The organism is Cupriavidus sp. 21MJTG02-4, from assembly GCF_057798975.1.
In genome coordinates this window covers 335,862-392,520 of the sequence record NZ_JBYOJP010000002.1, presented here as the reverse complement: position 1 = coordinate 392,520, position 56,659 = coordinate 335,862, and the positions used below count along the sequence as shown (strand labels likewise).

Annotated in this window: 49 protein-coding genes, 1 other RNA gene, 1 pseudogene and 1 riboswitch (2 of these 52 only partly in view); of the genes and pseudogenes, 18 read left to right on the top strand and 33 right to left on the bottom strand. The window is 66.7% G+C overall.

The window, feature by feature from the left end:
* The 14 genes from AC3FKH_RS05050 to apbC form a co-directional block, all read right to left on the bottom strand.
* Nucleotides 1-1,383, bottom strand: the 5' portion of a protein-coding gene (locus AC3FKH_RS05050) for an Orn/Lys/Arg family decarboxylase (protein ID WP_488673449.1). The gene continues 888 nt to the left of window position 1, outside the view; only the first 1,383 of its 2,271 coding nucleotides appear in the window; its start codon is at nt 1,381-1,383; the stop codon falls past the left edge of the window.
* A gap of 162 nt (nt 1,384-1,545) precedes the next feature.
* Nucleotides 1,546-2,112 carry a dCTP deaminase gene (gene dcd / locus AC3FKH_RS05045; protein ID WP_029046089.1) on the bottom strand — a complete coding sequence of 189 codons (567 nt, stop codon included), beginning with the start codon at nt 2,110-2,112 and terminating at the stop codon, nt 1,546-1,548.
* Nucleotides 2,113-2,195: 83 nt separating this feature from the next.
* A complete protein-coding gene (locus AC3FKH_RS05040) occupies nt 2,196-3,026 on the bottom strand; it encodes a formate dehydrogenase accessory sulfurtransferase FdhD (protein WP_488673447.1) in 831 nt (276 codons plus the stop codon).
* A gap of 62 nt (nt 3,027-3,088) precedes the next feature.
* Nucleotides 3,089-3,418: a hypothetical protein gene (locus AC3FKH_RS05035; protein ID WP_488673445.1), complete on the bottom strand. Its 330-nt coding sequence runs from the start codon at nt 3,416-3,418 to the stop codon at nt 3,089-3,091.
* A 36-nt stretch (nt 3,419-3,454) separates the two neighbouring features.
* Entirely contained in the window at nt 3,455-4,666 is a 1,212-nt protein-coding gene (locus AC3FKH_RS05030; protein WP_488673443.1) for a formate dehydrogenase subunit gamma, read from the bottom strand.
* 43 nt (nt 4,667-4,709) lie between these two features.
* The gene (locus tag AC3FKH_RS05025) at nt 4,710-4,946 is read right to left on the bottom strand and encodes a hypothetical protein (RefSeq protein WP_483731368.1); all 237 of its coding nucleotides are present in this window, start codon (nt 4,944-4,946) and stop codon (nt 4,710-4,712) included.
* A complete protein-coding gene (gene fdh3B / locus AC3FKH_RS05020) occupies nt 4,943-5,623 on the bottom strand; it encodes a formate dehydrogenase FDH3 subunit beta (RefSeq protein WP_483709019.1) in 681 nt (226 codons plus the stop codon). The genes AC3FKH_RS05025 and fdh3B overlap by 4 nt, the downstream gene beginning before the upstream one ends.
* A 15-nt stretch (nt 5,624-5,638) precedes the next feature.
* Complete coding sequence (locus tag AC3FKH_RS05015) at nt 5,639-8,668, bottom strand: molybdopterin-dependent oxidoreductase (RefSeq protein WP_488673440.1); 3,030 nt, start codon at nt 8,666-8,668, stop codon at nt 5,639-5,641.
* 70 nt (nt 8,669-8,738) lie between these two features.
* Complete coding sequence (locus AC3FKH_RS05010) at nt 8,739-8,954, bottom strand: formate dehydrogenase (protein ID WP_488673438.1); 216 nt, start codon at nt 8,952-8,954, stop codon at nt 8,739-8,741.
* Nucleotides 8,955-9,088: 134 nt separating this feature from the next.
* A complete protein-coding gene (locus AC3FKH_RS05005) occupies nt 9,089-9,718 on the bottom strand; it encodes a TorD/DmsD family molecular chaperone (RefSeq protein ID WP_488673437.1) in 630 nt (209 codons plus the stop codon).
* 31 nt (nt 9,719-9,749) lie between these two features.
* Nucleotides 9,750-11,921: a 4Fe-4S dicluster domain-containing protein gene (locus tag AC3FKH_RS05000; protein WP_488673436.1), complete on the bottom strand. Its 2,172-nt coding sequence runs from the start codon at nt 11,919-11,921 to the stop codon at nt 9,750-9,752.
* A gap of 97 nt (nt 11,922-12,018) precedes the next feature.
* Nucleotides 12,019-12,582: a DUF3306 domain-containing protein gene (locus tag AC3FKH_RS04995; RefSeq protein ID WP_488673434.1), complete on the bottom strand. Its 564-nt coding sequence runs from the start codon at nt 12,580-12,582 to the stop codon at nt 12,019-12,021.
* A gap of 12 nt (nt 12,583-12,594) precedes the next feature.
* On the bottom strand, nt 12,595-13,107 hold the full coding sequence (locus AC3FKH_RS04990) for a DUF3305 domain-containing protein (RefSeq protein WP_488673432.1): 513 nt from the start codon (nt 13,105-13,107) through the stop codon (nt 12,595-12,597).
* A 10-nt stretch (nt 13,108-13,117) separates the two neighbouring features.
* Nucleotides 13,118-14,206, bottom strand: coding sequence for an iron-sulfur cluster carrier protein ApbC (gene apbC, locus AC3FKH_RS04985; protein WP_488673430.1), 1,089 nt, complete (start codon nt 14,204-14,206; stop codon nt 13,118-13,120).
* A gap of 321 nt (nt 14,207-14,527) precedes the next feature.
* Between apbC and AC3FKH_RS04980 the strand changes: the two genes are divergently transcribed.
* Together AC3FKH_RS04980 and metG are read left to right on the top strand one after the other, a co-directional pair.
* On the top strand, nt 14,528-15,166 hold the full coding sequence (locus AC3FKH_RS04980) for a YiaD family glycine zipper/OmpA-like lipoprotein (RefSeq protein WP_488673428.1): 639 nt from the start codon (nt 14,528-14,530) through the stop codon (nt 15,164-15,166).
* Nucleotides 15,167-15,477: 311 nt separating this feature from the next.
* Nucleotides 15,478-17,541: a methionine--tRNA ligase gene (metG, locus tag AC3FKH_RS04975; protein WP_488673426.1), complete on the top strand. Its 2,064-nt coding sequence runs from the start codon at nt 15,478-15,480 to the stop codon at nt 17,539-17,541.
* Nucleotides 17,542-18,055: 514 nt separating this feature from the next.
* Here metG and bamE read toward each other — a convergent pair.
* The 3 genes from bamE to AC3FKH_RS04960 are packed head-to-tail and all read right to left on the bottom strand — an operon-like array spanning nt 18,056 to nt 24,586.
* Nucleotides 18,056-18,604, bottom strand: coding sequence for an outer membrane protein assembly factor BamE domain-containing protein (gene bamE / locus AC3FKH_RS04970; protein WP_488673424.1), 549 nt, complete (start codon nt 18,602-18,604; stop codon nt 18,056-18,058).
* A 43-nt stretch (nt 18,605-18,647) separates the two neighbouring features.
* On the bottom strand, nt 18,648-22,757 hold the full coding sequence (locus AC3FKH_RS04965; RefSeq protein ID WP_488673423.1) for a translocation/assembly module TamB domain-containing protein: 4,110 nt from the start codon (nt 22,755-22,757) through the stop codon (nt 18,648-18,650).
* On the bottom strand, nt 22,757-24,586 hold the full coding sequence (locus tag AC3FKH_RS04960) for an autotransporter assembly complex protein TamA (RefSeq protein ID WP_488673421.1): 1,830 nt from the start codon (nt 24,584-24,586) through the stop codon (nt 22,757-22,759). The genes AC3FKH_RS04965 and AC3FKH_RS04960 overlap by 1 nt, the downstream gene beginning before the upstream one ends.
* 223 nt (nt 24,587-24,809) lie before the next feature.
* On the opposite strand from AC3FKH_RS04960, the gene AC3FKH_RS04955 reads away from it, so the two are divergent.
* The 3 genes from AC3FKH_RS04955 (at nt 24,810) to panC (ending at nt 26,918) form a co-directional block, all read left to right on the top strand.
* A complete protein-coding gene (locus AC3FKH_RS04955) occupies nt 24,810-25,001 on the top strand; it encodes a DUF3460 family protein (protein WP_488673419.1) in 192 nt (63 codons plus the stop codon).
* Between the two features lie 34 nt (nt 25,002-25,035).
* Nucleotides 25,036-25,920 (top strand): segregation and condensation protein A, encoded by an 885-nt coding sequence (locus AC3FKH_RS04950; protein ID WP_488673417.1) that lies wholly within the window; start codon nt 25,036-25,038, stop codon nt 25,918-25,920.
* A gap of 149 nt (nt 25,921-26,069) precedes the next feature.
* Entirely contained in the window at nt 26,070-26,918 is an 849-nt protein-coding gene (gene panC / locus AC3FKH_RS04945) for a pantoate--beta-alanine ligase (protein WP_483709038.1), read from the top strand.
* Nucleotides 26,919-26,984: 66 nt separating this feature from the next.
* On the opposite strand, the gene AC3FKH_RS04940 is transcribed toward panC, so the two are convergent.
* Nucleotides 26,985-28,193: a PepSY-associated TM helix domain-containing protein gene (locus AC3FKH_RS04940; protein WP_488673415.1), complete on the bottom strand. Its 1,209-nt coding sequence runs from the start codon at nt 28,191-28,193 to the stop codon at nt 26,985-26,987.
* Between the two features lie 133 nt (nt 28,194-28,326).
* A complete protein-coding gene (locus AC3FKH_RS04935) occupies nt 28,327-29,787 on the bottom strand; it encodes a cobyric acid synthase (protein WP_488673845.1) in 1,461 nt (486 codons plus the stop codon).
* Between the two features lie 122 nt (nt 29,788-29,909).
* On the opposite strand from AC3FKH_RS04935, the gene cobU reads away from it, so the two are divergent.
* The 4 genes from cobU to AC3FKH_RS04915 are packed head-to-tail and all read left to right on the top strand — an operon-like array spanning nt 29,910 to nt 33,512.
* Entirely contained in the window at nt 29,910-30,569 is a 660-nt protein-coding gene (gene cobU, locus AC3FKH_RS04930; protein ID WP_488673413.1) for a bifunctional adenosylcobinamide kinase/adenosylcobinamide-phosphate guanylyltransferase, read from the top strand.
* Nucleotides 30,566-31,546 (top strand): adenosylcobinamide-phosphate synthase CbiB, encoded by a 981-nt coding sequence (gene cbiB, locus AC3FKH_RS04925; RefSeq protein WP_488673411.1) that lies wholly within the window; start codon nt 30,566-30,568, stop codon nt 31,544-31,546. Before cobU ends, cbiB begins: the two co-directional genes overlap by 4 nt.
* On the top strand, nt 31,543-32,565 hold the full coding sequence (gene cobD, locus AC3FKH_RS04920; protein ID WP_488673409.1) for a threonine-phosphate decarboxylase CobD: 1,023 nt from the start codon (nt 31,543-31,545) through the stop codon (nt 32,563-32,565). The genes cbiB and cobD overlap by 4 nt, the downstream gene beginning before the upstream one ends.
* Nucleotides 32,566-32,609: 44 nt before the next feature.
* A complete protein-coding gene (locus tag AC3FKH_RS04915; protein WP_488673407.1) occupies nt 32,610-33,512 on the top strand; it encodes a cobalamin-binding protein in 903 nt (300 codons plus the stop codon).
* Here the strand turns inward: AC3FKH_RS04915 and AC3FKH_RS04910 are convergent, their stop codons facing one another.
* The 7 genes and pseudogenes from AC3FKH_RS04910 to AC3FKH_RS04880 form a co-directional block, all read right to left on the bottom strand.
* Entirely contained in the window at nt 33,513-34,103 is a 591-nt protein-coding gene (locus AC3FKH_RS04910) for a histidine phosphatase family protein (protein ID WP_488673405.1), read from the bottom strand.
* Nucleotides 34,088-34,864: an adenosylcobinamide-GDP ribazoletransferase gene (locus AC3FKH_RS04905; protein ID WP_488673403.1), complete on the bottom strand. Its 777-nt coding sequence runs from the start codon at nt 34,862-34,864 to the stop codon at nt 34,088-34,090. Before AC3FKH_RS04905 ends, AC3FKH_RS04910 begins: the two co-directional genes overlap by 16 nt.
* 9 nt (nt 34,865-34,873) lie before the next feature.
* The gene (gene cobT / locus AC3FKH_RS04900) at nt 34,874-35,914 is read right to left on the bottom strand and encodes a nicotinate-nucleotide--dimethylbenzimidazole phosphoribosyltransferase (RefSeq protein ID WP_488673402.1); all 1,041 of its coding nucleotides are present in this window, start codon (nt 35,912-35,914) and stop codon (nt 34,874-34,876) included.
* Between the two features lie 55 nt (nt 35,915-35,969).
* Entirely contained in the window at nt 35,970-36,611 is a 642-nt protein-coding gene (cobO, locus tag AC3FKH_RS04895; protein WP_488673843.1) for a cob(I)yrinic acid a,c-diamide adenosyltransferase, read from the bottom strand.
* Between the two features lie 27 nt (nt 36,612-36,638).
* Nucleotides 36,639-37,445: pseudogene (locus AC3FKH_RS04890) on the bottom strand (ABC transporter ATP-binding protein); the annotation flags it as partial.
* A complete protein-coding gene (locus AC3FKH_RS04885) occupies nt 37,442-38,449 on the bottom strand; it encodes a FecCD family ABC transporter permease (protein WP_488673400.1) in 1,008 nt (335 codons plus the stop codon). The gene AC3FKH_RS04885 and the pseudogene AC3FKH_RS04890, both read right to left, overlap by 4 nt.
* Before the next feature lie 18 nt (nt 38,450-38,467).
* On the bottom strand, nt 38,468-40,384 hold the full coding sequence (locus tag AC3FKH_RS04880) for a TonB-dependent receptor plug domain-containing protein (protein WP_488673398.1): 1,917 nt from the start codon (nt 40,382-40,384) through the stop codon (nt 38,468-38,470).
* A gap of 73 nt (nt 40,385-40,457) precedes the next feature.
* Nucleotides 40,458-40,710, bottom strand: a riboswitch (cobalamin riboswitch).
* A 196-nt stretch (nt 40,711-40,906) separates the two neighbouring features.
* Here AC3FKH_RS04880 and AC3FKH_RS04875 point away from each other — a divergent pair.
* The 6 genes from AC3FKH_RS04875 (at nt 40,907) to AC3FKH_RS04850 (ending at nt 44,326) form a co-directional block, all read left to right on the top strand.
* The gene (locus AC3FKH_RS04875) at nt 40,907-41,233 is read left to right on the top strand and encodes a hypothetical protein (protein WP_488673396.1); all 327 of its coding nucleotides are present in this window, start codon (nt 40,907-40,909) and stop codon (nt 41,231-41,233) included.
* The gene (locus AC3FKH_RS04870) at nt 41,230-41,571 is read left to right on the top strand and encodes a cell division protein ZapA (protein ID WP_483709058.1); all 342 of its coding nucleotides are present in this window, start codon (nt 41,230-41,232) and stop codon (nt 41,569-41,571) included. Before AC3FKH_RS04875 ends, AC3FKH_RS04870 begins: the two co-directional genes overlap by 4 nt.
* Nucleotides 41,572-41,839: 268 nt before the next feature.
* A non-coding RNA gene (ssrS, locus tag AC3FKH_RS04865) (6S RNA) lies at nt 41,840-42,057 on the top strand.
* Nucleotides 42,058-42,224: 167 nt separating this feature from the next.
* A complete protein-coding gene (locus AC3FKH_RS04860; RefSeq protein WP_488673394.1) occupies nt 42,225-42,665 on the top strand; it encodes an EVE domain-containing protein in 441 nt (146 codons plus the stop codon).
* A 75-nt stretch (nt 42,666-42,740) separates the two neighbouring features.
* Entirely contained in the window at nt 42,741-43,553 is an 813-nt protein-coding gene (locus AC3FKH_RS04855) for a sulfite exporter TauE/SafE family protein (protein ID WP_488673392.1), read from the top strand.
* 80 nt (nt 43,554-43,633) lie between these two features.
* Nucleotides 43,634-44,326, top strand: a complete 693-nt coding sequence (locus AC3FKH_RS04850) for an SIMPL domain-containing protein (protein ID WP_488673390.1) — start codon at nt 43,634-43,636, stop codon at nt 44,324-44,326.
* A 167-nt stretch (nt 44,327-44,493) separates the two neighbouring features.
* On the opposite strand, the gene AC3FKH_RS04845 is transcribed toward AC3FKH_RS04850, so the two are convergent.
* The 5 genes from AC3FKH_RS04845 to AC3FKH_RS04825 form a co-directional block, all read right to left on the bottom strand.
* A complete protein-coding gene (locus AC3FKH_RS04845) occupies nt 44,494-46,047 on the bottom strand; it encodes a malonate--CoA ligase (RefSeq protein WP_488673388.1) in 1,554 nt (517 codons plus the stop codon).
* A gap of 103 nt (nt 46,048-46,150) precedes the next feature.
* Complete coding sequence (locus tag AC3FKH_RS04840) at nt 46,151-46,933, bottom strand: enoyl-CoA hydratase/isomerase family protein (protein ID WP_488673386.1); 783 nt, start codon at nt 46,931-46,933, stop codon at nt 46,151-46,153.
* A 3-nt stretch (nt 46,934-46,936) separates the two neighbouring features.
* Nucleotides 46,937-47,938, bottom strand: coding sequence for a Bug family tripartite tricarboxylate transporter substrate binding protein (locus tag AC3FKH_RS04835; protein WP_488673384.1), 1,002 nt, complete (start codon nt 47,936-47,938; stop codon nt 46,937-46,939).
* Nucleotides 47,939-48,069: 131 nt separating this feature from the next.
* Nucleotides 48,070-49,491: a malonyl-CoA decarboxylase domain-containing protein gene (locus tag AC3FKH_RS04830; RefSeq protein ID WP_488673382.1), complete on the bottom strand. Its 1,422-nt coding sequence runs from the start codon at nt 49,489-49,491 to the stop codon at nt 48,070-48,072.
* The gene (locus AC3FKH_RS04825) at nt 49,488-50,213 is read right to left on the bottom strand and encodes a GntR family transcriptional regulator (RefSeq protein ID WP_488673380.1); all 726 of its coding nucleotides are present in this window, start codon (nt 50,211-50,213) and stop codon (nt 49,488-49,490) included. The genes AC3FKH_RS04830 and AC3FKH_RS04825 overlap by 4 nt, the downstream gene beginning before the upstream one ends.
* Nucleotides 50,214-50,943: 730 nt before the next feature.
* Here AC3FKH_RS04825 and AC3FKH_RS04820 point away from each other — a divergent pair.
* Together AC3FKH_RS04820 and AC3FKH_RS04815 are read left to right on the top strand one after the other, a co-directional pair.
* Entirely contained in the window at nt 50,944-52,044 is a 1,101-nt protein-coding gene (locus tag AC3FKH_RS04820; RefSeq protein ID WP_488673378.1) for a YjgN family protein, read from the top strand.
* A gap of 48 nt (nt 52,045-52,092) precedes the next feature.
* A complete protein-coding gene (locus AC3FKH_RS04815) occupies nt 52,093-53,136 on the top strand; it encodes a M48 family metallopeptidase (RefSeq protein ID WP_488673841.1) in 1,044 nt (347 codons plus the stop codon).
* Nucleotides 53,137-53,154: 18 nt separating this feature from the next.
* On the opposite strand, the gene lgt is transcribed toward AC3FKH_RS04815, so the two are convergent.
* Nucleotides 53,155-53,985 carry a prolipoprotein diacylglyceryl transferase gene (gene lgt, locus AC3FKH_RS04810; RefSeq protein ID WP_488673377.1) on the bottom strand — a complete coding sequence of 277 codons (831 nt, stop codon included), beginning with the start codon at nt 53,983-53,985 and terminating at the stop codon, nt 53,155-53,157.
* Nucleotides 53,979-54,950, bottom strand: coding sequence for a LysR family transcriptional regulator (locus AC3FKH_RS04805; RefSeq protein ID WP_488673375.1), 972 nt, complete (start codon nt 54,948-54,950; stop codon nt 53,979-53,981). Before AC3FKH_RS04805 ends, lgt begins: the two co-directional genes overlap by 7 nt.
* Nucleotides 54,951-55,101: 151 nt before the next feature.
* On the opposite strand from AC3FKH_RS04805, the gene ilvD reads away from it, so the two are divergent.
* A protein-coding gene (ilvD, locus tag AC3FKH_RS04800) for a dihydroxy-acid dehydratase (protein WP_488673373.1) crosses the window boundary here: on the top strand, nt 55,102-56,659 show its 5' portion. The gene runs 116 nt beyond the window's last position; only the first 1,558 of its 1,674 coding nucleotides appear in the window; it begins with the start codon at nt 55,102-55,104; its stop codon lies beyond the right edge, outside the window.

The window sequence follows — 56,659 nt, the reverse complement described above, 5'->3', positions numbered from 1 at the left end:
TTCTTCCACCAGCGCGGTGCCGCCCGGCGCTTCCATCATCGCCGCGGCCACGTCGCACGAGGCGATGATCGAGTACTGCGGGCTGGTCGAGGTGTGCATCAGGTACGCCTCGTTGAAACGGTAGCGGTCCAGCTTGCGCGTCTCGGAATCCTGCACGAGGATCTGCGAGGCCTGCGACAGCCCGGCCAGCAGCTTGTGCGTGGACTGCGTGGCGAATACCAGCGCGTCCTTGCTGCGCGGCCGGCCGCGGCCAATCGCGTGCATGTCGTGATAGAAGTCGTGGAACGCCGCATGCGGCAGCCAGGCTTCATCGAAGTGCAGCGTGTCGATCTCCGACGCCAGCATCTCCTTGATCTGCTCGGCGTTGTACAGCACGCCGTCATAGGTGCCCTGGGTGATCGTCAGGATGCGCGGCTTCTGGTTTTTCGCCTTGCTGGCGAACGGGTGGTTGGCGATCTTGCGCCGGATGGTTTCCGGATCGAACTCGCTCTTCGGGATCGGGCCGATGATGCCGTAGTGGTTGCGCGTGGGCATCAGGAACACCGGGATCGCGCCCGTCATCATGATCGCGTGCAGGATCGACTTGTGGCAGTTGCGGTCCACCACCACGATATCGCCCGGCGCCACGTTGGCGTGCCACACCATCTTGTTCGACGTCGACGTGCCGTTGGTCACGAAGTACATGTGGTCCGAGTTGAAGATGCGCGCGGCATTGCGCTCGGACGCCGCCACGGGGCCGGTGTGGTCCAGCAGTTGGCCAAGTTCATCGACCGCATTGCAGACGTCGGCGCGCAGCATGTTCTCGCCGAAGAACTGGTGGAACACCTGGCCGACCGGGCTCTTCAGGAATGCCACGCCACCCGAGTGGCCCGGGCAGTGCCACGAGTACGACGAATCCTGCGCATAGTCGATCAGCGCCTTGAAGAACGGCGGCGCCAGCGTGTCGAGGTAGACCTTGGCTTCGCGGATGATGTGGCGCGCCACGAATTCGGGGGTGTCCTCGAACATGTGGATGAAGCCGTGCAGCTCGCGCAGGATATCGTTCGGGATATGGCGCGAGGTGCGGGTCTCGCCGTACAGGAAAATCGGCAGGTCGGTGTTGCGGCGGCGCACTTCGTTGACGAACGCGCGCAGCTTCTCGATGGCGGCCGCTTCGGGGCGGTCATCGGCGGTCACGAACTCGTCGTCGTCGATCGACACGATAAAGGTCGAAGCGCGGCTCGACTGCTGCGCGAACGAGGTCAGGTCGCCGTAGCTGGTCAGGCCCATGACCTCCATGCCTTCTTTCTCGATCGCTTCGGCCAGCGCGCGGATGCCCGAGCCGGAGATGTTCTCGGAGCGGAAGTCTTCGTCAATGATGATGACGGGGAAGCGGAATTTCATCGGGCATCCTTGATGGGAAAGCAGGACATAAAGGACTGAGCCACATGGCCGGCAGGGGTTCCCCTGCGACGGCGGCATGTGGCTCTCACGTCAGGTCTTGGCGCCCGCGCGTCGATCGATCGCGGGCCGTCCGTTCCGGCAAACGCCGGCATTGTAATGCGCTCAGGTCTTCGGCAGTGTGACGCCGTGCTGGCCCTGGTACTTGCCGCCCCGGTCGGCGTACGAGGTCTCGCAGACTTCGTCGCTTTCAAAGAACAGCACCTGGGCGCAACCTTCGCCGGCGTAGATCTTGGCGGGCAGCGGCGTGGTGTTGGAGAACTCCAGCGTCACATAGCCTTCCCACTCGGGCTCGAACGGCGTCACGTTGACGATGATGCCGCAGCGCGCATAGGTGCTCTTGCCCAGGCAGATGGTCAGCACGCTGCGCGGAATGCGGAAGTACTCCATCGTGCGCGCCAGCGCGAACGAGTTCGGCGGGATGATGCAGACGTCGCCCTTGAAATCCACGAACGACTTCTCGTCGAAGTTCTTCGGGTCGACGATGGTGCTGTTGATATTGGTGAAGATCTTGAATTCGTCGGCGCAGCGGATGTCGTAGCCGTAGCTCGACGTGCCGTAAGACACGATCTTGCGCCCGTCTGCCTCCCGCACCTGGCCGGGTTCGAACGGCTCGATCATGCCGTGCTGTTCCGCCATGCGGCGGATCCACTTGTCGGATTTGATGCTCATAGAGTCGGGAGGGTAAACGCTTAGGCAGAGTGCGCCGAATTGTACAACCAATCCGACCGCGCGCCGCTCAATTGAAGTGCTGCCTACGCAACAACTTCCTCAGGCAACCGATGATGGAAGCGTTCGTTCCCCGTGTAGAGCAGGAAATGCTTGCCCGTACACCTTGCGAACAGTGTCAGGTTGACCCGCTGCGCCATCTGGTAGCCCATCTGCGTCACGCCCGAGCGCGACAGCAGGAACGGGATGCCCATCTGCGCGCCCTTGATCACCATTTCAGAGGTCAGGCGCCCGGTGGTGTAGAAGACCTTGTCGTCGCCACGCATGTCCTCCAGCCACATGCGTCCCGCGATCGCATCGACCGCGTTATGGCGGCCCACGTCCTCCACGAACATCAGCAGCTCGCGGCCGCGGAACAGCGCGCAGCCATGCACCGAGCCCGCCTGCTTGTACACCGACTGCTGCAGGCGAATGGTGTCGATGATGCCGTACAAGGTGTCCTGGTCCAGCGTGGCCCCAGCAGGCAGCCGGACATTGTCGATCTCGTCGAGCAGCGAGCCGAACACCGTGCCCTGCCCGCAGCCCGTGGTGACCACGCGGCGCGCGGTGCGTTCCTCGATGCGGTCGATGCCCGTCCGGGTGGTCACGGCCGCCGACTCGGTTTCCCAGTCCACCTGCACGGCGGCGATGTCCTCGATCGATTCGACCAGACGCTGGTTGCGCAGGTAGCCGAGCACCAGGTGTTCGGGCGCCCCGCCCAGCGTCATCAGCGTGACCAGTTCGCGCTTGTCGAGATAGACCGTGAGCGGGCGCTCGCCGGGCAGGTAAGCCGGGCGGGCACGCCCCAGTTCATCGACGACCTCCACTTCTTCGATCAGGGGAACGGCCGCGTGGGTGAGTTCGGGACGCAGGGGCATGGGTGGCGAAGTCGGGCTGCTCAGGTTTGCCCCACGCCGGCTTTCTAGCGATGGGGCCAGGGTTAAGGCGCCTTTGCGGTCGATTGTACTGCCGCTGCGGCGGCTGGCGCCTGGGGCGCGACGTACGGCCCGGGATCGGCACAGGCGGCGGTCTGCACGGGATCGTGCGTGGCATTGCCGCGGGCTTTCATGTCGCCGTAGTAGCGCGCCGCGATCCTGTCCTGCGACTTGCACAGCTGGAACGCCGCAACCTTGTCGGCCCAGGCCGTACGCGCCTTCGTCTCTGCGGCCTTGGCCTGCTGCGCATCGGTCGGCGGCGGCAGCTTGGCCAGCGCGCCCTGGGTACCCATGACGCCGGCGGCCAGGGCAATCAGCATCAGCATGCGTCTCATGATCAGTATCCGGTGAAAGGGTGCCATGCCGGTGCCTCAAGCTTCGCCGGGATTGCGCCGGCGCGCCGCCTTGGGCTCCGGCGTCGCCGAGCGCTGGACCGGGATCTTGCCGGCCTTGATGTCGTCATACCAGTGCTCGTGATGCTCCTTGGCCCAGGCCTCGTCGACCCAGCCGTCGCGCATGGCACGGTAGGCGCCTTCCATGCCGATGGTGCCCATGTAGATATGGCCAAGCGACATCGCGATCATCAGCACCGCGGCGATCCCGTGGATCACGTTGGCGATCTGCATGGTGGCGCGGTAGTACTCGAGCCCGGGCACGATCATGTCGAGCACCCAGCCGGATGCGGACAGGATCAGGCCGAAGATCACCAGGCCCGCCCAGAACCACATCTTCTCGCCGGCATTGAAGCGGCCGCTCGGCACATGCTTGCCGCTTGCCAGGCCACCGAGGCTGGTCAGCCAGTGCAGGTCGTCGCGGCTGGGCAGGTTGCTGCGCACGAAGATCACGAAGGCGACGATGATCGACAGCGTGAACACCGGGCCGGCCAGGTTATGGATGTTCTTCAGCAGGTAGGTGAGCCAGCCGAACAGCGTATGGCCCATCAACGGCAGCAGGAAATGCTTGCCGAACAGCATCACGATGCCCGAGACCGCGAGCAGCACGAACGCGATCGCCATGGTCCAGTGGACGATGCGCTCGAACGGCGTAAAGCGTTCGATCATGCGTCCGGTGCGCGGCTCGCGCAGCGGGATCGCGCCGCGCCAGAGGAAGAAGCCGAGGATCGCCAGCGGCACCACGACCAGCAGCCAGCCGCCCCACACCGTGATCACGCCATTGCGGAACAGCCGCCACTGCTGCCCCGTTCGCTGGATCAGCACGCCGGCCTCCTTGTACGGCAGGCTGCTGTAGTGGGCCTGGTCGGAATTGACCTCGCGCCAGACCGGCGCATTGTTGCCGGGCTGCGTCAGCGCCCGCTCCTTCTGCGACCGGGCCTCATTGGCGATGTCGCGGCGCGGCACGTTGAAGATGTTCTCCGAGGCAATGCCGGCATACGGCTGCACCGGATGCGTGGCCGGGTTGTTCGCGTCAGCTGCTTGCGTGGGCTGAATCTGCGGGGCCTGGGCGGCTTGCGGCGCCGAGGCCGGCGCCTGCGCGGCAGCACCACCGCTGGCGAACGTCAACATGGCCAGGGCGCCTGCGGCAAGCCAGGCACGCCAGCCGCACATATTCTGCGTGGGCCTCATATGCGCTCCTTCGGGTCGTCACCCCGCCCTGCCTGCGGTGCAGTCATGGCGTACGGTTGTATTCGTTCTGCAGCTGGTTGCGCTGGCGGATCTGGTTGGTCCAGCTGGTCTTGTCACCGGCGGTCCAGCCCTTGACGACGAACGGGTCGTCCGGCGCGCCCTGGTAGGCGACCGCATCCGACTTCTTGTGCGAGGCCGTCGTGGTCTGCGGCTTCTCGCCACAGCCCGCGAGCAGCAAGCCGGCCACGGCCAGCATGGCCGCCATCGGAATGCGCGTCATGATGGTTGCCCTCCGTTGCCGCTGGCAGGAGCAGGGTTGGCCGGTGCGGCAGGTGCCGCCGGTGCAGCGGGCGCCTGCTGGGCGCCGCCACGATTCCCGTATGCGGTGCCCCAGCCCCACACATCGCCGCCCTTGCCGCGCTTGATCACGCGGTTGCGCAGGATGTCGGCGATCACGTCGCCGTCGCCGCCCAGCAGCGCCTTGGTCGAGCACATTTCCGCGCACAGCGGCAGCTTGCCCTCGGCCAGCCGGTTGCGGCCGTACTTCTCGAATTCCGCCTCGGAGCCGTTCTTCTCGGGACCGCCCGCGCAGAAGGTGCACTTGTCCATCTTGCCGCGCACGCCGAAGGTACCGGTGGATGGAAACTGCGGCGCGCCGAACGGGCACGCGTACGAGCAGTAGCCGCAGCCGATGCAGACGTCCTTGTCGTGCAGCACCACGCCGTCCTCGGTGCGGTAGAAGCAGTCGACCGGGCAGACCGCCATGCACGGCGCATCCGAGCAGTGCATGCAGGCCACGGAGATCGACTTCTCCGCGCCGACCATGCCGTCGTTGATGGTGACCACGCGGCGCCGGTTGACGCCCCATGGCACCTCGTTCTCGTTCTTGCAGGCAGTGACGCAGCTGTTGCACTCGATGCAGCGTTCGGCGTCACAGATAAATTTCATGCGTGCCATGGTTTCATCCTGCCCTTATGCAAAGCGTTCGATCTGGCAAATGGTGGTCTTGGTTTCCTGCATCATCGTCACCGAGTCGTACCCGTACGTCGTACCCGTGTTGACGGCCTCGCCACGCACGATCGGCATGGCGCCATCCGGGTAGTACGTCTTGAGGTCCTTGCCCTGCCACCAGCCCGAGAAATGGAACGGGATAAACGCGGTGTCCGGGCCGACGCGTTCCGTCACGAGCGCGCGCACCTTGAGGGCGGCGCCGGTAGGCGTCCTGACCCAGCAGAAGTCGCCATTGCGGATGCCGCGCTGGGACGCGGCGGCCGGATTGATCTCGACGAAGTTCTCCTGCTGCAGTTCGGCCAGCCACGGGTTCGACCGGGTTTCCTCGCCGCCGCCCTCGTATTCCACCAGGCGGCCCGAAGTCAGGATGATCGGGAACTTCTCGTAGACCTTGTTCTCGACGTTGCGCTGCTGCACGGTCTTGTACAGCGTGGGCAGGCGCCAGAACGCCATCTTGTCGTCGTGGGTCGGGTACTTCGCGACCATGTCGGGCCGCGTCGAGTACAACGGCTCGCGGTGCTGCGGGATCGGGTCAGGGAAGTTCCACACCACGGCACGCGCCTTGGCGTTGCCGAACGGATGGCAGCCATGCACCTTGAGCACCACGCGCTGGATGCCGCCCGACAGATCGGTCTTCCAGTTCTTGCCTTCGGCGGCTTTCTTCTCGGCGTCCGTCAGGTCGTCCCACCAGCCCAGCTTCTTGAGGAGCACGTGATCAAACTCGGGATAGCCCGTCGTGATCTCGGCCCCCTTCGAGTACGAACCGTCCTCGGCCAGCAGGTTGACGCCATCGCGCTCCACGCCGAAGTTCGCGCGGAAATTGCCGCCGCCTTCCATCACGTGCTTGCTGGTGTCGTACAGGTTGGGCGAGCCCGGATGCTTGAGTTCCGGGTTGCCGTAGCACGGCCACGGCAGGCCAAAGTAGTCGCCGGTCAGGTCATAGCCGGTCTCGGCATCCTTGCCGCCTTTGCAGAGCAACGTCTTTACGTCGAACATCTGCATATTGCGCATATGCGCCTTGAGGCGTTCCGGCGACTGGCCGGTGTAGCCGATGGTCCAGTTGCTGCGGTTGATTTCGCGCAGGATCGACTCGATCTCCGGCTCCATCCACGTGCGGCCGGCGCGCTTCACCTCGATCATCTTGTAGTTCTTCGACAGCTCCTTGCCAAAGCCGAGCTTGTCCGCGAAGGCCTGCATGATGGTGTGGTCGGGCATCGATTCGAACAGCGGCTCGATCACCTTGTCGCGCCATTGCAGCGAACGGTTGGACGCCGTGCACGAACCCGAGGTCTCGAACTGCGTGCAGGCCGGCAGCAGGTAGACCGCGCGATTCGGGTTGACCTTTTCGCCTTCCGCGCCCGGCATGTTGGCCATGGCCGCGGTGGCGGACGGATACGGGTCGACCACCACCAGCAGGTCGAGCTTGTCCATCGCCTTCTTCATTTCCAGGCCGCGCGTCTGCGAGTTCGGCGCATGGCCCCAGAAGAACACGCCGCGTACGTTGTTGTCCTGGTCGAGCAGTTCGTTCTTCTCGGTGACCAGGTCGATCCAGCGCGACACGGTCGAGCCGGACTTCTCCATCATCGCCTGCGAGACGAACTGCTTCTTGATCCATTCATAATCGACGTTCCACACCGCCGCATAGTGCTTCCACGCGCCCGTGGCGAGGCCATAGTAGCCAGGCAGCGAATCCGGATTGGGGCCGACGTCGGTGGCGCCCTGCACGTTGTCATGGCCGCGGAAGATGTTGGCGCCGCCACCGGAGACGCCAATATTGCCAAGCGCAAGCTGCACGATGCACGACGCGCGCACGATGGCGTTGCCGATCGAGTGCTGGGTCTGGCCCATGCACCAGACCAGCGTGCTGGGCCGGTTCTTCGCCATGATCTCGGCGACCATCTTCACCTGCGCCTCGGGCACGCCGCAGACTTCCTCGACCTTGTCCGGCGACCACTTGGCCAGGATATCTTCCTTGACCTTGTCCATGCCGTAGACGCGGTCGTGCACGAACTTCGGGTCGTCCCATCCATTCTGGAAGACGTGGTACAGCACCCCGAACAGGAAGGCGATGTCCGTGCCCGAGCGGATGCGCACGTAGTGGTCGGCCTTCGCGGCCGTGCGCGTGAAGCGCGGGTCCACCACAATCACCTTGCAACCATTTTCCTTCGCATGCAGCAGGTGCAGCATCGATACCGGGTGCGCCTCGGCCGCGTTGGAGCCGATATACAGAGCCGCTTTCGAGTTCTGCATATCGTTGTACGAGTTCGTCATCGCCCCGTAGCCCCAGGTGTTCGCCACGCCCGCCACGGTGGTGGAGTGGCAGATGCGCGCCTGGTGGTCGGTGTTGTTGGTGCCGAAGAAAGACACCCATTTGCGCAAAAGGTAGGACTGCTCGTTGCTGTGCTTGGAAGAGCCGATGAAGAACATGGAATCCGGTCCGGTCTGCTGGCGGATCTCCTTCATCTTCGCGGTGATCTCGTCGAGCGCCTGGTCCCAGCCGATGCGCTGGTACTTGCCGTTGACCAGCTTCATCGGGTACTTCAGGCGATATTCGCCATGGCCGTGCTCGCGCAGCGCGGCGCCCTTGGCGCAGTGCGCGCCCATATTGATGGGCGAGTCGAACACCGGTTCCTGCCGCACCCAAACGCCGTTCTGCACCACGGCATCGACCGCGCAGCCTACCGAGCAGTGGCCGCACACGGTGCGCCTCACCACGATGCCGCCCTTGCCTTGCGCAGCGGCGACGGTCTTGTCGTCCGCGGCATCGGCCTTGCGCAGCAGCGTCAGTTGCGAGGCCGCCAGTCCGGCCCCGACACCAATGCCGGAGCGCTTGAGAAAACTGCGCCGGTCCATGGTCGGCATGGCACCGGCCAGGCCTGCTGCAAGCCGAGTCGAAAGCCGGCCTGTTACTGCCGGCGTATTCGTTTGTGCGAGGCTGTCAGCCAGCCGGGTAGATGTGCCCTGCGCCGCGCGCTTGCGGGTCAAGATCATGTCTCACCTCAACAGAGGAAAGCAGCAAATGCCAACTGGCGGTGCCGGATGGCCCGGCCCGCCCGCGTGCTCACACCAGCGTGGTGCGGTAGTACTTGCGAATGTGCTCGGACACCCGGTAGCCCGCTTGGTCCGACGGCACGTCGGTGGGCTCCGGGATGGCCGCGCTCTGGACCGGCACGGCCGGACCCCGCGCGGTCAGCGACGCTGCGCCGGCGGCGGCAGCGACAACTCCAGCGCCCGCAAGAAAACTGCGGCGCGCGACCCTGGGTTGCGTCTCTTTCATGTGAGGCACTCCTCGGTTCGGCACGGGCATGCCGATGATTCAGCCGTTATGCGTTGTTATGCATATTCTAGGTGCAACATCGCTGAAAAACCATGGAGTTACCGGGTTAATCCCTATTACCGAAGACAATGCGATCAATGCATTTCGAGCGCCATGGCCTCGACATCTGCGAAGGCCTGCATCAATCCGGCAACGCTGCGATAGAAGCGCGCTTTCGGATGGCCGCTTAGTGCATCGCACAATTTCCCGATCCACGGCTGCAGGTGCTGCGCGTAGAAGCGCTGTTGTTCGCCGAGGTTGGACACGGCGACATCATCGCCCGCCACGAGGAAGCGCATCACCTCGCACAGCGCGGCGACGTGGTCCTCGGTTTCGCTGACATTGTCGTGCCGGACCAGCCCATAGCGGGCCAGGTCGTCACGCAGGACCACCAGCGGGCGCTCGTTCAGGAAGCCGGTGAGGTAAAAGGAGCCGTACAGGAAGACCTCCTGGCGCCCCACGCCGAGGAACAGTTCACGGTACTCGTCGGCGGCCTCGGCCTCGCTGGTGCTCGATGCCGCATCGCACAACGCATTCCACGCCCGGCCGAGTATCGTGCCCGAACTCTCGTCCGGCGCGCGGTTGGCGGCAATGTGATGGAGCAGCGCCGCGTCCGGCGCGCGATAGAACAGCGTAGCCAGCAGGCCATACAAATCGGCGCGGGCAATGTCCTCGGTATCGTCTTCGGGCGCGGCGGTCAGCTGGATCGGCTGGAAATCTGTCATGTCGTGATGTTTTTTGTCTGGGCGGAAACGCTTACCGGAGCGTGGCGCCGCTGATCGCCCCCGGGTCGCGCTCCATCATGTCGACTACCCGGCAATCGGGGCACATCTTGAGGCGCTCGGCGGCCGCGCCGGCAAAGGCCGGGTGTCCGGCCAGGCGCACCAGCATCGACTCCACCATCTGCGCGGTGCCGAACGGCTTGGCGCAGCGCACGCAATGGAACGGCTGCGATTCATTGAGCGTCACGGCGCGCCGCGCGGCATCGCCGGTCAGCAGGCGCGGCACGAGCGTGATCGCGTCCTCCGGGCAGGTCTTCTCGCACAGGCCGCACTGCACGCAGTTGCGCTCCAGGAAGCCAAGCACCGGGCGCTCCGGGTTGTCGCGCAGGGCCTGGGTCGGGCACGCGCCGACGCAGGCCATGCAAAGCGTGCAAGCCGCCGTGTCGACCGCCACCGCCCCGAACGGTGCTGCTGAAGGTAGCGGCACGATGTCCGCCGGAGCCGGCGCGTGCCGCACGAGGTGGTCGAGCGCGAACTCGAGCATCTCGCGCTTGGCGGCCACGGGACCGAATGGCGCGGGCGGCAACGCTTGCAGCGCGGGGCGCAGCGCGGCGAGCCCCTGGTCCAGCGACGCCGCATCGTTCGCCTCGACCAGCGACACGGCCTCGCCGTCGTAGCCGAGCCCGGCCAGCAGCGACCGCGCGACATCGATCTGCCCGATCAAAGCGGTGCGGTACTGCGGCGCCTCGTCGCCGGTCAGCAGCACCGCCACGCGCGCCGCGCCCCAGCACAGCGCCGCGAGCCAGAGTTCCAGCCCTGCCGAAGCCGGATGAAACACCTGCACCGGCATCACATTCGGCGGCACGCCTTGCGCCCGCCCGGCGCGCGCGGCACGCCCCAGCGCCAGGATGGCCGGCGTGCCGGTCGCTTCCCCGTGCAGCAACACCACGGCATCGCGCCCGCGCGCCGCCCGGTAGGCCGACAGCAGCGTGCGCAAGCGCGTGCCCAGCATCTCCGGCCCCGGGTACGCATAGCTGATCGCGCCGCTCGGGCAGACCGTGGTACATGCGCCGCAGCCCATGCAGAGATTGGGCGTGACTTCGATACGGCCCTTGCCGTCATGCCATTGCGAGCGGATGGCCTGCGTCGAGCAGATGTCGATGCACGCGGTGCAGCCGGTGGTCTGGTTGCGGCCGTGGGCGCAGAGGCTCTCCTTGTAGCGGAAGAACTTGGGCTTCTCGAATTCGCCGACCAGTTGCGTCAGCGCCAGCGCCTGTTGCTGCTGGCGCAGCGCATCCGCGCCGGCATGCAGGTAGCCTTGCGGCGGCTCGTGCATCGTGAAGGCCGGCGCATCGTTGAGATCGAAGACGAGGTCGAAGCGGCCCTCGCTGATCGCCGGCGGCCGGTCGAAGTCGATCGCGGCCGCCGCGCCGCATGCCCGCACGCAATCGCGGTGCGCGCGGCAACGGTCCAGGTCGATCTGGTAGCTGAAGTCGATCGCCTGTTCGGGGCAGGCTTCGATGCAGGCATTGCACCGCGTGCAGAGATCGAGATCGATGGGATTCGCGCGCCCCGCACCGGTCTCCCAGGTGGCCGCAAAGGCGCCGAGCCAGCCGGCCAGGGTCTTCAGCGTGCCACTGTGGACGGGGTAGGCGCGATCCGCGGGCGCGATACCGGGCTCCACGCGGCTGTGGGGTGTTGCACCGGACGGCAGCAGCACGGTGACTTCGAGCGCCATGGCCGCGAGACGCCCGGCCCACGGCAAGGCGCGGTCGGCGGGACCCATCACGAGCACGGCGCCTTCGGAGCGGTAGTCCACCACCGGCACGGGATCCGGCTCGGGCAAGGCGGCCACGGCCAGCAAGGCGGCGATCTTCGCGTTGGCGGTTTTCGGGTCGCGCCTGGCGCCCTGGGACCAGCCGCCAGTCTCGCGGATATTCACGAAGCGCACGGGCGCGGCCACCATGGCACGGCCATCGGTGCCGCGCGCGGACTGGGCCGCGACTTCGGCGAACAGGTGCCGCTCCTGCGTGCAGGCGACGATCACATCATCGGTGCCGTCGAGCGCGGCGGTGAAAGCGCCGATCTCCCTGCGGCACAGCAGCCGGTGAACCTTCAGCGGCTCACCGTTGGCACCGTTGGCCTGGGACAGCGCCGCTCCGTCAAGCGGCATGGTGTCATTGCAATTGCAGATCAGCGTCGGCATGGCGAATGCGGCTGACCGGCCCGGGCACCCTTTCTTGCGAGGGTCTGCAGGCCGGGAATTGTGGGAGACCTATTGTAGGCCGGGCGTATGCGGGCAGCTACGCGTGTTTGTCCGGGTCTGGTGCTTTGGACTCGACCGATGGCGTGGGAACATCGGCATGGTTCGGTTCCTTTTCCGGCAAGGCCGCGACGGACGCTGCTGCGGATTCCGGCAACGCCGCGAACCCTGCCGCTTGCGGGGCTTCCGCGGCTTCCTCGTCATCGAACAATCCCAGCGTCCTGGACTGGGTCAGGCGCCGCAGCACATCGGGCGGAATCGGGTCAGGCTTGCCGTAGTCGTCGATATAGGTGTCGAGGCCATCCATCACATTGAAGTGCGGATCGGCAAACAAGGTCTTGAGCGCGGCACGCTTGACGCCCTCGTCCACGCCGCGCGCGACAAAGCGAGCAATGTTGTCGCCGGGTCGCAGCAGCGCCACATCCGCCATGGTGGGGAGATCCACTGGCGCTTCGGTGGGCGTTGCAGGGGCCTGAGCTTCGGCAGCGGGCAGCGGCTCGGGCTGAACCGGTTCGGCGACCGGCGGCTCGTCCGGCACGGAAGCGCCCTCCCGCGCCGCGGCCTTGCGGCGCGACCAGCGTGACAGGAAGGACGATTCGCTCATGGCCGGCAGCGGTCAGTAACGCGCGCGATCCTCCGGCGCCTTGAACGACTCGGGCCGGCGACGCTGCTTCGGTTCGGGACGGTAGTTCTGGTCGACGTAAGCCTGCAGCCATTCGCGCTGGTCGGGGGCAAGCGGCACGTTCTCCACGGTTTCGCCGGCATCGAGCCAGCGCCCCGCTTCGTTGTAGGACAGTGACACGGTGACGGGCACGGGCCGTGCCTCGTCTGCGGGAACCTCTTCCTGCATGCGCCAGTGCACGAACCAGCAGGGCTGCGTCGAGGTCAGGTTGAGATAATAGCCTTCGCCCTGGTCATGGAACAGCGCGACCTCGAAACCGGGATAGAGCCAGCGCGCGCCGTGCTGGTCCTGTTCCAGGCACATGGGCACGGCGCCGAACTCGCCCAGGTCGGGCCAGACCGCTTCCAGCTCCCATTTCCAGGACTGCCAGCGACTTGCCAGCGCCACCCTTCGCATGACTACCGCCATGGTGACGGCGGGGCGGGCTTGCGGCGCGGGCATGTCCATGGTGTTGGCCTCAGGTGTTCTGCACGACGATGCTGGGAAACTTGCTGGTCATGTCGCGCGCCTTGTCGGCCACCTTGATGGCCACCTTGCGCGCGATGCCGCGATACAGCTCCGCCACCGGGCTGTCGGGATCGGCCACCACCGTGGGGCGGCCCGAATCGGCCTGCTCGCGGATCGACAGGTTCAGCGGCAGGCTGCCAAGCAGGTCCACGCCGTAGTCGGCACACATCTTCTCGCCGCCACCCTGGCCAAAGATATGTTCGACATGGCCGCAGTTCGGGCAGCAGTACACCGCCATGTTCTCGACGATGCCCAGGATCGGAATGCCCACCTTCTCGAACATCTTGAGGCCCTTCTTGGCGTCCAGCAGCGCGATGTCCTGCGGCGTGGTCACGATCACCGCGCCGGTAACGGGCACCTTCTGCGACAGCGTGAGCTGGATGTCGCCAGTGCCGGGGGGCATGTCGACGATCAGGTAATCCAGGTCATGCCAGTTGGTCTGGCGCAGCAGCTGTTCCAGCGCCGACGTGACCATCGGGCCGCGCCATACCATCGGGTTGTCCTGTTCGATCAGGAAGCCGATCGAGTTGGCCTGCAGGCCGTGGCCTTCGAGCGGCTCCATGGTCTGGCCGTCGGAGGACTCCGGGCGGCCGTCGATGCCAAGCATCATCGGCAGGCTGGGACCGTAGATGTCGGCATCTAGCATGCCTACGCGCGCGCCTTCGGCGGACAGGGCCAGCGCCAGGTTGACCGCCGTGGTCGATTTGCCGACACCGCCCTTGCCCGAGGCCACGGCGATCACGTTCTTCACGCCGGTCAGCAGCTTGACGCCGCGCTGCACCGCATGCGCGACGATCTTCATGCTGACGCTGACGCTCACATTGCTGACGCCGGGGAGCTGCCGCACGGCAGCCACCACCAGCTTGCGGATCGGCTCGACCTGGCTCTTGCCCGGGTAGCCCAGTTCCACCTCCAGCGACACGTCGCCGCCGTCGACGCGGATATTCCTGGCCGAGCGGGTGGACACCAGGTCCTTGCCCGTGTTGGGGTCGATGACCGTACGCAGGACTTCCGTGACCTGTTCAGTGCTGAGGCTCAAGACAAACTCCGCTGTGATGGTGAGGGGTGGGGACGAACTAATGTATCAAAGTATGCAGCAGCGGCCATCAGGACCGCGAATCGGCGCCCAAGCCCTTTCGGGCTTTGTGGGATTACAGACATTTACAAATCTCACAAGCTTGCACTTGTGCGCGCGCCGCCATATCCATATTGTAGTGCCGCAGTGTTTGCACGAGGCCCCGCCCTGCGCGTCCGGATCGGCGCGGGGGCACGGTGGGTGCGCCGGGCGTTACTATCAGCGTTACCATCCTCGTTGCAGCAATCCAAAATACTTCTACGGGAACATTCAGAAGGAGAAAGCATGAAATTCAAGTTCGCCACCATCTCGCTCGCCGCGGTCACGGTTCTGGCCGCCGGCTGCGCCACCGAACAACAGACCCACACGGCCGTCGGGACCGGCGTGGGCGCTGCGGTAGGCGCTGGCCTGGGCAACCTGATTGGCGGCAATACCACTGGCACGCTGGTCGGCGCGGCAGTGGGCGGCGCGCTCGGCGGTACTGCCGGCTACAACTGGAACGCCATCCGCGGCAAGCTGAACAAGGACACGGCCGGCACCGGGACGCAGATCACCGAACAGCCGGACGGCTCGCTCAAGGTCAATATCCCGAGCCAGGTCACGTTCGATACCGACAGCGCCACCATCAAGCCGTCGTTCCGCTCGGTGCTGGACCAGGTGGCCCAGACGCTGGGGCAGCACCAGGACGTCAGCGCCAACGTCGTCGGCCATACCGACAGCACCGGCAACGCGCAATACAACATGCAACTGTCCCAGCGCCGCGCCCAGAGCGTGGCGGGCTACCTGGGTGACCGCGGGGTCGCCCGCACCCGTCTCTCGGCCGAGGGCCGGGGCCAGACCCAGCCCGTGGCGGACAACGCCACCGAGGCCGGACGGGCACAAAATCGCCGCGTTGAAATTTTTTTGAAACCAATTCAGGGATGACCCAGTCATAGAAACAGGTACCGCTTGCCACCGTTGCTGGCTCGCGATGGGTGGCTGACCTCCCGGGCGGTACCTGATTTCTCCTCCTTTTCCGTTGTGGAAAGCTGCGCCGGCGCTGACCGGCGCTTTTTTTTGGCCGCGATACATCCAGTGCACCATGCATCACCCCTCCACCGCCGCCGGTTTCACCATGCGCAATACCGGTCGCGCCGTGCGGTGCTTGCTAGAATAGCCCTTTCGCAGCCGGCGCCCGGCCTCGCCGCGGCTGCCGTCGCAGATCGCTTCCCCGTCATCCCCACCGGCTCTTTTCCATGACCGCACGTCGTATCCTCGTTACATCTGCCCTGCCATATGCCAACGGCCAGATCCATATCGGCCACCTGGTGGAGTACATCCAGACTGACATCTGGGTGCGCTTCCAGCGCATGATGGGCAACGAGGTCTACTACGTCGGCGCCGACGACACGCACGGCACGCCTGTCATGTTGCGGGCCGAAAAGGAAGGCATTACGCCGAAGCAGCTGATCGACCGCGTCTGGACCGAGCACAAGCGCGACTTCGACAGCTTCCTGGTGTCGTTCGACAACTACTACAGCACCGACGCGGAAGAAAACCGCGCTCTGTGCGAGAAGATCTACCTGGCGTTGAAGGCCGACGACCTGATCGCCGAGCGCGAGGTCGAGCAGTTCTTCGACCCGGTCAAGAACATGTTCCTGCCGGACCGCTTCATCAAGGGCGAGTGCCCGAAGTGCGGCGCCAAGGACCAGTACGGCGACTCCTGTGAAGTGTGCGGCACCACCTACGTGCCGACCGACCTGAAGAACCCGTACTCGGTGGTGTCCGGCGCCACGCCGGTACGCAAGTCGTCGACGCACTTCTTCTTCAAGCTGTCCGATCCGCGCTGCGAAACCTTCCTGCGCGAGTGGGTGGCCGACCTGGCGCAGCCCGAAGCCGCCAACAAGATGCAGGAATGGCTGGGCAGCGAAGGCGAAGCCTCGACCCTGTCCGACTGGGACATCTCGCGCGACGCGCCTTACTTCGGCTTCGAGATCCCCGGCGCGCCGGGCAAGTACTTCTATGTGTGGCTGGACGCGCCGATCGGCTACTACGCGAGCTTCAGGAACCTGGCCGAGAAGAAGGGCATTGACTTCGACGCCTGGGTCGGCCCGCACTCCACGGCCGAGCAATACCACTTCATCGGCAAGGACATCCTGTATTTCCACACGCTGTTCTGGCCGGCCATGCTGCGCTTCTCGGGCTACCGCACGCCGACCAACGTGTTCGCGCACGGCTTCCTGACGGTGGATGGCGCCAAGATGAGCAAGTCGCGCGGCACCTTCATCACCGCGCAGAGCTATGTCGACACGGGCATGAACCCGGAGTGGCTGCGCTACTACTTCGCCGCCAAGCTCAATGCGAGCATGGAAGACCTGGACCTGAACCTGGACGACTTCATCGCCCGGGTCAACAGCGACCTGATCGGCAAGTACGTCAACATCGCCAGCCGCGCGGCCGGTTTCCTGGTCAAGCGCTTCGAAGGCAAGGTCGACGAAGCCGCGCTGGCACATCCGCTGCTCAAGCAGCTGCGCGAAGCCGCGCCGCAGGTCGCCCAGCTGTATGAAGCGCGCGAGTACAGCAAGGCGCTGCGCCTGGTGATGGAGCTGACCGCCGCCGTCAATGCCTTCGTCGACACGGAAAAGCCGTGGGAACTGGCCAAGGACGAAGCCAAGCGTGCGGCGCTGCACGCCGCGTGCTCGGTGTCGCTGGAAGCCTTCCGCCTGTTGACGATCTACCTGAAGCCGGTGGTGCCGACCATGGCCGCCGGCGTCGAGCGCTTCCTCAACGTCGAGCCGCTCGACTGGCGCGCCATCGACAAACAACTGTCGGCCGCGAGCCCGGTGCAGCCGTACCAGCACCTGATGACCCGTGTCGATGCCAAGCAAGTCGACGCGCTGCTGGCCGCGAACCGCGAATCGCTGCAGGCCGCGGCGCCGGCCGCTTCGGCATCGGCCGCATCGATCGAGCCGGTCGCGGACACCATCACGATCGACGATTTTGCCAAGATCGATTTGCGTGTTGCGAAGATCGTTGAATGCCAGAAGGTGGAAGGCTCCAGCAAGCTGCTGCAGCTCACGCTCGACCTCGGCGAAGGCCGCACGCGCAATGTGTTCTCGGGGATCCAGTCGGCCTACTCGCCGGAACAGCTGGTGGGCAAGCTGACCGTGGTGGTCGCCAACCTGGCGCCGCGCAAGATGAAGTTCGGCGTGTCGGAAGGGATGGTGCTGGCCGCGTCGGCGGCGGATGAGAAGGCCAATCCGGGGCTTTACATCCTGGAACCGCACAGTGGGGCGGTGCCGGGAATGCGGATTGGCTGATTGGCTGATTGGCTGATTGGCTGATTGGCTGATTGGTCTCGCGGAAGGCAAAACGGTGGCGCCTTCGGGCAGCTGCCGTTTTTTTTGTTCGGGCGAGTTGCGGGCGTCGTTCTTGGCAAGCGCGGCTGTTTCGCAGGCGTAGCCTGCGAGTCACTTTTTGTCCGAGCGACAAAAAGTAACCAAAAAACGCGTTTACTTGCCCTAACGGGCGAATATTGATCGTAGCGTGCGAAGAATTTCGTACGGGTATGAACTTCAGAGACTGCCCGGCTGCCTGCCGCGTGGAGCGCGGCCGTGTGCAGGCTCTCCAACAATGATTGAACCAGCCCCGAACCTGTCCGTGGCTCGACACTGCCCGCGCTATCGCATCATCGCCTTCGGCTGCTGCGCGGCTCAGTAGTCGGTTGGTCGGGGGCATCAACGGCGCAGATGCTGGTGCTTCCGCTTCTTCTCTTCCCCCGCCAAAAAGCCACGTCCCCGCATTTCAACGAAGAACCTTTTTGCAGCAGACCAATCACCCCCCGCCCATGCGGGACGGATCGTCGCTCCGCGACGTCGTCGTGACCATGCCGTCAGGATTGAAGTGCACATTGAAGAAGGCCTTCTCCTGCGAGGATTCCCACCACCGGTAGCCCCATACCTCTTCCTTCTTCAACGCGAACTTCTCGACCTTGGTCGGCTTGCCGAGCATGCGCCGGACCTGGTCCTGGTTCATCCCGGGCCGCACGCGCGCGAAATTCTCCGCGGTCAGGACCTGCTCGATGCGTCCAACCTTGCCATCGGCATCGATTGTCACCATCCACGTGGTGGCGCCCTCCGGTCCGCGCGGATATTCGAGCCGCCGCGCACCGTTCTCTTCCTCCCACGTGGTCTCCGGCTTGCCGGCCTGGCGCAGCACGTCAGCCTCGGAGGACTGCCCCGGCGCGATACCCTTGAACAGTTCGCTGTCCGGCTTGACCGAGTTCCACGTCGCACGCGCGGTATCGCCGGCCTTCTTCATGGCTTCATCGACCTTCTGCTGGTCGCAGCCAAACAACGCAAGCAAGGAAGCGAACAGTCCCATGGCGGCAAGGCGTCGCGGCGACGCATAAGTTGGCGGGTAACGGTCAACGCTTGACCGGCTCGGCGACAGCAGCCGATGCGGCCTGTGCCGCGCCTTCGAGATCGGATTCCGTGTTGCCATCCTCCTGGCTCCTTCTGGTGCCGCTGCGATTCGAAGCCCCTGAGAACAGGACGCCCCAGTTGTCGAAGCGGCGGTTGAACAAGACCGACAGGCCGTTGATGGATCCGCCCTTGGCGATCAGCGACCAGCGCCGCGAAAACGCCCAGGTCAGCTTGACCACGTTGGACGCCGACGTCAGGCTCTGCTCGTAACCGACCGCGAGCTTGTCGGTCACGGCCTTGCCGACGCTCACCACCTGCTGGTCATTCAGGCCGGCGGTGGACGGACCGATCGAGAATTCGTCGAGCCCGAAATGCTGCACGACGCCCTTCCCCGCCTTGCCGCCAAGCATGCCGAGCGCGGCGCCACCCAGAGCCGCACCGCCGAGCTGCTTCTGCTGGCCCGCCGCGGCGCTTTCCGCACCATAGCCGAACATCAGCCATGACAGCTTGTCTTCCTCCGGCACATTGGGCTCGGACACCAGCCGCACGCGCGGCAGCCGCACCGTACCGGTCACCTCCACGCCGGCTTCGACCTCCTGGCCGCGACGCATCGCGCGGATGTACATGTTCGGATTGTCGATCGGGCCGTTGAAGTTGATGGTACCGCGTTCGATGTTCAGCTTGCGGCCGAAGGCCTCGTAGGTGCCCTCGGTCACGCGCACGGTGCCCGTGGCCTTCATCGGCGAGAGCGGCTCGCTGAGCACCGTCATCTGCCCGGCCAGCTTGAGATCGGCACCAGCGCCACGGAACCGGAAATCATTGCCGAGATCCACGGCGACCTCGATCAGCGGGCTGAACTTGCTCGCGGGCTTGGCTTCCGGCGCCGGCGTGGCTGCCGTCTTCAGCTCGCGCTGATCCTTGCGGCGCACCACCACGACGTCGTCGCCGAGCACCGGGGCGCCAGCCTTCGGCAGGTCGAACAGGCCGCGGTCGACGCGGAACTTGCCGCGAATCGCCATTTGCCGGTTCTCGTTGCCGATGGTCGCATTGCCCGACAGGATCAGCGTGCGTTCAGGGCTCGCGAACAACTGCAGCTTGTCGGCAACGATCCTGGCCGTCAGGTTCGGATCGGCCTCGCCCAGCTTGACGTTGCCGGTGGCGGTGACCTTGCCGTCGCCGCCGCGGAACTCGACCTGCTTCAACTCCACCGTGTTCTGGTCCAGCACGATGCGCACGATGCCGTCGGTCAGGCGAATGCCCAGGTCATACATCGTCAGGGCAATACTGTCGCCATCGACCGTGCCCGTGAGCACCGGCGCGCCGACGCTGCCGGAAAGCCGCAGCGCTGCCGCCAGCTTGCCTTCGAAGGCATACTGCGGCCCGCTCAGCGCTTCCAGCGACTTCAGACGAGGCACGTCGACCTGCACCGTGCCGCCCAGCGTCGACGCCGGCCCCACGCTGAGCAAGCCCTGGTCCGGCACCAGTCCTGCCGACACATCGACGGCAATCTTGCCGATGCGCTCGGCCACGGTGCCGCCGCGCAGCGTGATGCGATTGCCGGCGATGTCCGCGCGCAGCGAGGTCTCCCCCAGGCCCAGCGTGGTGAAGCCGCGCCCGGCATTGACGGACACGTCGCCGCTGCGGCGGCGGATCTCGGCAAACCCCGCGGCGGTTTCCGCGAGCGTCAGGTTCCAGCGGCCATCGAGCACAAGGTCCGAACGCAGCGGCGGCTTTTCGCCTGTCACGGTTTCGACCAGCGTCAGCACATTGCCGACCTGCACGCCATCCAGATGGCCCTGCGTGCGGATGCGGCCGTGGTCCCAGTCCAGGCTGTCGATCTGCAGCACGGCACGATCGAACAGCAGGCGTGTGGCGCCAAGCTTAAGCCGCTGGTCGGCCACCATCAGCTGTGTCGGCGCGGCCAGCTTTACGTTGACCGTGCTGCGTTCCTCCAATGTGCGAATGGTGCCTTGCCAGCCGTCCTTCGGCCCCTTCCACGCGCCCTGCCCCGACAACGCCAGCTGCAGCGGCCGCTGGTGCAGCGTGCCCGCAGCCCTGGCATCGAAAACGTGGCTGGCCTGCGTGCCGTTGAGCGTGGCGTCGAGCGTGCTCAGGCTCGCCTGCGGCCCCTTGTAGCCGCGCGCCGCGAGCTGGACCGACAGGGTACCGTCGAGGCCGCCGCGCACTTCGGCGTGCCCGCTGGCCGTCGCCACGCTGTGCGGTCCGAACGTCAGCGCCTGCGCACTGTAGTCGCCCACCATCTCGGGCCGCTTGATCGTCCCGCTCACGTCCGCATCGAGCTTGAGCTTGCCCGCCACGCCGAACTTCAGCCGCTCCAGCTGCGGCGCATCCACGGCCACATGCAGGCGGTCGCCGCGCGCGCCAAAGCTGCCGCGCAAGTCGACCTGGTTGCCCGCCATGCTGAGCGAGGCTTCGCTGGGCAGCAGCCGCTCGCCCGCCACGCGGATCTTGCCCCCACCGGTCATCGGCAGGCCGGCGTACTCGCTCTCTCGCACGGTGAAATCCACCGCGGCGCGAATTTCGTTGGCCAGCGTGCCGGTCGTGCTGAAGTCCGCGTTGATGCGGCCGCTGGCGACCTTGGCCAGCCGCGCCGGATCAAACGCCGCCAGCTTGCCCTTGAACTCGAACGCCTGCTGATCCTTCAGGCCGAGCTTGCCGTCGGCCGTGAGCGTGCCCGCGCCCAGCGTCGCGCGCAACGCCGACAGCGTCAGCGTGTTCTCGTCCATGCTGGCATCGGCAAAGAGCTTGAGTTCGCCGCCACTGAGATCCAGCGCCACGCTCTGGCGGCCCGGCTCCAGGCGCACGGCCAGCGGGCCGGACAGACTGGCTTCGTTCAGCGAGCCGTGCAGCGCGGCGGGATTGAGGCGATGCACGTCCAGGTCAAAAGCCCCACGTCCGTCCTGCAGCGAGCCGCTGCCCGTGATCTCGGCCTTGCCCGTCAGCGCGATGCGCAGATCGCGCAAGGCCTGCGCCTTCTCGTTGAGCTGCACGTGGGCCTGCACCGACTGCACCGGGAGTCTGCCGGCATCGATGCGGCCCGCTTCCAGGTTGCGCACGACGATGTCGCCGGCGACCGTGAGCGGTGCCGCCGCAGGGGCAGGCGCTGCGGAGCCCGACGCTGGCGCCGGAAGCTTCGCAGGGGCCCCGGCGGCGTCGACGGGACGCAGTTCGGCATGGACGCTCAGGTTCGCCTGCGGCGCCGACGGGCTGAACAGCCGCGGGTTGATGCGCTCGCCATCGACCAGCAGGTGCGTGAATGGCACCTTGCCGTAGGGCGTTACGTCGGCGCTGGCGCGCGCACGGATGCGCTCCCCGTTGGCCTCCAGCTCGGCGCGCAACGCGTCCAGGGAACCCTGCGCGGTGGCGCTGACCGTGAAGTCCTCCTTTTGCCAGCTAGCCTCCAGCAAGGCCTGCACGTTCAGCGCGAACGGTGCCTGGGCCGCGATCTGCGCGTTGGCGGCCAGCTTGCCATACGGTGTCTCGAGACGGTCGACACTGAGGCGGTGCCGCAGCCCGTCGGAATGCAGCGCGCCGGCCAGCCCCGAGAAAATCATTGGCTGCGCCGTGGCCGCCGGACCGGAGCGCAGCGACAGCCGCTCCATCGTCAGTACGTCGATATCAATGGCCAGTGGCAGTTCGAGTGACGTCGGCATCGTGGCCGGCGTCGTGCTCGGCGTGGAGGGGCCGAGCTGCACCTCCACCTTGCCGATGCGCAGCCACGCCACGTGCCAGCGTCGCGGCGACCACGCCATGTTCCAGCTGCTGTCGATCCGGTCGACCGTCACGTGCGTGGCACCGCTCGCGAACACCACGTCGCGCAGCCGCAAGCCCTGGAACAGCGTACCGCCTTCATAGTTGCCCGCCAGCATCCCGGCCGACAGCCGCGTGGCCAGCGTCCACAGGTGCCGCGTGCCGGCCTCGGAACGCAGCGCCAGCACGCCGGCGGCCGCCAGCAAGACCAGCAAGGCCAGCAAGCCCGCGGCGATCCACGCCAGCACGCGCCCGAAACGCCGGCGGCGTGACGGCGGCAGATCAGGCGGCGGCGCGTCGTCGCCGCGGCCCGGTACGGAAGGCATGTCAACCAGGGCCATCAGAACGCCACCCCGAGCGAGATGTGCGGACGGAATTGCTGCTTCTGGATGCCGTAGCCGATATCGAGCTGCACCGGCCCCACCGGGCTGCGCCAGCGCGCGCCGACACCGACGCCATTGAAGATCTTCACGTCGTTGAGCGCGTCGGCGGCCGTGCCGGCGTCCCAGAACACCGCCATGCCCCAGTCGGGCTTGAACCAGTACTGGTACTCGAGCCCCGTCGTGGCGAGGTACTTGGCCGGCAGCACGCTGGAACCGCTGGCCGTGCCGATCGACTGGTAGCTGTACCCGCGCACCGAATCGGTACCACCCGCGCGGAAGCGCAGCGTGGCCGGGATCTTGCTGGAATCGGCGCTGGTGAGGTTGGCGCCCAGTTCCAGCCGCGCGATGAACAGGTCGCGGTTGCCTACCGGCACGTACTGGCGGATGCGCCCGTACATGCGGAAGAAGGTCGCATCGCTGAGCAACCCCTTGGCCGCCACGCCGAGCTGGGTGCTGATCACGTTGCCGCGCCGCGGAAAGACCGGGTTGTCCACGTCGCGCCGCGTCCACGCGAAGGCCGGCACCAGCGCCTTGCTGATCTGCGCGGGCTGGCCCTGCGGCAGCAGGTTGTCGTAGTAGAAGTCCAGCGACATCGTGATGTCGTACTTCTCGCGCGAGCGCGAACGCTTCAGGCCCGCGCGCCAGCTGGTGGTGTCGGTGTTCTCCAGGTCGATGGTGCGTTCATAGCTGCCGTACAGGCTGTTGCGGAACGTGCTGCGGTCCGGCGGCATGGCGGTTTCGGCGAACAGGTACGAGCGCTTCTGTTCGATGCGGGCCTGCGAATCGAACACCCAGGCGCGGTTGAACAGGTTGTAATAGGAATAGCGGCCTTCCACCTGCGCGCCGGTATCGGTTGTGAAACCGACACCGCTGTTCAGCCGGTGCTCGGGGTACTCGCGCACCTTGACCTCCACCGGCGCGGTGATCACGCCCTCGGGCGGATTGGTCACCTGCCCGGCCGGCGGCACCAGTTCCACCTGGACGTTCGAGAAATAGGGCTGGTTCTGGATGGCACGCTGCAGTTCCAGCAAGCGCTCGACGCGATAGGGCTCGCCTTCGTTGAGCGGATTCACGTTGTAGATGATCTGCTCGGGATAGCGGCGCGTGCCGCTGACGTGCAACGGCCCAAGCAGGTACGCCGGCCCGCTGTCATAGCTTGCAGACAATGCGGCGCGCAGTTCATCCGGTTCGATGCGCGCCTGGGACTGGGCCAGCCGCGCCCCGTAGTAGTTCCGGCTCTGCAGCGTCACCAGTGCATCTTCCTTGGCCTTGTCCCAGTCTTCCTGCCGGAATGGCTTGCCGACGGGCAGGTCCCATTTCTTCTGCACCTCGGCAACCTGCTCGGGCGAACGGGTCGCCGCCGGCCCTTCCACCTTGATATCGACGTTGCGGATCAGCGTGCGCGCGCCGGGGTCGACCATCACATGCACGATGCGCTTGTCGCCCTCGCCCTCCAGGCGCGTGGTGGTGACGGGATCGAAATACCCTTCGGTGGAGGCGAACTGACGCACCTGCTCGCCCACGGTCTCCACCATATAGGCGAACTGATCCGGCGACAGGTCGGTGCGGTCCTTGTAGCGGGACAGGTCGAGGTGGTTTTCCAGGATCTCGCGCAAGGGCTTGGGCGCCTCGACCTCCACTTTGTAGGCGGCGTGCGCCGGCAGCAGCCACACGGCTACCAGCGCGGACAGGAGCAGCCGCCGCAGGGACGCGGGGATCCGCTGCCGCGCGTCCGGCCCGGTGTTCCGGTCAGGGGTGGCCGCCATGCAGGCCGATTCGGTCCTCATTCGCTGGTGTTGCTCCGACGGGCGGGAATGGCGCGTGTGCGCAGTACACGAAGTCGGTATTTGACCACACCCCCGCCCAAGGCCGTAACCATGAGGCGCCACAACGCAACGCGCCGGCAAGCCGCCAACGGCGAACGGACCGTTCCAGGGGCGGGATACTGTAAAATCCTGCCGCACCGTACCTTTCATGCCGCCTTGGCGGCGCATTACCAGAAATCCCACCATGGCCATGTACGAATCGGAAATCACCCAGTTCCTGAAGTCGCTCAAGCAGGAACGTCCCGCCCTCGAAGCCGAGCAGCGCGAAGGCCGCGCCCTGCTGTGGGACAAGGAACCGATCGACCTCGAGGAACGCGCCCGCGCCGAAGCCTCGCGCGTGACGCAAAAGCCCTACGTCTACTCGCTGGACAACTGATCCGCGCTGACGTCGCGGCTACCGCGCGCCATCCATGAACCAGAGCGATCAGGACAAGCTGAAGCCTGCCGTGGAACTGCCTGCGGGGCCGCCTGCGCAATCGGGCAGCCCGGCCGAGGTGGTCGACGGCATGGCGTTCGCGCGCCTGTACGGCGAGCCGCTGTTCAAGCTGCCGCAGGACCTCTACATCCCGCCGGACGCGCTCGAGATCTTCCTGGAAGCGTTCGAGGGTCCGCTGGACCTGCTGCTGTACCTGATCCGCAAGCAGAACTTCAACGTCCTGGACATCCCGATGTCGCAGGTCACGCGGCAGTACCTGTCGTACATCGAGCAGATCCGCAAGACCAACCTTGAGCTGGCGGCCGAGTACCTGCTGATGGCGGCCATGCTCATCGAGATCAAGTCGCGCATGCTGCTGCCGGTCAAGAAGGCCGACAGCGACGAGGATGCCGAGGATCCGCGCGCCGAGCTGGTGCGCCGGCTGCTCGAATACGAGCAGATGAAGCTGGCCGCGCAGCGCCTGGATACCGTGCCGCAGCTGGGCCGCGACTTCCTGCGCTCGCAGGTCTATATCGAGCAGAGCCTGGCGCCGCGGTTTCCGGACGTGGAAACCATCGACCTGCAATCGGCCTGGGCCGACGTGCTCAAGCGCGCCAAGCTCAACCAGCACCACAAGATCTCGCGCGAGGAATTGTCGGTGCGCGAGCACATGAGCCAGATCCTGCGCCGGCTGCAGCATGCGCGCTTCATGGAGTTCACCGAGCTGTTCGAAGATGCGATCCGCTCCGGCAAGGGCGTGCCGGTGGTGGTGGTGAACTTCATCGCCATGCTGGAACTGGCGCGCGAGTCCCTGGTGGAGATCACCCAGCCCGAGCCGTTCGCGCCAATTTATGTGCGATTGGCGTACACCCCCGCCTGACCTCCCCGTCGCGCCGCGCCCGCCGCGTGGCTACATGTTCTACAATCCGCCGACAACCCGGGAAGCGTCCGCAAAAGGTGCGCCGGGCATGTCGGGGCGCCCGCCAGAAGGCGCCAGGGTCACCCATACCACGACAGCACACCACGTTCATGAAAGTCATTTCCTCCATCCACGAGCTGCGTGACCAGTTGCGCGGGCAGAACCGGGCCGCATTTGTCCCCACCATGGGCAACCTGCACGAAGGCCACCTGTCGCTGATGCGGCTGGCGCGCCAGCACGGCGACCCGGTGGTGGCGTCCATCTTCGTCAACCGCCTGCAGTTCGGACCGAACGAGGACTTCGACAAGTACCCGCGCACGCTGCAGGACGACATCGAAAAGCTGCAAAAGGAAGGCGTGTACGTGCTGTTCGCGCCGACCGAGCGCGATATGTACCCGGAGCCGCAGGAGTACCGCATCGATCCGCCGCACGACCTCGGCGACATCCTGGAAGGCGAGTTCCGCCCGGGCTTCTTCAAGGGCGTCTGCACCGTGGTGATGAAGCTGTTCACCTGCGCGCAGCCGCGCGTGGCGGTGTTCGGCAAGAAGGATTACCAGCAGCTGATGATCGTGCGCCGCATGGTCCAGCAGTTCGCGCTGCCGATCGAGATCGTGCCGGCGGAAACCGTGCGCGCCGAGGACGGCCTGGCGCTGTCGTCGCGCAACCGCTACCTGACCGAAGCCGAGCGCGCCGAGGCGCCGATGCTTTACCGCACCCTGCATGACGTGCGCGACACCGTGCTGGGCAGCGACCGCGCGGCCACCGCGCTGGCGACCGTCGAGGCCAACGCGTGCGACACCCTGGCGCAGCGCGGCTGGAAGCCCGACTACGTGGCCATCCGCAAGCGCAGCAACCTGCAGGCGCCGACGCCCGAGGAATTCGCCGCCGGCGAGCCGCTGGTGGTGCTGACGGCGGCCAAGCTCGGCGCTACGCGGCTGATCGACAATCTGGAAATCTGAGCCCGGCGGCGACGCGCCGCCCCACCAGACAAAAAGAGCAAGCCCCCGGGGCTTGCTCTTTGCATTTCAGGCGCCGGCCTTGCCCGTGCCGCGCATGCTCGCCCGCTGGCCGGCCTTGATCATGTGGCGCTGATGCCCGCGCCGCCGCTTCCACCAGATCAGCACGCCCGTGATGGCGAACGTCAGTGGCGCCAGGCCGAAGACGGTAATGAAGATGCGGCCCGGTATGCCGAAGGCCTCACCGGTATGCAGCGGGAACAGCCAGTTCAGGAAGGTGTCGCCGGCCGGCGCATCGGCGGGGTCGCGCACGCCGAGCCGCCGGCCCGTATAGGCATCGAGCCACAGGCGCGTGGCGCCGCTGTCCTGGCGCACCTCTCCGGGCTGGCGCAGCCGGACTTCGTAGGCATCGCCGGTCTTGCGCGGAAAGCTGATGCGCGTGACGGCGGCATGCGGGTATTCCGCCTGGGCCGCTGCCATCATCCGGGCTGCATCCAGCGGCCGCGCGCCGGGCTCGGCCGGCGCCGACACGTGCCTGGCCGGCGGCGTCACCGTCATCACGCTGGACACGATCGGCGTGACCCATTTCGGCAGGTTCAGATACCAGCCCGAGAAGGCGATGACCGCCAGCACCGGTGCCGCAAAAATGCCGCCCGCACGATGCAGCGAATAGTTGAAGCGCGACCACGAGCCACCATGGGTGATCCGGAACGCCTGCAGCACCGAACGCGGCCGCAGCTTCGGCCACCAGGCCACGATGCCAAGCAGCACGGTGATCAGCAGCATCATGCCGCCCACGCCCGTGATGGTCTTGCCGGTGTCGCCGCTGAGCAGGTAGCGATGCAGGTGGAACAGCGTGGGCAGCAGCTGCTGGCGCGTCAGGCCGGGCTCGCCCCACACGCGCTCGCCCTTCACCTGCAGCGTGACCGGATCGATCATGACCTGGCGCGAACGCCCCGGCACCGCGCCATCGGGCCCCTTGACCGGATACCAGGCAACAAAGACGCCATGTTCCTCGACCGGCAGCATCAGCAGGTTGGGCCTGCCGTAGCCGGGGACGGACAGCCGCTCGGTGACGGCCTGGACCGTATCGGGCGACACCGGCATCGGCACTGGCGCGGATGCCACGAGCAGGTCAGGGTTCAGCCACGCATCCAGCTCGTCGCGCCACGCGATGGTGGTGCCCGTGAGCCCCATGAGGACAAACAACAGGCCGAACACCAGCCCGATATACAGGTGCAGCTTGACGATGACGACGCGGAGGCGGCCAGTGACCATGGGGCGACAGAAGGGAATGCGAAAGCTGGCGGAAATGGCGTAGGGTGCCTGCCCCGGCCCAGCGATGCAAATGGGAAAGATTCGCAATTGTATCAGCAGCCCGCCGCGGCCTGGCTACCCCGCCGAACAACCGCTAGCGGCGCAGCGGCGCGAACATGGCGCGCAGGTCGAGGTGGCTCTCGACGCTGTCGGCCAGCCGCTCGATCGACGCTTCGCGCAAGGCCGCCAGGTCGACGCCCTGCGCGCCGTCCAGCCCGGCCCAGCGCAGCAGCGCCTGGCAAGCCGCCGGCTCGTCGAACAGGCCGTGCACGTAGGTCGCCAGCACCTGGCCATCCTCGGAACAGGCGCCATCGGGGCGCGCCTTGCCGTCGCCCTCGTCGAGCCACAGTGCCGGGTGATCGAGCCCGGCGCCGGTACTCACGCCCATATGGATCTCATAGCCGCTGACTGCCGCCTGCGCGCCTGACAGCCGGCCGCCGACATGGCGCAGCTGCTTGTGCGGCGCGAGCGTCGTCTCGTAGTCGAGCCAGCCAAAGCCCGCGCTGCTGCCGGCCGGGCCTTCATGCCCGGCGGGATCATGGATCTGCCGGCCCAGCATCTGCATGCCGCCGCAGATGCCGATCATCTTGCCGCCATAGCGCAGATGCCGCCGCAGCGCGGGCTCCCAGCCGTTGGCACGCAGGAAGTCCAGGTCGGCACGCACGCTCTTGCTGCCGGGCAGGATCACGAGATCCGCGGCCGGCACCGGCATGCCCGGTCCGATGAAGCGCAGGTCCACTTGCGGGTGGGCCCGCAGTGCGTCGAAATCGGTATGGTTCGAGATCCGCGGCAGCACCGGCACGATCACGCGCAGCAGCGTCTCGGATGCGCCCTGCTTGGCCGACTGCGTGCCGATGATGGCGTCTTCCGCATCGAGATGCAGGCCGTGCAGGTAGGGCAGCACGCCAAATACCGGCTTGCCGGTGCGCGCCTCCAGCCAGTCCAGCCCGGGCTCCAGCAGGCCGATATCGCCGCGGAAGCGGTTGATGATGAAGCCGGTGACGCGCGCGCGCTCGCTCTCCGACAGGCAGTCCAGCGTGCCCACCAGGTGCGCGAAGACACCGCCGCGGTCGATGTCGGCCACCAGCACGACCGGGCAATCGACACGCTCCGCAAACCCCATGTTGGCGATATCGCGGTCACGCAGGTTGATCTCGGCCGGGCTGCCGGCGCCCTCCACCACGACCACGTCATAGGCCTGCGTCAAGCGCGTGTGCGAAGCCAGCACGGCCTTCATCGCCTCGGGCTTGTACGCGTGATAGGCGCGCGCATCGAGGTCGAGCCGCGCCTGGCCGTGGATGATGATTTGCGCGCCGGTATCGCTGCTGGGCTTGAGCAGCACCGGATTCATGTCGGTATGCGGGGCCAGTCCCGCAGCCAGCGCCTGCAGCGCCTGGGCGCGGCCGATCTCGCCGCCGTCGGCCGTCACGGCGCTGTTCAGCGCCATGTTCTGAGGCTTGAAGGGCACCACGCGCGTGCCGGCGCGGGCCAGCACGCGGCACAGGCCCGCGACGATCGTGCTCTTGCCGGCGTCGGAAGTCGTGCCCTGGACCATCAGCGTGCCGCGCAGGGCACCCGTGTCGACGTGGTCCGTAGTTTCAGAAGCATCACTTTGCATAGCGGCCGATTATCTCACCGGTCCGTGCGACCAGCGGATGCGACCGCTACAATACCCGGATGGAAACACCGGCCACCGATACCGCGACCGCCACGGCGGCGGAGCCCCGCCGGGCCGCGAACGGCCATGGCCCGCGCCAGCTCACGCTGGTGCTCGGCGGCGCCCGCTCGGGCAAGAGCCACTACGCCGAGCAACTGGCGACCGACCACGCCACCATCAGGGGCGGCCCGGTCACCTACATTGCCACCGCGCGCCAGGACCCAGACCAGACCGACGAGGAGCTGGAGCTGCGCATCGCGCTGCACCGCGCCCGCCGCCCGGCCGACTGGCACCTGATCGAAGAGCCGGTGCGCCTGGCCGATGCGCTCTACGCGCATGCGCGCCATGACGGCTGCATCCTGGTGGACTGCGTCACGTTGTGGCTCAACAACCTGCTGTTCCCGAAGGACCGCGCGTATCCCGAGCATGGCGTGATCACCCCGCCGGACATCTTCGCCGAAGAAATCGACGCGCTGCTCAACGCCCTGCCCACGCTGCCCGGCCACGTGATCCTGGTCTCGAACGAGATCGGCTTCGGCGTGGTGCCGATGGGCGCCATCACGCGCTTCTACGTCGACGAGCTGGGCCGCCTGAACCAGAAGCTGGCCGCGGCCGCCGATTGCGTGCGGCTGCTGGTCGCCGGCATTCCCGTTCCCGTCAAGGGCGCCGACCCGGCATGATCATGTTGTCCTGGCCGGCATGCGCGGCCGCCGCGCTGGCCGGCGTGCTGCTGGACCAATGGCTGGGCGAGCCGAGACGCTGGCATCCGCTGGTCGGCTTCGGTCGTCTCGCCAATGCCGTGGAACGCCGCTTCAACCGTTCTCCGCAAACGACGCCTGCCTGGCGCCAGCGATTGGCCGGGCTTGCCGCGTGGTCGCTGATGGTGCTGGTGCCAACGGCGCTGGTCTCGCTGCTGGCCGATGTCGCAACGGGCTGGCATCCGTGGGTCGGCTGGATCGTGCACGTCGTGGCGCTCTACGCCGCGTTGGGCGCGCGCAGCCTGCATCAGCACATCGCCCCGATTGCCGCAGCGCTGGCACGCGCCGACCTTGACGCGGCGCGCGCACTGACCGCGCGCATCGTGTCGCGCGATACGGCCGATGCCGACAGCGAAGCGCTGGCACGCGCCGCGTGCGAATCGGCGCTGGAGAACGGCAACGATGCCATCTTCGGCGCGCTGTTCTGGTTCCTCGTGGGCGGTGCGCCCGCGGTGGTCGCGTTCCGGCTGGCCAACACGCTCGATGCCATGTGGGGCTACCGCACGCCGCGCCTGCGGCATTTCGGCTGGGCTGCCGCACGCCTGGATGATGCCCTCAACCTCGCGCCTGCGCGGCTGACGGCGCTGTCCTACGCCTTGCTCGGCGCCACCGCACAGGCCCTGCGCTGCTGGCGGACGCAGGCACCGGCCTGGTCCAGCCCGAACGCGGGTCCGGTGATGGCATCTGGCGCTGGCGCAGTGGGCGTGGTGCTTGGTGGTCCGGCCCGCTACCACGGCGAACTCGAATCGCGGCCGCCGCTGGGCACCGGTGCGCGGCCTGATGCCGCCCATGTGCTGGCCTGCCTGCGGCTGGTGCGGCGCACGTTGTGGCTGTGGCTTGCGCTGGCTCTCGCGAGCGCTGCGGCCCTGTACGCGTTTTCCACACCGCTGGCGATATGAGACACGCCTTGCCCCTCATCCGCCACGGCGGCGACCTGCAGGCTGCCGTGCGCCGCTATGGGCGTCCTGCCGCCGAATGGCTGGACCTGTCCACCGGCATCAATCCGACCAGCTATCCCGTTCCGCCGATTCCGGCCAACGCATGGCAGCGCCTGCCCGAGGATGACGACGGCCTCGCGGAAAACGCCGCGCACGCATTCGCCGCGCCACACGCATTGCCGGTTGCCGGTTCGCAGGCGGCGATCCGCACGCTGCCGCAACTGCTGGAACGCGGCCGCGTCGGCGTCGCCGCGCTCGGATACAGCGAGTACGCGCCCGCGTTCGCTGCCGCCGGCCATGGCGTCGTGCTGCTCGGCGAATCGGACTTCGCGCAGCCTTCGCTGGCGGATGGCCTGAACCACCTTGTCGTGGTCAACCCGAACAATCCGACCGGCCGGCTGCTGCCGCCGCAAACGCTGCTGAACTGGCACGCATCACTCGCCCGGCGAGGCGGTACCCTGATCGTCGACGAAGCCTTTATCGACTGCACGCCGGGACACTCCATCGCCGCGCACAGCGGCGCAGCGGGATTGGTGGTGCTGCGCTCGCTAGGCAAGTTCTACGGGCTGGCCGGCGTCCGCTGCGGCTTCGTGCTCGGCGAACGCGCATTGCTCGAGGCGCTCGATGAGCGCCTGGGCCATTGGACCGTGTCGGGGCCGGCGCGCGTGATCGCGCGCGCGGCGCTGGCCGACACCAGTTGGCAGGCTGCCAACCGCGACACGCTTGCCGCATCGGGCGAGCGCCTCGCGGCCTTGCTGCACCGCTGCGGCTTGCAGCCGGTGATGCAACCACTGTTCTGCTGGGTGGCCCATGAAGACGCGGCCCGCCTGCACGATGCGCTGGCCGGGCATGGCGTGTGGACCCGCCGCTTCGATGCCGCCGGAGACTGCCCCCCGGGGCTGCGACTCGGGCTGCCGCCCGACACGCCGCACGCGTGGCAGCACCTGGAAGCCGCGCTGGCTGCCGTGCTGCACAGCTGAACGCCACCACCGCGAACTCACTCATCGAGCCGATGCCTGATCGAATGACCTTCATCCGATGCCTCGTTGCCGCTGCATGGTTCTGCGCCGCCGCGCCGGCCATGGCCGCCATTTCCGTCGTCGATGACGCCGGCCAGACCGTCACCCTCGCCCAGCCTGCGCGACGCGTGGTATCGCTGGCCCCGCACGTGACCGAGCTGATCTACGCCGCGGGCGGCGGCGAGCGCATCGTCGGCACTGTGCACTACAGCGATTACCCACCGCAGGCGCGCGATATCCCGCGCGTGGGCGACAACAAGGCGCTGGACCTCGAACGCATTGCCGCGCTCAAGCCCGACCTGATCGTGGTGTGGCGGCACGGGAATGCGCAGAAGCAGACCGACCGCCTGCGCTCGCTGGGCCTGCCGCTGTTCTACAGCGAGCCGCGCCGGCTCGATGCCATCCCCGAAAATATCGAAAAGCTCGGCACCCTGCTGGGCACCGAAGCCGTGGCCCGCCGCGCCGCGGAGGATTTCCGCCAGCGCGTGGCAACGCTGCGCAAGACCTATGCGAGCAAGCCGCCCGTCACGGTGTTCTACCAGGTGTGGCAGCAGCCGCTGATGACGCTGAACGGCCAGCATCTGATGAGCGACGTGCTAGCGCTGTGCGGCGGCCGCAACCTGTTTGCCGCCGAGTCTCCGCTGGTGCCTACCGTGTCCGTGGAGGCCGTGGTGGCCGGCAATCCGGAAGTCATGCTGACCGCGGGCACAGGCGCCACGCAATCGGACCGGCCGCTGGCGGACTTCGCGATGTGGGAGAAATGGAAGCAGGTCACCGCGGTCGCGCGTGGCAATTTGTTCACGATCAATGGCGACCTCGTCAGCCGTGCGGGCCCGCGCGTGGTTCAAGGCGCCGACCAGATCTGCAAGGACCTCGACACGGCGCGCAGCCGACGGCCCGCGCGCTGATCAGACAGCGCTGCGGTTCCACCACGCGAGCTGCGGCATGCCGTTGCCCAGACGGAACAGGCAGCTCGCGCCGAAGCCCAGCTCCCAGCCCAGCGTTGTTGCCAGCGGCAAGCCGAGCCAGTGCGCGGCCAGCATGCGCATCGGACCGGCATGGCCAACAACCCACAGGCAGGCATCGGGCGAGGCCTGCGGTGCCAGCGCAGCCGCCCAGCCGGATACGCGCGCCAGGGCCTGCGTCGCGGTTTCGCCGCCGTGCGGGCAGGCATCGAGCAAGTCATCCGCCAGCGCATCGAGTTCGCTGCGTGGGATGTCGTCCCACGCGCGGCCTTCCCACGCGCCGAAGTCGATCTCGGCAAGCCGAGGTTCGAATTCGGGCTCCAGCGAATGCGAAGGCAAGGCCTGCAACAGCAGCCGGGAGGTGTCCGCAGCGCGCTGCAGCGGACTGGTCAGCACGCGATGCGGTGTCGGCAGCGCCGCAATGATGGCGGCCGGGGCCGGCGTGACTGGCGTAGCCAGGCACAGGTCCGTGCGGCCATAGCAAATGCCGGAGCCTACGTCGGGCCGCGCGTGGCGGATCAGGACCACGTCCATGCCGCGGCCACCAGGTAGATCAGCAGTTCGGCCAGTTGCTGCGCCATGCCAAGGCAGTCGCCCGTGTAGCCGCCGATGCGGCCCACGAAGTAGCGGCCCAGCAGGAAGCGCAGGAATGCCAGCGCGACAATCGCGACGCCTGCGAAGGCTGGCGACACGAGCAGCAGCGGCGCGGCGCCGCACAGCAGCGCAAATACCAGTCCCGCCGCGCCGGGCCGCTGCGCCACGGGCTTGGCCTTGCCTTCGTCGCGCACGTAATCCAGCGTCGCAAGATAGCTCACGGCCATGGCGCGGCTGGCGCCATGCGCGGTGACCAGTACCAGAAACAACTCGGCGAGCCCGCTGCGCGCACCGATCGCCACGAGCAGTTGCCACTTGAGCAGCAGCGCCACCACCAGCGCGATGGCACCGAACGCGCCGATGCGCGAATCGTGCATGATGCGCAGCACGTCCTCGCGCCGCCACGCGCCACCGAAGGCATCCACGCAATCGGCCAGCCCGTCCTCATGGAAGGCGCCGGTCAGAAGCAACGTGGCCGCCATGCCCAGCAGCACCGCCACGCCGGGCGGCCACCACTGCAGCGCACCCCACGTCACCAAGGCGGCTACGCCGCCGACCATCAATCCCACGAGCGGAAAGTAACGCGCGGCCGCGTTCAGGTAGCGCGGCTCGTAGCCGACCCAGCGCGCCAGCGGCGACGGCAACGGCACCCGCGTGAAGTAGCCCAGCGCGGTCAGGAAGAAGCGCAGTTCGTCGGCCATGCGGCGCGATCAGGCCGAGGCGCCGCTGACACCGGCACCGCTGAACGTAGCCATCTCGTTCAGGAAGGCCGCGGCGGATGTCACCAGCGGCCAGGCCAGCGCCGCACCGGTGCCCTCGCCCAGGCGCAGGTCCAGCGCCAGCAGCGGCTCGGCCTTGAAATGATCGAGCAGCGCGCGGTGGCCGCGCTCGTGCGAGCAGTGCGAAAACACGCAGTACTGCAGCACGCGGGCATCGATGGAATGCGCGACCAGCAGCGCGGCCGAGGCAATGAAGCCATCCACCAGGATCACCATGCGGCTCGCCGCGGCGGCGAGGAAGGCACCGGCCATCATCGCGATCTCGAAGCCGCCGAACGCGGCCAGCACGTCCAGCGGTTCCTCCGCGTCCGCGTGCAGCGCCAGCGCGCGTTCGAGCACTTCACGCTTGCGCGCGAGGCCGTCGTCGTCCAGCCCCGTGCCGCGCCCGATGCAGTCGGCCAGCGGCAGGCCCGTGAGCCGGCTCATCAGGCAGGCCGCCGAAGAGGTGTTGGCAATGCCCATCTCGCCGAAGCCGATCACGTTGCAGCCCTGTTGCGCGGCGCGCAGCACGCGCGCCATGCCGGCCATCATCGCCGCGCTGGCCTGCTCCGCGCTCATTGCGCGCGTTTCAGCGAAGTTCTGCGTGCCATCGGCGATGCGGCAGTTGACCAGCCCCGGCGCGGCGGGCAGTGGCGCGCGCACGCCGGCATCGACGACTTCGAGCGCAATGCCGTGCAGGCGCGAGAACACATTGATGGCCGCACCGCCCTTGAGGAAGTTCAGCACCATCTGCGCGGTGACTTCGGCGGGATAGGCGCTCACGCCGGCATCAGCCACGCCGTGGTCGCCCGCGAAGACGATCACGGTCGGGCGTTTCAGCGCGGGCTGCGTAGTGCCGCAGATCAGGCCGATCTGCATGGCAAGGTCTTCCAGGCGGCCAAGCGCGCCGAGCGGCTTGGTCTTGTCGTCGATGGCGGCCCGCAGGGCCGGACGCAGCGCGTCGTCGAGGGGGGCGATTTCCGGGAACATCATGATGCGCAATGAATTCGAGTGATACGAGGAAAGACAATCGGGCCGCAATGTACCGCTACATCTCCACGCCGCGCTGCGCCTTGATGCCTTGCTGGAACGCGTGCTTGACCGGGACCATGTCGGTCACGGTGTCGGCCGCGTCCACCAGTGCCGGCGGCGCCCCGCGGCCCGTGATGACGACGTGCTGCATCGGCGGGCGCGCACGCAGGTCGGCCACGACCTGCTCCACATCAAGATAGTGCAGCTTGAGCGCAATGTTGAGTTCATCGAGCAGCACGAGCCCGATCGACGGGTCCCGCAGCATGCCGCGCGCCACTTCCCAGGCCGCTTCGGCCTTGGCCACGTCGCGCGCGCGGTCCTGCGTGTCCCAGGTATAGCCTTCGCCCATCACGTGGAAGGCGCATTCATCGGGAAAGCGGCGCAAGAACATTTCTTCGCCGGTGGCCTGCGCGCCTTTGATGAACTGCACGACGCCGGCCCGCATGCCGTGGCCAAGTGCGCGCACCACCATGCCGAAGCCCGAGCTCGATTTGCCCTTGCCGTTGCCGGTGGTAATGACGATCACGCCGCGCTCGTCCTGCGCGGCGGCGATCTTGGCGTCGATCACTTCCTTCTTGCGGACCATGCGTGCCTTGTGGCGGGCATCGCGGCCGGCGTCGTCCTGACTGTTGTCTGGTTCTGTGAGGTTGTCGTTCATGGTTCGTCGTGCGATGACTCCGCCGGGGGGGGGGAATCCATCTGGAATCAGCGCGGTGTGCACGCCGTCCGTCACGCTGACGATCGGCGTGCGCAGCGCGCGCGAGCATTGTTCGGGGGTCAGCACCTGTTGCGCCGGGCCATGCAGCGCGGTGCCGTCTTCGGCCATCAGCAGCGCATGGGTGGCGTAGCGGCGGGCCAGGTTCAGGTCATGCAGGATCACGACGATGGCGTGGCGGCCGGCACGCGCCAGCGCCGCCAGCGCCTCGAGCACCATGATCTGGTGGCGCAGGTCCAGGTGCGAGACCGGTTCATCGAGCAGCAGCAGCGGCGCCTGCTGCGCCAGCACGGCGGCAAGGGCGGCGCGCTGGCGTTCGCCGCCCGACAGCGTCAGCACGTCGCGCTCGGACAGCATGTCGAGATCCATCGCATGGATCGTGGCGCGCACCATGGCATCGTCGTCCCGGCCGGTCCAGCCCCAGCCGGACAGGTGTGGATGACGGCCAACGCGTACCGCATCCATGACCGACATCGAGAACGTGTCGTGCACCGCCTGCGGCAGGTAAGCACGCTGGCGGGCCAGCGCGGCAGGCGACAGGCGCTCAAGCGGCGTGCCGTCCAGGCTGGCACCGCCGGCATCCGCGCGGCGCAGGCCCGACAGCACCGCCATCAGCGTGGACTTGCCGACGCCGTTGGGACCGGCCACGCACCAGAGCTGGCCCGGGGCGATCTCCAGCGACAGGCGCTCCAGCAGCACGCGCGTGCCGGTGCGCAGGCTGACGTCGTGGAGCGCCAGCGTCGGACAGGCGGCCGCGGGTTCGGACCATGATGTCATCGCGGCCTCCGCAGCAGCAGGTAAAGGAAGGTCGGCACGCCCAGCAGCGCGGTAATGACGCCCACCGGCAGCTGCGCGGGCGCGATCACGGTGCGGGCGATCAGGTCGGCGGCCATCAGCAGCGCACCGCCCAGCAGCGCCGAGGCCGGCAGCAGCAGGCGCTGGTCGTTGCCCCAGGCCAGGCGCACCAGATGCGGCACCACCAGGCCGACAAAGCCGATCGAGCCGGCGGTCGTGATGGCCACGGCAATCGACAGCGAAGCGAGCACGAAGGTGGCCAGCCGCACGCGTCCCACGCGCACGCCCAGCGATTGCGCCACGGTTTCGCCGAGCAGCATCACATTGAGCGAGCGCGCCATCGGCATGGCCAGCAGCACGGCGACAACGAGCATGGCGAGCGCGGCGCCGTATTCGGCGGTTCCGCCCAGGTCGCCCGTGAGCCAGAACAGCATGCCGCGCAGCCGCGCTTCGGGCGCGATGGCAAGAATCAGTGTAATCAGCGCACCCCAGCCCGAAGCCAGGATCACACCGGTCAGCAGCAGGCGCGCGCCGGCCTCATGGTGGCCGCCCTGCACCTGCGGATGCAGCAGGTCGCGCCGCGCCAGCGTGGCAACCAGCACCATCGACAGCAGCGCGCCACTCGCGGCGCCAGCCTGCACGGCCCACAGCGGCAGCATCAGCAGCATCGCCCCGAGCGCACCGGTGGCGGCGCCGCCGGATACGCCCAGCACATAGGGCTCGGCCAGCGGGTTGCGCAACAGCACCTGCATCAGCGCACCGGACAGGGCCAGCAGGCCGCCGCATGCGAATGCGGCCGCGGCGCGCGGCAGGCGCAGCTCGCGCACGATGGCCCCGGCGGTGCCCGTGTCGGCGCCGCTCAGTGCGTGCCAGAGCTGGGCGGCATCCAGGCGCACGCTGCCCAGCGCCAGCGACAGCAGAAACACCGCCACGGCCGCCGCCGCAAGCGCGAGCCATACCGCGAGGGCGCGCCGGAACTCAGACATCGCGCGCCACGCGGCCCGTCATTTCTGGCGCCAGCCCAGCGTGATAAAGCCCGCCCTGCCCTGCGTGTTGTACGGGAAGGCCAGCTGGTAGTTCTTGTCGAAGAGGTTTTCCACCCGGGCGGCAACGAACCATTGCTTGTCGATGTTGTAGCGCGCGTTGAGGTTGACGATACCGTATCCGCCCAGCGTGCGCGAGCCGGCGTCCAGGCGCGACGACGACAACAGCCACTCGCCGCCGAAACGCCAGTTGCCGAAGTTGCGGCCCACGTCGAACGCGGCATGGCGGCGCGCGCGGCGCAGCAGCTGCGTATCGGTCTGCTCGTCGACCGGGTTCTGGAACGTTACGCTGGCCCCCACGTCGGTATTCCACAGCGTCGCGCGCCAGGAGGCCTCCAGGCCTTGCACCTTCGCCTTGTTGACGTTGCTGGGCAGGAACATGCCGTTCGGCTGCGACACGGTGACGATCAGGTCGTTGTAGCGCGTTTCAAAGGCCGTCACGCGCAGCAGGCCGGCCGCGGCAGTGTTGTACTGCACACCGACTTCGGCCGATTTGGCGCGCTCGGGGCTCAGGTTCGGGTTGCCGAATCCCGGGAAATACAGCTCGTTGAAAGTCGGTGCGCGGAAAGCGTTGCTGACGTTGGCGATGAATTTAAGGGCCTCGGTCAGGTTGTAGCCGTAGCCCGCGAAGAAGCTGGCCTGGTTGCCGAAGTCCGAGTAGTGATCGTTGCGGCCATTGAGCTGCAGCTGGTGCTTGCCGATGCGTCCGTCATAGCCGCCGAATACCGAGAAGACATTGCGCGAGGGCGCATTGTACGAGTTGGAATCCAGTTCCTGCTGCAGGTAATCGGTGCCGAACAGCAGCGTGTGCGTCGCCGCCAGTGCGTACTCGTTCTGCCAGTTGAACTGGCGGTTGCGCGTGTTGAAGGTGCCGTTGTTCGCGCCATTCAGGAAGTTCTCGCTGCGGTCCTCGCTCTGCGCCAGCTTGAAGTGCGTCGCCCAGTCCGGTAGCACCTTGCCATTGACAAAGGCCGACACGGTGTAGAGGTCGCTGTTGGAACGGTTGTCGTCGGTAGGCCGGCCGAAGTTGTTGTCGTACGACAGCTTGCTCTTCGAGTAGTAGCCCGCCAGGCCCGCATCCCAGTCAGTCGTGAAGCGGTGCTTCACCTGCGCCGACACGCTCTGGTTCTCGTACGGGTTGTCGTTCGGGTTGGCGCGTGGCGCCTGCTTCGTGTTGATCGACGAGAAGCCGTCGGTCTTGAACGCTGAGCCGGTCACGTTGAACGAGGTGTCGCCGATCTGGCCGCCATAGCCGACCGTGCCCTGGCGCGTGTTGTTGCTGCCGTATTCGACCTGCGCGTTCGCCGCCGGCGCCTGGCCTGCACCGCTCTTGGTGAAGATCTGCACCACGCCGCCGATTGCGTCCGAGCCGTAAAGCGCCGACACGTTGCCGCGTACCACTTCGATATGGTCGATCTGGTCGGGCAGGATGTTGGCCAGCTGGGCCGTGCCGCTGCTCACGGACGATACGCGCACGCCGTCGATCAGGATCAGCGTCTGGTTGGAATTGGCGCCGCGCATGAACAGCGAAGTGTTCGAGCCCATGCCGCCGTTGGCGGTCAGCTCTACGCCGGCCTGGTTGCGCAACAGTGTGCGCAGGTCCGGCGCCTGCGAATTGACGATGTCTTCCTGCGTCACGACCGTGGTGTGCGGCAGGGCCTCGGTGAGCGGCTGCGCCGTGCGGGTCGACGTGACCACCACGGGCGCAAGTTGCGCGGGCGCCGCGCCGGCGGCAGGCTGGGACGCTGCAGGCGTCTCGGTGGTCTGTGCCACGGCCGTATTCAGGACAAGGGAAGACAGGGCAGCCAGTACGGCAGCCACGGACGGACGCACCGTCGGCAGCGCCGGACGGTTCGACCTGTAAAGCGATGAACGCATGATGCAGGAATGGATAGGACAGCCAGACCCGTTCCCCCGCGGGCCAGATGGCGATGAGGCGTGCCGCGCAGGGGCGGCAGCCCGCGTTCAGGCCGGTATCCGGGCTGACGGCGCCAGGCTGGCCGCCTTCCCGAACGCTTGTGGTTCAGTGGCGATGGGCCAGCCCTGCGATGCCGTGTGTGGACAGGCATCGCGGCCGCTTACCGTTGCGGGGGCAGCACAGGTTGGCCTGGCCGAGCTGTCTGTCGGCCGCGGCTCCCTGTTTCCCGTTGAACTGCCACTTGCCTTGCGCAAGATGGCGAGCACCTGGAACGAGCGGCAGTGTAGGCAGTTTCCCTAACCGAGTCAATGTAGATTCGGACCGCACTTGCCGGCACGCAAATGGCGCATAAACCGTGATTTCGGCGCAGAAGCGGGCAACTTCCGCGCGTCATGGCGGTCACACCGCCTTGCCTTTCGTTGTGCGCGACGACGCTTCGGCTAGAATCCCGATACCTGACACCATTCACCATGACAGGCCCTATGCTTAACGAACTCGAACAGCTGGCCGCCAAGATCGGACGCGTGCTCCATCACGCGGACACCCTGGCGGCGGAGAACCAGCGGCTGCGCGACGAAATCGCGCGCCTGGAAGGCGAGGCCGCACAGTTGCGCGGCGAGCGCGAAGCCATGGCCGCCGATCGCGAACTGCTCAATATCAAGATCGAGGAAGCGCAACTGCGCATCCAGTCCATCCTCGACAAGCTCCCCACCGCGGGCGACTCGCGCCAGCTCGACCTGCTCGGCGAAGAGGCCGGGTCATCGGCCCATGAACGCGCCGCGCACAAGGCCTCCGGAGAACACGCATGAGCAACAAGCAAGTCGAAGTGAACATCGCCGGCCAGCCCTACCGCTTCGCGATCGCCCCCGAGAACGAGGCCGCGCTGCTGGACGCCGTGGCGCTGGTGGACACGCAGATGAACAAGCTGCGCAACAACGCCTCGGCCAAGGGCGTGGAGCGCGTGGCGGTGATGGCGGCGATCAGCATCGCGTCCGACCTGCTGGCCCTGCAGCGCAAGCAGCAGTCGGATGGCGCGATCCCCGTCGATGCCATCCGCGCCCGCATTCGCGAACTCAACGAGCGTGCCGACGAAGCGCTGCGCCAGTACGCGCACGTTGGCACGGGCACGCAGGCACAGCCTGGCTGAGCGCGGCCCGCGGGCCCATGTGCGCTGGATGTGCGCTGTCGGGCAAAGTGTAACGAGGCGGCCAGGTGGACTTGGTATGCAACACATCGAGGTGTATAGTGTAGCCAGACTGCACGAGGCACCACAGACGTGCAGCATAAGGGTCGGGTTATCGCGCCTGACCGCCGTTCTCATCCCATCCTAGTTCGAAACGGCAAACGTCTGACATCCCGCCCGCGAGTCCAAATTCTGGTCACGTCGGGATGTCCGGAGCGTCAGACGTTTGACAGTTTCCCTGCCTGGTTCGCTAGGGTCATAGACTCCTTGAACCGATATGCATCGCATGGTGCGGGATCATGTCGTATGGGCGAGCGCGTCGCTACCTTCATAGTCTGGGCCTGGCTTGGACTCCCTGAATGGGTGATGTACCCGAAATACGACTTCCGCAGCCACTCTGAACCTCAACAGGGTTCAGGATGCCGACCCAACGGCCGAGGCGGGGACCCCTTAAAAAGGCGGTGGTTTTCACAGACCACCGCCTTTTTTCTTGCCGGGCGCTGCCGCGTCGCGCGTGCAGCGCGTATTCCAAAACGCCCGCATCCCCGACTGCCATGAGCCGCGCAGAAAACAGTCGCACAGAAAAAGCGCCCGCACGTGCCCGCCAATACTGGCTGATGAAGTCCGAACCGGACGAGGCCAGCATCGATACCCTTGCAAAAGAAGGGACATTGCCGTGGACCGGCGTGCGCAACTACCAGGCGCGCAATTTCATGCGCGACGTCATGCGCATTGGCGACGGCGTGCTGTTCTACCATTCGTCGTGCCCCGAGCCCGGCATCGCCGGCCTCGCCGAGGTCTGCTCGCAGCCCTACCCTGACCCGACCCAGTTCGATCGCAAGAGCGATTACTACGATGCCGCGTCCAAGCCGGACGCGCCGCGCTGGCAGCTCGTCGACGTGAAGTTCGTGCGCAAGAGCGCACTGATCCCGCTGGCCGAACTGCGCGCGCACGAAGAACTCGCCGATATGGTCGTCCTAAGGCGCGGCAACCGGCTGTCGATCACGCCGGTCACGCCGGCCGAATGGCGCTTCATCACCACGCGGCTGATGGGCTGAGCCGTGCCGCCCGCGCGGCGGATGCGATCACAAGTACAACCACAAGCGACGCGGCGTTTTCCTCGTTTCCTTTCTATGAGCCTTGCCCTGATTCCCGCCCTGCTCGCGCTGGGCGCCTTTACCGGTTTCTGCGCCGGCCTGCTCGGCGTGGGCGGCGGCATGATGATGGTGCCTTTTCTTACGCTGCTGTTCACGAGCCTCGGCTTTACCGGCGAGGCCATCGTGCATATGGCCATCGCCACGTCGATGGGCACCATCCTGTTCACTTCGCTGTCGTCGGTACGCGCCCATCACAAGCGCGGCGCGGTGCGCTGGCCGATCGTGCTTGCGCTGGCGCCGGGGATCCTGCTGGGCGGCATGATCGGCGGCGGCAAGGTGTTCGCCGCGCTCAAGACCAGCTGGCTGTCGCTGGCATTCGCCTGCTTCGTCGGCTTTTCGGCGCTGCAGATGCTGCGCAGCCGGCGCCCCGAGCCCAGCCGCCAGTTGCCGGGCGTGCCGGGCATGGTGGGTGCTGGATCGGTGATCGGCTTCCTGTCGAGCCTGGTCGGCGCGGGTGGTGCCTTTGTCTCCGTGCCGTTCATGACCTGGTGCAATGTGCCAATCCACAATGCAGTGGCCACCTCGGCCGCGCTGGGTTTCCCGATTGCGGTAGCCAGCGTGATCGGCTACATCTGGAGCGGCTGGCAGCAGCCAGGCCTGCCGGCCGGCTCGCTCGGCTATATCTACCTGCCGGCGCTGGTCGGCATTGCCGTCGCCAGCGTGCTGACCGCGCCGCTGGGCGCCCGTACCGCTCATCGCATGGACGTGGCGCAGCTGAGGAAAGCGTTCGCGATCCTGCTGCTCTGCCTGGCCAGCTATATGTTCTGGAAGGCCTGGAAGGCATTCTGACGCATCCATCCGTGCGAGCGCGCGGAACGATTGCGCGGCGTTTGCGTCTCATACCCATCACTTTGACTGGGAGAAGAAGAATGAAGCAACTGCTTGCAGCGACCCTGCTTGGCGCCACGGCGCTGGCCGCCTCCGCGCAGACCGTGCCGCCGCCGGCCGGCGTGCTGTCGCTCTCCGCGCAGGCCGTGACCGAAGTCCCGACCGACGTCGTGCACCTGACGCTGGCCGCGGAGCAGGAAGGCGCGGAGCCGGGCGCGATCTCGTCGCAGCTCTCGACCCGCACGCAGGCCGTCATCAACCAGGCCAAGCGCACACCCGGCGTGCAGGCCGAATCCGGTGGCTTCACGATCCGCCCGAGTACCGACCGCAATGGCCGCATCACCACCTGGCGCGGCCGTTCGGAAGTCATCCTGCAATCGCGCGATTTTGCGGCCGTATCGAAGCTGGCCGGCGACCTGGCCAACCAGATGCAGGTGCAGGGCATTGCGTTCTCGCTGTCGCGCGAAGCGCGCCTGGCCGCCGAAGGCAAGCTGACCGAACAGGCCGTGGGCGCCTTCCGCGAAAAGGCGCAGTCCGCCTCGAAGCTGTTCGGCTTCAGCAGCTATACGATCCGCGAAGTGAATGTGAACGAGAGCGGCGTGGTGCCACCGATGCCACGCATGTATGGCGCCGCCAAGGCCATGATGTCCGACGCCGCGGCGCCGGTGCCGGTCGAGGGCGGCAAGACGCAGGTCACCGTGTCGGTGAATGGGTCGGTGCAGATGCTGAAGTAAGACAAGACGTTCGCGAGGGAGAAAGCGAGGTTTCTCTCCTCTCCCACGTCAGTGGGAGAGGTGTCGCGGGTGAGGGCCAGCGCTGGCATTGCGACGGCTGTCACTTCGTGGAAACTCCCGCCCCCTCTCCCGCAAGCGGGAGAGGGGAAAAACCAGCCCAGGTGTGATTACAGCGCGGCGAACTGCTGCCGCAACACGTTCTTCTGCACCTTGCCCATGGTATTGCGCGGCAGCTCATCCACCACGTGCACGCGCTTGGGCACCTTGAAGTTGGCAATGCGTCCCTTCAGCGTGCCGATCAGTTCGCCCTCATCGAGTTCGACCCCGGGCTTCTTCACCACCACGGCCACCACGGCCTCGCCGAAATCGGCATGCGGCACGCCGATGACCGCGCTTTCCGCCACGCCCGGCATCTCGTCGATAAAGCTCTCGATCTCCTTCGGGTACACGTTGTAGCCACCGGAGATGATCAGGTCCTTGCTGCGGCCGACAATGGTCACGTAGTTGTCCGGCACCGAAACCTCGCCTGCCTGGCTGACGACGGCACCGCCAAAGCGGCCCACATCGCCGGTCTTGAACCATCCATCCGCCGTGAATTCCTCGCGCGTCTTTTCCGGCATGCGCCAGTAACCCTTGAACACGTTCGGGCCCTTGACCTCGATATTGCCGATCTCGCCGACCGCGCTCGGCTGGCCCTCGCCATCGACCACGCGTACCGACACGCCCGGCAGCGGCATGCCGACGGTGCCGCCGATGCGCTCGCCCAGGGCACTGTCGTACGGGTTGGAGACCAGCATCACGGTCTCGCTCATGCCGTAACGTTCCAGGATGGTATGGCCCGTGCGCTTGCGGAACTCCTCGAACGTCTCCAGCAGCAGCGGCGCCGAACCCGACACGAACAGGCGCATGCGGCGGCAGGTATCGTCGTCGAAGCGCGGCTCCTGCAGCATGCGCACGTAGTAGGTCGGCACGCCCATCATCACGGTGGAACGCGGCAGGAATTTCAGCACCTGCGCCATGTCGAGCCGGGGCGCCCAGATCATCTTGGCACCGGCCAGCAGCGCGCCGTGCGAAGCCACGAACAAGCCATGCACGTGGAAGATCGGCAGCATGTGCAGCAGCACGTCGTCGCTGCGCCAGCCCCAGTATTCGTGCAGCGTCTGCGCGTTCGATGCCAGGTTGCCATGCGTCAGCATCGCCCCCTTGCTGCGGCCGGTGGTGCCGGACGTATAGAGAATGGCGGCCAGGTCGTCGTCAGCGCGCTGCACGGTCTCGAACGTATCGGGCCGCGCCGCGGCGCGCGACAGCAGCGAGCCCGAACGGTCTTCGTCAAGCGTGAAGACGTAGCTGGTGCCGTGGCGGAACGCCACCTTCGATACCCAGGCGAAATTCTTGCTGCTGCACACCACCACCGACGGCTCGGCGTTGCCGACGAAGTAGTCGATCTCCGCTTCCTGGTAGGCCGTGTTCAGCGGCAGGTAGACATAGCCGGCGCGCAGCGTGGCCAGGTACAGGAACAGCGCCTCGGGCGATTTCTCCACTTGCACGGCCACGCGCGCGCCTTCGGGCAGGCCCAGGCCTGTCAGCAGGTTGGCCAGCTTGGCGGTGGCGCGGTCGAGATCGTCCCAGCTGTAGTACAGGCCGTCATGCGTTTCGATGCAGCACGCGGTACGGTCGGCGGGAAAGCGGGTTTCGAACAGAGCGAACAGGTTGGCGTTCATGGTGCGGATGAAGACAAGGGCTTCCGGAATCCGGGCGCGCAATGCAATGGGCGAAGGGTCGATGGGACGATGACGCGATGGGCGATTGTAATGCGGAAATGCGCTAGTTCCCCGTGAACCGCGGCGGACGATGCGCCAGGAAGGCGGCCACGCCTTCGGCATGGTCGCCGCCTTCGGCGTAGGCGAAATGTTCGGCCAGTTCCTCGGCGCTCAGAGGCGCGGGCTGTGGCGACAGGCGGCGGATCGTGGCCTTGTTGATGCGCGCGGCGAGCGGTGCCCCGGCCGTGATGCGGCGCACTGCGGCCTCGACCTCCGCCGCCACGCCGCCGGCCGCAACCACGCGCGTCAGCAGGCCCTTTTCGCGCGCTTCGGCCGCATCGAAGACGCGGCCTTCGAGCAGGATCTCGAGCGCCACGGCACGGCCCGCCAGCGCCAGCAATCCCTTCAACTCGCCCGGCGCCATCGGAAAGCCGAGCCGGTTGATCGGCACGCCGAAGCGGCTGTTGTCCGCCGCGATACGCAGGTCGCAGTGGCAGGCAATCTCCAGGCCGCCGCCGACGCATACGCCCTCGATCATCGCCACGGTCGGGTGCAAGCAAGCGTCGATGGCCGTCAATGCCGGCGCGATGATCTCCGTGTGGTAGCGACGCACCGCGGCTTCGTCGCCGCGTACCGTGGGGAACTCGGCAATGTCGGCGCCGGCGGCAAAATTGCCGTCGGCGCCGCGCACCACCACGCAGCGCAGCGAGGGGTCGGCCGACAGCCGCGTGAAGCCGGCGGTCAGCGCCTCCCACATCTGCGCCGAGATGGCGTTGAGCTTGCCCGGGTGCGACAGCGTGACGGTGGCCGTCGTGCCTTCGACAGCGAACTGGACAGTACCGCTCATCGCTTAGTCGATCTTGGCGCCCGAGGCCTGCACCACCTGGGCCCAGCGCTTGATCTCGCTGCGCTGGAACTGCGCGAACTGCTCCTGCGTGAACTGTGGCGTTTCCGAGCCGTTGCTGATCCAGACCTGCTTGATATCCGGCGTGTTCAGGGCCTTTTCAGTCTCGATGTAAAGTCGGTCGACGATCTCCTTGGGCGTGCCCTTGGGCACCCACATCGCGTACCAGGTCGAGACCTCGTAGTTCGGCACGCCCGCCTCGGCCGCGGTCGGCACGTTCGGGAACGCCGGCGAGCGCTTGGCCGATGCCACCGCCAGGGCCTTGATGCGCCCCGCGCGGATGTGTTGCGCGGACGAGCCAAGGCCGTCGAACACCATGTCCACCTGGCCGGCGATCAGGTCCGACAACGCCGGGCCCGCACCCTTGTAGGGGATATGCGTGATGAAGGTCTTGGTCTGTAGCTTGAACAATTCGCCCGCAAGGTGGTGCGACGAGCCATTGCCCGCCGAGCCGTAGTTCAGCTTGCCGGGATTCTTGCGCGCATAGTCGAGCAGCTCCTGCAGGTTGTTGGCCTGCACGCGCGACGGATTCACCACCACGACCTGCGGCGGTTGCGCAATCACGGTGACGGGGATGAAGTCCTTCTCGATGTCGTAGTCGAGCTTCTTGTAGAACGACGGCGCGATCGCGTGGTGCGCGCCGCCGATGAAGACGGTGTAGCCATCCGGCGCGGCCTTGGCCGCGAGGCTCGCGCCCAGGGTGCCGCCAGCGCCGCCGCGGTTGTCGATGACGAACTGCTTGCCGAGCTGCTTGGAAAGCTGCGCGGTCAGCGGACGGGCAAAGGCATCGGTGCCACCGCCTGCCGGGAACGGCACGATCACCGTGACCGGCTTGGACGGCCAGGTATCCGCCAGCGCGGAGGGTACCTGCCCGGCCATGCCGGCAACGCCGGCGACCACGACGGCGGCGCGCGCGCACGCGGCCAGGCTGAACTGACGACGATTCATCTTCACTGTCTCCCTTTCTCTCGAATTGGAAAGTTGGTTCGGGTACTGCTTGTTGTCAATCCCGTCAAAGGCCGCCCCCGGCGGTCAGGGAACGGCGATGCCATGGCGTGTTTTACGTGACCTGACCAGAGTCACAGCAGCTTCGCGACAGCACGGCTGGTGCGCGGGTTGCCTTCGCCAAGGCGCGCTAGATTGTCATCCAGTGCCTCGGGCGCGTAAAGGTAATTCACCATCATGCCGCACGATTGGCTGCAGCCTTTTCGCGACAGGTCCCCGCCCCAGTTCAGCCGTTCCACGCAAGCGCCGTTGCCCAGGTGGAAGCGCGCCACCGGGTCCGCGGGCATGGACTGGCTGCGCTCGCGCACGAGGTAATGCGCGGCGAGCGACAGCGCGGTGTCACGCACCACGGCGTCCTGGGAATCGGCTGGCAACGCGGCGAGCCAGCCCGCGCCATCGGCCGGCGCCGGGCCGTGCCGATCCTGCCAGCGCGCCACTCGCCTGGCACCGAGCGCCTCGGCCACGGTGGTGCCGTCCTGCTTGCGCAGCCAGTCGGCAAACCCCGGGATCGGCGACAGCGTGGCGAACTGCCTGACCTTGGGAAACTCGCGTTGCAGTTCCTCGATCACGCGCTTGAGCAGGAAGTTGCCGAAGCTCACGCCGCGCAATCCGGCCTGCGTATTCGAGATCGAATAGAAGATGGCCCACTTCACGCGGCGCAGGTCTTCCAGCGGCGCGGCCTCGTCGAGCAGGGTCTGCACATTGGCCGCCATCTCCGGCACGAAGGCGACTTCCACGAAGATCAGCGGCTCGCGCGGAATGCGCGGATGGAAGAATGCATAGCAGCGGCGGTCGGAATCGAGGCGGTTGCGCAGGTCGGTCCACGACGAGATTTCATGCACCGCTTCGTAGCGGATCAGCTTCTCGAGCAACGACGCCGGCGAGTCCCAGGTGATGGGCTGCAACTCGAGCAGGCCCACGTCGAACCAGTTGGAGAACAGGGCTTCCAGGTCTTCATCGAGCACGCGCAAGCCGGGAAGACGCCGTTGCCAGCGCAGCATGTCGGCACGCAGGTGGATCAGGAAATGCAGGCCGCAGGCACTGTTGCCACGCTGGCCATGCAGCGCGGCGAGCCGCTTGAAGAAGCGGATACGCGCATGCGACAAGGCCTGCGCCGGCCTGGCGGGCTTGTCAGCGTCCGCAGCGCCATCCTCGGAAGCCGTACCGCCGGCCACCTCCGCCAGCACTTCGAGCATGCCGCGACGCCGGCCCTCGTCCGCGGCTTCGTATTCGGCCTGCCAGGCCTGGGCGGCGGCATTGGCATTGCCGTCGGTCAGCCGCGCATCCAGGCAAAGCCGCAATTGTTCACGCTGGCGGCGCGCCACGCGCGCGGGTAACGGCGCCGCCTCCGCGTCCCTGGCCGATGCGGGCGTCGCCTCGGCTTCGCCCTTGCGGCCCCACCAGCGTCCGATCCTGGACAACAGGTTGGGGCCTGACGGTTCGCTGACGCCCAGCGGGGCGCTGATCTTCTGGTCACCGGAGTCGAGGGCGCTCATGGGGTACCTGCCTGGGTGCGTGAAGCAACGTTGGGGAATGCATGCAGCGCGGCCCCTTCGGCCCGTACGCTACGGTCCAGCGCCGTCAGCGTCGTCAGTGCGGCACGCTGGCGAAGCAGATGCGTCTTCATCAGGGCTTCCGCGCCTTCGGGGTCGTGCGCCTTGAGCGCAGCGAAGATGCTCAGGTGTTCGGCACAGGACTCGTTGATGCGCCCCGGCAATTTCAGGCTCTTGTGCCGCGACAGGCGCAGCACCTTGCGCAGGTCGCTGATCAGCCCCGACAGCCAGCGGTTGCCGGCCAGCCGCTGGATCGCTTCGTGGATCTGGAAATTGGTCTCGTAGTAGGCATCGATCTCGCCCGCGCCGGCATGCCGCGCGAGTTCCGCGTGCAACCCTTCGAGCGCCTCCAGGTCCTGCGCGGTCGCGTTGCGCGCGGCCTCGTAGGCACAGCGTCCTTCCAGCAGCGCCATGAGCGGGAAGATTTCGTCGAGATCGCGCTCGGACAGCTCGTTGACGAAGCAGCCGCGCCTCGGCTCCAGGCGAACCAGCCCCTCGGCGGCAAGCACCTTGAGCGCTTCGCGCAGCGGCGTGCGGGAAATGCCGAGTTGCCCGGCGAGCGTGCTTTCGTCGATCCATGCTCCGGGAACGAGCGCGTGCGCATCGATCATGCCGCGCATGCGGTCCGCCACTTCGAGATACAGCGCCTGCTGGACGATACGCATGGGCCTCCGCCAGGATCAGTCCAGACCGTTCCGCACGTTGTGCAGGGGTCTCCATAATTCATAATTATGAATAACTGGAAGTATCAGGCAAGGCATTTCGATGCTGCGCCGCAGCGGCGGATGGGCCAGCGAGATCGATTCGGGAATGGGCAGAGGTGCGGCGGGCGGATGCCAGGCCTCCCCGCCAGCATCCGCCCGCGCCTGAAAGAACAGCTGCGGACTATTTCATCGCCGGCCAACGCCTGGATAGGCATCGTCCCGCGTGGGTCATGGACTCCCGGCGCAGACCCTGCGCCCCCCTGTTGGCGCACACCGGTGCGCAGATTTTCCCGTCTGCCGTCGTTGTGGTCCGGTGCCCCTGCCTGACCGGCAGATCCTCCCTGGCGCCGTCCTGGCGGACTTCGGCATAGCCCGCTCTGTTGTAACAGAAGAGTTAGCGAGGATCGTGCCACGAATGCTAAACCCTTGTTTTAATTGAAGTCGATGATGAGAAACTTGTTACAAAGCCGTATCGATGTAACAGAATGTTTCTAGACTGTTACGACACTGTTCCTGTCCGGGACAGGTCGGGAAGTTGGGGAGGCCTTGAAGACACTGGCATTTGTGGCGAATTTGCCAGTTCAAATACCAGCCGTATGGGGAGTAAGGCACAATCGACACGCGCAAATTGGTTGCGCTGATGAAACAACGCGGCACGACGTCCGCGATCCGACCCGAGGGAATTCCGACCATGCAAACCGGCGACACCAGCGCAGTCCCCGCTTGCCCGGAAACGCCTGACCGCGCCCGGCCTCCCTCGACGCCCACGGTCGAGGCCAGCATCTTGCGGCTCGCCTTCACCGGCACAGGATCGGAATATTTCCGGATCTGGATCGTCAACACCCTGCTGACCATCGTCACGTTCGGCATCTACTCCGCGTGGGCCAAGGTCCGCACGTTGCAGTACTTCTATCGCAACACCAGCCTGGACGGGGCGACGTTCGATTACCACGGCAAGCCGACGGCCATCCTCAAGGGGCGCGCCATCGTGTTCGTGCTGGCACTCGCGCTCCAGCTCGCTGGCAAGGTGTCGCCGCTGCTGGCCGTCCTGCTGGCCCTGGCGCTGGCCGCGGCGTTCCCGCTGCTGCTGGTCCGGTCGCTGCGCTTCCGCATGGCGAACACGAGCTATCGCGGCCTGCGCTTCGCCTTCACTGGCGGCGACGCCGAGGCGTACAAGGTGTTCGTGCTGTGGCCGTTGCTGACGGTGTTCACGCTTGGCGCGCTGGCACCGCTGGCGCATCAGCGCCTGAAGCGCTACCAGCATAACCACGTGCGCTTCGGCACCGCGCCATTCGCCTTCAGCGCGGTTTCCGGGGATTTCTACAGCGTCTACCTGCGTGGCTGCGGGCTGACAGTTCTGGTGCTGATTGTTGCCGCCCTCGGCGCCGCCGGGCTCGCCGCAGCGGCGCGCGGGAACGAAGCCGCCTCGATGCTTGCGGGCCTGGTCGGAGCACTCGGCATCTACGCCTCGTTCCTGGCTATCGGGCCCTACTTCACCGCCCGGCTGCAGAATGTGGTGTGGAACCACACCACCCTGGCCCCGCACGGCTTCCTCAGCGAGGTGAAGGCAAGCCGTCTGTTCTATATTTTCCTGACCAACATGGTTGCCATCACACTGACCCTGGGCCTGTTCCTGCCGTTCGCCCGGGTCAGGTCTGCGCGCTACCGCGTGGAACGCATGTCGCTGCTGGCGCGCGCGCCGCTGGATGCCTTCGTTGCGGGGCAGGCCGAGAGCGTAGGCGCACTCGGCGATGCCGCGGCGGACTGGTACGACATCGACATCGCACTGTGAGCCTGCGCGCAACAGATTCCGAAATGATTCGCCGATGACATGGCGCCGATGATTCCCGTCACCTACTTCGATGGCCGCTCTTCCCGGGCGCACCCGGCCACGCTGGCCGTGGACGCCGGCCAGGCCGTGCTGCGCGATGCCGATGGCGCGGAACTGCGGCGCGCGGCACTGTCGTCGCTGCGCGTATCGGAGCGTGTCCGGCGCGCGCCGCGCCTGGTCACGTTCGCGGACGGCGCCTTCTGCCAGGTCAGCGACCACAACGGGTTCGACCGGCTGCTTGCCGAAACGGGGCATCGGGAAGGCTGGGTGGTCAAGGCGCAAAACAGCTGGCGCATGGCGGGCATGGCCGTGGCGGCGCTGGTTGCCGTGTTCGTGCTGGGCTATTACGTCGTGCTGCCGTGGGGTTCGTCGCAGATCGCGCGCGCCGTGCCGCCCGCGCTCGAGGCGCAGCTCGGGCGCGCCACGCTGGCCAGCCTGGACAACGGCGTGGTCGAGCCCACGCGCCTGCCTGCCGGGGAACAGGCGCGCATCCGCACGGGCTTTGCCGGGCTGAAGCGGCCCGACGATCCGGGCCATGATTACCAGATCGTGTTCCGCCGCGGCGGGCGTCTCGGCGCCAATGCGCTGGCCCTGCCCGGCGGCACCATCGTGGTCACGGACGAACTGGTAGGGTTGGCGGGGACAGGCGCCGGCATGCTCGGGGTGCTCGCACACGAGGCTGGCCATGTTGCACGACGCCACGGCCTGCAGCAGGTTATCCAGGCATCGGCGGTCGGCGCGCTGGCGGCCTACATGTTCGGCGACTATTCGTCGGTGCTGGCTGGCGTGCCCGCCGCGATGCTGACGCTGCGCTATTCGCGCGAGCATGAACGCGAGGCGGATGCCTATGCCATCGAGATCCTGCAGCGCAACCGGCTGCCACTGTCAGCGCTCGCCGATGTCCTGATTGCGCTGGAGAACCAGAACCGCGGCGCGCAGAAGGACGCGGCCGCGCCCGCCGGCAAGGCGGAAGAACCCGAGAGGGATGATTTCCTTTCCACGCATCCGCACACGCGCGAACGGATCGAGGCATTGCGCGCGGCAGGCAGCTGACCGCGCGCGGACGCCCTGTCAGGCGCCCGTTCCCGCCGCGGGCTGTTCCTCTGCGGGACGCGGCTGGCGGCGATACGCCCACACCACCATCCCGATCCCGATCAGGATCATCGGCAGGCTCAGCCACTGGCCCATGGACAAGTGCAGCGCCAGCAGGCCCAGGAAATTGTCCGGCTCGCGCGCGAACTCGACGGCGAAACGGAAGGCGCCATAGCCGATCAGGAACACGCCCGACACCGCGCCCATCGGCCGCGGCTTGCGTGCGAACAGCCACAGGATGATGAACAGCGCCACGCCCTCGCCGGCGAACTGGTAGAGCTGCGACGGATGGCGCGGAATGTTGTCGCCTGCCTGCGGGAAGATCATGCCCCACGGCAGGTCGGTGGGCCGGCCCCACAGCTCGCCGTTGATGAAATTGCCGATGCGGCCGGCCGCCAGCCCGCACGGGATCATCGGCGCGATGAAGTCGGTCACCTCCAGCCAATGGCGCTTGCGCAGCCGCGCGAACAGCCACATGGCGACCAGCACGCCGAGAAAGCCGCCGTGGAAGGCCATGCCGCCTTCCCACACCTTGAAGATCTCCAGCGGATGCGACAGGTAGTACGACGGCTTGTAGAACAGCACATAGCCGAGCCGGCCGCCCAGTATCACGCCCAGCACGCCGAAGAACAGCATGTCATCGAGATCGCGAGTGACCCAGCCCTTCGCCGCCATATGCGGCTGGTGGATGCGCAGGCGCCCGAACCACAGGAACATGATGAATCCGGCCAGGTACATGAGCCCGTACCAGCGGATGGCAAGCGGGCCGAGATGGATGGCGACCGGATCGAATTGGGGATGAATCAGCATGGTGAGGTGGGTGGAAGTTGTAAAGGCCCGGCAGCCACGGAACCCACAGGTCCCGCGAAGGCCAGCCCGCTCGCGATGTCGATCAGGGAACGCAGCGCCGGCGCAACGCCGGCGGCGCCCTCGCGCCAGACCAGTCCGGTCTCGATCTGCGGCCCCGCCTCGCGCAATGCGAGGTACGACACGCCGGTGCGGCGAAGGTTGCAGAGCGAGGCCGGCACCAGCGCCACCCCCATGCCTGCAGACACCAGGCTCACGATGGTCTGCATCTGGATGGCTTCCTGCGCGATCACTGGCGACAAGCCGTCGCGCGCATAGTAGCCCGTAATGATGTCATAAAACACCGGCGCGCTTCGTCGCGGGAAAATGACCAGCGGTTCGTGCGCGGCGTCGCGCAGCGAGACCTTGCCATCGAACGATGCGGCGCCCTGTGCGGGCCGCCAGCCATCCGGCACCGCCAGCACCAGCGGTTCGCTGACCAGCGGCAGGTAGGACAGGCCGTGCGGCATGGCCGGCAACTGCGGGCGGATGACCAGCCCGGCATCGATGCTGCCGTCGATCAGTGCCTCCAGCTGGATATCGCTGGTGGCCTCGCGCAACTGCAGCTGGACTTCCGGATGCCGTGCGCGGAAATGCCGCAGCAGGTCGGGCAGGATGCCGTAGTCGGCCGTGCTGACGAACGCCAGCGCCAGCGAGCCGATTTCCCCCCGCGCGAACCGTTGGGCGAGCGCTGGCAGCGCCGACGCGTCCGCCAGCACGCGCCGCACTTCGGGCAGCCATTGCTGCCCGGCGGGCGTCAGCATCACCGAGCGGCGCGTGCGCGCGAACAGCTGCACGCCGATTTCCTCTTCCAGCGACTGGATCTGCTGCGAAAGTGGCGGCTGCGTCATGGCCAGCCGCGTGGCCGCGCGCCCGAAATGCAACTCTTCCGCCACCGTGACGAAGTACCGCAGCTGGCGCAGGTCCAATGCCGCTCCTGATATGTTTTTCGACTCAATAACGGTCAAATAATATATTTGACACGCCAAAACGCAAGTCGCATTCTTTCGGCACAACATTGCCCTGCCTGCGCCCGTGCGGCGTGCGGGCGGCCGAGAGACATCCCCCGGAGACCCCACCATGGCATTCAACAAGCGCTCCAAGAACATCACGCAAGGCGTGGCCCGTTCCCCGAACCGCTCGATGTACTACGCCCTCGGCTACCAGAAGGAAGACTTCGACAAGCCGATGGTCGGCATCGCCAACGGTCATTCGACGATCACGCCGTGCAACGCGGGGTTGCAGCGCCTTGCCGATGCCGCGATCGACGCCGTGAAGGCCGCCGGGGCCAATCCGCAGGTGTTCGGCACGCCGACCATCTCCGATGGCATGTCGATGGGCACCGAGGGCATGAAGTACTCGCTGATCTCGCGCGAGGTCATTGCCGACTGCATCGAGACCGCCGCGCAGGGCCAGTGGATGGATGGCGTGGTCGTGATCGGCGGCTGCGACAAGAACATGCCGGGCGGCATGATCGCGATGGCGCGCACCAATGTGCCCAGCATCTACGTTTATGGCGGCACCATCCGGCCGGGCAACTGGAAGGGCAAGGACCTGACGATCGTGTCGTCATTCGAGGCCGTGGGCGAGTTCACCGCCGGCCGCATGAGCGAGGAAGACTTCGAGGGCGTGGAAAAGAACGCCTGCCCGTCCACGGGTTCCTGCGGTGGCATGTACACGGCCAACACGATGAGTTCGTCGTTCGAGGCGCTTGGCATGTCGCTGCTGTACTCGTCGACGATGGCCAACCCTGACCAGGAAAAAGTCGACAGTGCGGCCGAATCGGCGCGCGTGCTGGTCGAGGCCGTCAAGCAGGACATCAAGCCGCGCGACATCATCACGCGCAAGTCGATCGAGAATGCGGTCGCCCTGATCATGGCGACCGGCGGCTCGACCAATGCCGTGCTGCATTACCTGGCCATAGCGCACTCGGCCGAAGTCGAATGGACCATTGACGATTTCGAGCGCATCCGCCGCAAGGTGCCGGTGATCTGCAACCTGAAGCCATCGGGCCAGTATGTGGCCACCGACCTGCACAAGGCCGGCGGCATCCCGCAGGTGATGAAGATCCTGCTGAAGGCCGGGCTGCTGCATGGCGACTGCCTGACCATCACCGGCCGCACGCTGGCCGAGGAACTGGAGCACGTGCCCGACCAGCCGCGCGCGGACCAGGACGTGATCATGCCGATCGACAAGGCACTATACGCCGAAGGCCACCTGGCAATTCTGAAGGGCAACCTGGCCGCGGAAGGTGCGGTCGCAAAGATCACGGGTCTGAAGAACCCCGTTATCACCGGACCGGCGCGCGTGTTTGAAGACGAGCAGAGCGCCATGGACGCGATCCTGGCTGACAAGATCAACGCCGGCGACGTGCTGGTGCTGCGCTACCTGGGTCCCAAGGGCGGGCCGGGCATGCCGGAGATGCTGGCGCCGACCTCCGCCATCATCGGCAAGGGCCTCGGCGAATCCGTGGGCTTTATTACGGATGGCCGCTTCTCGGGTGGCACGTGGGGCATGGTGGTTGGCCACGTCGCGCCTGAAGCTTATGTAGGCGGGACGATCGCACTGGTACAGGAAGGGGATTCGATCACGATTGACGCACACAAGCTGGTGCTGCAGGTCAATGTGTCGGATGAAG

Excerpts from the sequence above, each read along its gene's own strand:
- cobU (WP_488673413.1), top strand. The coding sequence starts at position 29,910 with ATGGAAACACCGGCCACCGATACCGCGACCGCCACGGCGGCGGAGCCC.
- AC3FKH_RS04960 (WP_488673421.1), bottom strand. The coding sequence starts at position 24,586 with ATGAGGACCGAATCGGCCTGCATGGCGGCCACCCCTGACCGGAACACC.
- AC3FKH_RS04875 (WP_488673396.1), top strand. The coding sequence starts at position 40,907 with ATGCTTAACGAACTCGAACAGCTGGCCGCCAAGATCGGACGCGTGCTC.
- AC3FKH_RS04830 (WP_488673382.1), bottom strand. The coding sequence starts at position 49,491 with ATGAGCGCCCTCGACTCCGGTGACCAGAAGATCAGCGCCCCGCTGGGC.
- AC3FKH_RS05015 (WP_488673440.1), bottom strand. The coding sequence starts at position 8,668 with ATGATCTTGACCCGCAAGCGCGCGGCGCAGGGCACATCTACCCGGCTG.
- AC3FKH_RS04845 (WP_488673388.1), bottom strand. The coding sequence starts at position 46,047 with ATGAACGCCAACCTGTTCGCTCTGTTCGAAACCCGCTTTCCCGCCGAC.
- bamE (WP_488673424.1), bottom strand. The coding sequence starts at position 18,604 with ATGGGACTGTTCGCTTCCTTGCTTGCGTTGTTTGGCTGCGACCAGCAG.
- AC3FKH_RS05025 (WP_483731368.1), bottom strand. The coding sequence starts at position 4,946 with ATGACGCGCATTCCGATGGCGGCCATGCTGGCCGTGGCCGGCTTGCTG.
- AC3FKH_RS04860 (WP_488673394.1), top strand. The coding sequence starts at position 42,225 with ATGAAGTCCGAACCGGACGAGGCCAGCATCGATACCCTTGCAAAAGAA.
- AC3FKH_RS04965 (WP_488673423.1), bottom strand. The coding sequence starts at position 22,757 with ATGGCCCTGGTTGACATGCCTTCCGTACCGGGCCGCGGCGACGACGCG.
- dcd (WP_029046089.1), bottom strand. The coding sequence starts at position 2,112 with ATGAGCATCAAATCCGACAAGTGGATCCGCCGCATGGCGGAACAGCAC.
- AC3FKH_RS05010 (WP_488673438.1), bottom strand. The coding sequence starts at position 8,954 with ATGAAAGAGACGCAACCCAGGGTCGCGCGCCGCAGTTTTCTTGCGGGC.
- AC3FKH_RS04990 (WP_488673432.1), bottom strand. The coding sequence starts at position 13,107 with ATGGACATGCCCGCGCCGCAAGCCCGCCCCGCCGTCACCATGGCGGTA.
- AC3FKH_RS04910 (WP_488673405.1), bottom strand. The coding sequence starts at position 34,103 with ATGGACGTGGTCCTGATCCGCCACGCGCGGCCCGACGTAGGCTCCGGC.
- AC3FKH_RS04995 (WP_488673434.1), bottom strand. The coding sequence starts at position 12,582 with ATGAGCGAATCGTCCTTCCTGTCACGCTGGTCGCGCCGCAAGGCCGCG.
- AC3FKH_RS04855 (WP_488673392.1), top strand. The coding sequence starts at position 42,741 with ATGAGCCTTGCCCTGATTCCCGCCCTGCTCGCGCTGGGCGCCTTTACC.
- AC3FKH_RS04870 (WP_483709058.1), top strand. The coding sequence starts at position 41,230 with ATGAGCAACAAGCAAGTCGAAGTGAACATCGCCGGCCAGCCCTACCGC.
- panC (WP_483709038.1), top strand. The coding sequence starts at position 26,070 with ATGAAAGTCATTTCCTCCATCCACGAGCTGCGTGACCAGTTGCGCGGG.
- fdh3B (WP_483709019.1), bottom strand. The coding sequence starts at position 5,623 with ATGGCACGCATGAAATTTATCTGTGACGCCGAACGCTGCATCGAGTGC.
- cobO (WP_488673843.1), bottom strand. The coding sequence starts at position 36,611 with ATGAACGACAACCTCACAGAACCAGACAACAGTCAGGACGACGCCGGC.
- AC3FKH_RS05000 (WP_488673436.1), bottom strand. The coding sequence starts at position 11,921 with ATGCCGACGCTGATCTGCAATTGCAATGACACCATGCCGCTTGACGGA.
- cobD (WP_488673409.1), top strand. The coding sequence starts at position 31,543 with ATGAGACACGCCTTGCCCCTCATCCGCCACGGCGGCGACCTGCAGGCT.
- AC3FKH_RS04815 (WP_488673841.1), top strand. The coding sequence starts at position 52,093 with ATGATTCCCGTCACCTACTTCGATGGCCGCTCTTCCCGGGCGCACCCG.
- lgt (WP_488673377.1), bottom strand. The coding sequence starts at position 53,985 with ATGCTGATTCATCCCCAATTCGATCCGGTCGCCATCCATCTCGGCCCG.
- AC3FKH_RS04835 (WP_488673384.1), bottom strand. The coding sequence starts at position 47,938 with ATGAATCGTCGTCAGTTCAGCCTGGCCGCGTGCGCGCGCGCCGCCGTC.
- cbiB (WP_488673411.1), top strand. The coding sequence starts at position 30,566 with ATGATCATGTTGTCCTGGCCGGCATGCGCGGCCGCCGCGCTGGCCGGC.
- AC3FKH_RS04980 (WP_488673428.1), top strand. The coding sequence starts at position 14,528 with ATGAAATTCAAGTTCGCCACCATCTCGCTCGCCGCGGTCACGGTTCTG.
- AC3FKH_RS05040 (WP_488673447.1), bottom strand. The coding sequence starts at position 3,026 with ATGCCCCTGCGTCCCGAACTCACCCACGCGGCCGTTCCCCTGATCGAA.
- AC3FKH_RS05035 (WP_488673445.1), bottom strand. The coding sequence starts at position 3,418 with ATGAGACGCATGCTGATGCTGATTGCCCTGGCCGCCGGCGTCATGGGT.
- AC3FKH_RS05005 (WP_488673437.1), bottom strand. The coding sequence starts at position 9,718 with ATGACAGATTTCCAGCCGATCCAGCTGACCGCCGCGCCCGAAGACGAT.
- AC3FKH_RS04955 (WP_488673419.1), top strand. The coding sequence starts at position 24,810 with ATGGCCATGTACGAATCGGAAATCACCCAGTTCCTGAAGTCGCTCAAG.
- AC3FKH_RS04840 (WP_488673386.1), bottom strand. The coding sequence starts at position 46,933 with ATGAGCGGTACTGTCCAGTTCGCTGTCGAAGGCACGACGGCCACCGTC.
- AC3FKH_RS04880 (WP_488673398.1), bottom strand. The coding sequence starts at position 40,384 with ATGCGTTCATCGCTTTACAGGTCGAACCGTCCGGCGCTGCCGACGGTG.
- AC3FKH_RS04950 (WP_488673417.1), top strand. The coding sequence starts at position 25,036 with ATGAACCAGAGCGATCAGGACAAGCTGAAGCCTGCCGTGGAACTGCCT.
- cobT (WP_488673402.1), bottom strand. The coding sequence starts at position 35,914 with ATGATGTTCCCGGAAATCGCCCCCCTCGACGACGCGCTGCGTCCGGCC.
- AC3FKH_RS04885 (WP_488673400.1), bottom strand. The coding sequence starts at position 38,449 with ATGTCTGAGTTCCGGCGCGCCCTCGCGGTATGGCTCGCGCTTGCGGCG.
- metG (WP_488673426.1), top strand. The coding sequence starts at position 15,478 with ATGACCGCACGTCGTATCCTCGTTACATCTGCCCTGCCATATGCCAAC.
- AC3FKH_RS04850 (WP_488673390.1), top strand. The coding sequence starts at position 43,634 with ATGAAGCAACTGCTTGCAGCGACCCTGCTTGGCGCCACGGCGCTGGCC.
- AC3FKH_RS04935 (WP_488673845.1), bottom strand. The coding sequence starts at position 29,787 with ATGGTCCAGGGCACGACTTCCGACGCCGGCAAGAGCACGATCGTCGCG.
- AC3FKH_RS04915 (WP_488673407.1), top strand. The coding sequence starts at position 32,610 with ATGACCTTCATCCGATGCCTCGTTGCCGCTGCATGGTTCTGCGCCGCC.
- AC3FKH_RS04820 (WP_488673378.1), top strand. The coding sequence starts at position 50,944 with ATGCAAACCGGCGACACCAGCGCAGTCCCCGCTTGCCCGGAAACGCCT.
- AC3FKH_RS04905 (WP_488673403.1), bottom strand. The coding sequence starts at position 34,864 with ATGGCCGACGAACTGCGCTTCTTCCTGACCGCGCTGGGCTACTTCACG.
- AC3FKH_RS04940 (WP_488673415.1), bottom strand. The coding sequence starts at position 28,193 with ATGGTCACTGGCCGCCTCCGCGTCGTCATCGTCAAGCTGCACCTGTAT.
- AC3FKH_RS05030 (WP_488673443.1), bottom strand. The coding sequence starts at position 4,666 with ATGAGGCCCACGCAGAATATGTGCGGCTGGCGTGCCTGGCTTGCCGCA.
- AC3FKH_RS04825 (WP_488673380.1), bottom strand. The coding sequence starts at position 50,213 with ATGCGTATCGTCCAGCAGGCGCTGTATCTCGAAGTGGCGGACCGCATG.